Source organism: Fervidobacterium pennivorans DSM 9078 (assembly GCF_000235405.2).
GTDB lineage: Bacteria > Thermotogota > Thermotogae > Thermotogales > Fervidobacteriaceae > Fervidobacterium > Fervidobacterium pennivorans.
Genome location: NC_017095.1, coordinates 634387 through 692057 on the forward strand (window position 1 = coordinate 634387; position 57671 = coordinate 692057).

At 38.8% G+C, this 57671-nt stretch carries 60 protein-coding genes, 1 pseudogene and 1 riboswitch (2 of these 62 only partly in view); of the genes and pseudogenes, 21 read left to right on the forward strand and 40 right to left on the reverse strand.

Going from position 1 to position 57671, the window contains the following annotated elements:
* The 9 genes from FERPE_RS02915 to FERPE_RS02955 all read right to left on the reverse strand — a co-directional run.
* Positions 1-1128, reverse strand: the 5' portion of a protein-coding gene (locus FERPE_RS02915; protein WP_014451189.1) for an NCS2 family permease. It extends 237 nt beyond the left edge of the window; only the first 1128 of its 1365 coding nucleotides appear in the window; it begins with the start codon at positions 1126-1128; the stop codon falls past the left edge of the window.
* 88 nt (positions 1129-1216) lie between these two features.
* Entirely contained in the window at positions 1217-1444 is a 228-nt protein-coding gene (locus tag FERPE_RS02920) for a hypothetical protein (protein ID WP_014451190.1), read from the reverse strand.
* A 1-nt stretch (position 1445) separates the two neighbouring features.
* Positions 1446-2576: a DegT/DnrJ/EryC1/StrS family aminotransferase gene (locus tag FERPE_RS02925; RefSeq protein ID WP_014451191.1), complete on the reverse strand. Its 1131-nt coding sequence runs from the start codon at positions 2574-2576 to the stop codon at positions 1446-1448.
* A gap of 20 nt (positions 2577-2596) precedes the next feature.
* Entirely contained in the window at positions 2597-3793 is a 1197-nt protein-coding gene (locus tag FERPE_RS02930) for a hypothetical protein (protein WP_014451192.1), read from the reverse strand.
* A 26-nt stretch (positions 3794-3819) separates the two neighbouring features.
* Positions 3820-4476: a RadC family protein gene (gene radC / locus FERPE_RS02935; RefSeq protein WP_014451193.1), complete on the reverse strand. Its 657-nt coding sequence runs from the start codon at positions 4474-4476 to the stop codon at positions 3820-3822.
* Complete coding sequence (locus FERPE_RS02940; RefSeq protein ID WP_014451194.1) at positions 4439-5080, reverse strand: Maf family protein; 642 nt, start codon at positions 5078-5080, stop codon at positions 4439-4441. Before FERPE_RS02940 ends, radC begins: the two co-directional genes overlap by 38 nt.
* A gap of 16 nt (positions 5081-5096) precedes the next feature.
* Complete coding sequence (locus tag FERPE_RS02945; RefSeq protein WP_014451195.1) at positions 5097-6035, reverse strand: ribonuclease; 939 nt, start codon at positions 6033-6035, stop codon at positions 5097-5099.
* Positions 6036-6053: 18 nt separating this feature from the next.
* Positions 6054-6671, reverse strand: coding sequence for an MBL fold metallo-hydrolase (locus tag FERPE_RS02950; RefSeq protein ID WP_014451196.1), 618 nt, complete (start codon positions 6669-6671; stop codon positions 6054-6056).
* 37 nt (positions 6672-6708) lie between these two features.
* The gene (locus FERPE_RS02955; protein WP_014451197.1) at positions 6709-7845 is read right to left on the reverse strand and encodes a CD0519/CD1768 family membrane protein; all 1137 of its coding nucleotides are present in this window, start codon (positions 7843-7845) and stop codon (positions 6709-6711) included.
* Between the two features lie 211 nt (positions 7846-8056).
* On the opposite strand from FERPE_RS02955, the gene rnr reads away from it, so the two are divergent.
* From rnr to FERPE_RS02990, 7 genes are read left to right on the forward strand one after another with little or no spacing between them, the layout of a single operon-like run.
* Positions 8057-10363 (forward strand): ribonuclease R, encoded by a 2307-nt coding sequence (gene rnr, locus FERPE_RS02960; protein ID WP_245530443.1) that lies wholly within the window; start codon positions 8057-8059, stop codon positions 10361-10363.
* A complete protein-coding gene (gene ligA, locus FERPE_RS02965; RefSeq protein ID WP_014451199.1) occupies positions 10311-12329 on the forward strand; it encodes an NAD-dependent DNA ligase LigA in 2019 nt (672 codons plus the stop codon). The genes rnr and ligA overlap by 53 nt, the downstream gene beginning before the upstream one ends.
* Positions 12326-13036, forward strand: coding sequence for an IspD/TarI family cytidylyltransferase (locus tag FERPE_RS02970; RefSeq protein ID WP_014451200.1), 711 nt, complete (start codon positions 12326-12328; stop codon positions 13034-13036). Before ligA ends, FERPE_RS02970 begins: the two co-directional genes overlap by 4 nt.
* Before the next feature lie 42 nt (positions 13037-13078).
* Positions 13079-14137, forward strand: a complete 1059-nt coding sequence (locus FERPE_RS02975; protein WP_245530444.1) for a lysylphosphatidylglycerol synthase transmembrane domain-containing protein — start codon at positions 13079-13081, stop codon at positions 14135-14137.
* On the forward strand, positions 14082-14594 hold the full coding sequence (locus FERPE_RS02980) for a metallophosphoesterase (protein ID WP_245530428.1): 513 nt from the start codon (positions 14082-14084) through the stop codon (positions 14592-14594). The genes FERPE_RS02975 and FERPE_RS02980 overlap by 56 nt, the downstream gene beginning before the upstream one ends.
* A complete protein-coding gene (locus tag FERPE_RS02985; protein ID WP_082204732.1) occupies positions 14575-15258 on the forward strand; it encodes a ComF family protein in 684 nt (227 codons plus the stop codon). The genes FERPE_RS02980 and FERPE_RS02985 overlap by 20 nt, the downstream gene beginning before the upstream one ends.
* A gap of 32 nt (positions 15259-15290) precedes the next feature.
* Positions 15291-15551 (forward strand): hypothetical protein, encoded by a 261-nt coding sequence (locus tag FERPE_RS02990; RefSeq protein WP_014451204.1) that lies wholly within the window; start codon positions 15291-15293, stop codon positions 15549-15551.
* 97 nt (positions 15552-15648) lie between these two features.
* Here FERPE_RS02990 and FERPE_RS10565 read toward each other — a convergent pair whose 3' ends face one another.
* From FERPE_RS10565 to uvrC, 5 genes and pseudogenes are all read right to left on the reverse strand, one after another.
* Complete coding sequence (locus tag FERPE_RS10565; RefSeq protein ID WP_011993230.1) at positions 15649-16599, reverse strand: DDE-type integrase/transposase/recombinase; 951 nt, start codon at positions 16597-16599, stop codon at positions 15649-15651.
* Between the two features lie 101 nt (positions 16600-16700).
* Positions 16701-16889 (reverse strand): annotated as a pseudogene (locus FERPE_RS03000) (ATP-binding cassette domain-containing protein); the annotation flags it as partial.
* Between the two features lie 12 nt (positions 16890-16901).
* Positions 16902-17816 (reverse strand): ABC transporter permease subunit, encoded by a 915-nt coding sequence (locus tag FERPE_RS03005; protein WP_041263173.1) that lies wholly within the window; start codon positions 17814-17816, stop codon positions 16902-16904.
* A gap of 41 nt (positions 17817-17857) precedes the next feature.
* Positions 17858-18895: an ABC transporter permease gene (locus tag FERPE_RS03010; protein ID WP_014451207.1), complete on the reverse strand. Its 1038-nt coding sequence runs from the start codon at positions 18893-18895 to the stop codon at positions 17858-17860.
* Between the two features lie 149 nt (positions 18896-19044).
* Positions 19045-20736 carry an excinuclease ABC subunit UvrC gene (uvrC, locus tag FERPE_RS03015; protein ID WP_014451208.1) on the reverse strand — a complete coding sequence of 564 codons (1692 nt, stop codon included), beginning with the start codon at positions 20734-20736 and terminating at the stop codon, positions 19045-19047.
* A gap of 200 nt (positions 20737-20936) precedes the next feature.
* On the opposite strand from uvrC, the gene FERPE_RS03020 reads away from it, so the two are divergent.
* The 6 genes from FERPE_RS03020 to FERPE_RS03040 all read left to right on the forward strand — a co-directional run bounded on the left by FERPE_RS03020 (position 20937) and on the right by FERPE_RS03040 (position 25083).
* Complete coding sequence (locus tag FERPE_RS03020) at positions 20937-22514, forward strand: CTP synthase (protein WP_014451209.1); 1578 nt, start codon at positions 20937-20939, stop codon at positions 22512-22514.
* On the forward strand, positions 22511-23242 hold the full coding sequence (locus tag FERPE_RS03025) for a histidinol-phosphatase HisJ family protein (protein WP_014451210.1): 732 nt from the start codon (positions 22511-22513) through the stop codon (positions 23240-23242). The genes FERPE_RS03020 and FERPE_RS03025 overlap by 4 nt, the downstream gene beginning before the upstream one ends.
* A 46-nt stretch (positions 23243-23288) precedes the next feature.
* Entirely contained in the window at positions 23289-23882 is a 594-nt protein-coding gene (tsf, locus tag FERPE_RS03030; protein ID WP_014451211.1) for a translation elongation factor Ts, read from the forward strand.
* Between the two features lie 203 nt (positions 23883-24085).
* Positions 24086-24229: a prepilin-type N-terminal cleavage/methylation domain-containing protein gene (locus FERPE_RS10330; RefSeq protein ID WP_082204733.1), complete on the forward strand. Its 144-nt coding sequence runs from the start codon at positions 24086-24088 to the stop codon at positions 24227-24229.
* An 8-nt stretch (positions 24230-24237) separates the two neighbouring features.
* The gene (locus tag FERPE_RS03035; RefSeq protein WP_041262795.1) at positions 24238-24504 is read left to right on the forward strand and encodes a hypothetical protein; all 267 of its coding nucleotides are present in this window, start codon (positions 24238-24240) and stop codon (positions 24502-24504) included.
* A gap of 174 nt (positions 24505-24678) precedes the next feature.
* Entirely contained in the window at positions 24679-25083 is a 405-nt protein-coding gene (locus tag FERPE_RS03040) for a type II secretion system protein (RefSeq protein WP_014451212.1), read from the forward strand.
* Positions 25084-25784: 701 nt separating this feature from the next.
* Here FERPE_RS03040 and FERPE_RS03045 read toward each other — a convergent pair.
* Entirely contained in the window at positions 25785-26312 is a 528-nt protein-coding gene (locus FERPE_RS03045) for a methionine synthase (RefSeq protein WP_041262797.1), read from the reverse strand.
* A 156-nt stretch (positions 26313-26468) separates the two neighbouring features.
* Between FERPE_RS03045 and FERPE_RS03050 the strand changes: the two genes are divergently transcribed.
* Both FERPE_RS03050 and FERPE_RS03055 read left to right on the forward strand, forming a co-directional pair.
* Positions 26469-26924 (forward strand): YkgJ family cysteine cluster protein, encoded by a 456-nt coding sequence (locus FERPE_RS03050; protein WP_014451214.1) that lies wholly within the window; start codon positions 26469-26471, stop codon positions 26922-26924.
* Between the two features lie 14 nt (positions 26925-26938).
* Positions 26939-27430: a flavodoxin family protein gene (locus FERPE_RS03055; RefSeq protein WP_014451215.1), complete on the forward strand. Its 492-nt coding sequence runs from the start codon at positions 26939-26941 to the stop codon at positions 27428-27430.
* 15 nt (positions 27431-27445) lie between these two features.
* Here FERPE_RS03055 and FERPE_RS03060 read toward each other — a convergent pair whose 3' ends face one another.
* Genes FERPE_RS03060 through FERPE_RS03070 form a run of 3 tightly spaced genes read right to left on the reverse strand, consistent with a single transcriptional unit; the run spans position 27446 to position 30187 of the window.
* Positions 27446-27961, reverse strand: a complete 516-nt coding sequence (locus FERPE_RS03060) for a FumA C-terminus/TtdB family hydratase beta subunit (RefSeq protein WP_014451216.1) — start codon at positions 27959-27961, stop codon at positions 27446-27448.
* Positions 27954-28787, reverse strand: coding sequence for a fumarate hydratase (locus FERPE_RS03065; protein WP_014451217.1), 834 nt, complete (start codon positions 28785-28787; stop codon positions 27954-27956). Before FERPE_RS03065 ends, FERPE_RS03060 begins: the two co-directional genes overlap by 8 nt.
* Positions 28788-28816: 29 nt before the next feature.
* A complete protein-coding gene (locus tag FERPE_RS03070; RefSeq protein ID WP_014451218.1) occupies positions 28817-30187 on the reverse strand; it encodes an MATE family efflux transporter in 1371 nt (456 codons plus the stop codon).
* A 126-nt stretch (positions 30188-30313) separates the two neighbouring features.
* On the opposite strand from FERPE_RS03070, the gene FERPE_RS03075 reads away from it, so the two are divergent.
* Together FERPE_RS03075 and FERPE_RS03080 are read left to right on the forward strand one after the other, a co-directional pair.
* Complete coding sequence (locus tag FERPE_RS03075; protein ID WP_014451219.1) at positions 30314-31084, forward strand: SDR family NAD(P)-dependent oxidoreductase; 771 nt, start codon at positions 30314-30316, stop codon at positions 31082-31084.
* A gap of 33 nt (positions 31085-31117) precedes the next feature.
* Positions 31118-32290, forward strand: a complete 1173-nt coding sequence (locus tag FERPE_RS03080) for a TM0106 family RecB-like putative nuclease (RefSeq protein WP_014451220.1) — start codon at positions 31118-31120, stop codon at positions 32288-32290.
* A gap of 64 nt (positions 32291-32354) precedes the next feature.
* Here the strand turns inward: FERPE_RS03080 and FERPE_RS03085 are convergent, their stop codons facing one another.
* From FERPE_RS03085 to FERPE_RS03140, 12 genes are all read right to left on the reverse strand, one after another.
* Entirely contained in the window at positions 32355-32819 is a 465-nt protein-coding gene (locus FERPE_RS03085) for a hypothetical protein (protein ID WP_041262798.1), read from the reverse strand.
* Positions 32820-32933: 114 nt separating this feature from the next.
* Positions 32934-34649 carry an alpha/beta fold hydrolase gene (locus FERPE_RS03090; RefSeq protein ID WP_014451222.1) on the reverse strand — a complete coding sequence of 572 codons (1716 nt, stop codon included), beginning with the start codon at positions 34647-34649 and terminating at the stop codon, positions 32934-32936.
* Positions 34649-35527, reverse strand: a complete 879-nt coding sequence (locus tag FERPE_RS03095; protein ID WP_014451223.1) for a branched-chain amino acid ABC transporter permease — start codon at positions 35525-35527, stop codon at positions 34649-34651. Before FERPE_RS03095 ends, FERPE_RS03090 begins: the two co-directional genes overlap by 1 nt.
* Positions 35524-36255: an ABC transporter ATP-binding protein gene (locus FERPE_RS03100; RefSeq protein ID WP_014451224.1), complete on the reverse strand. Its 732-nt coding sequence runs from the start codon at positions 36253-36255 to the stop codon at positions 35524-35526. The genes FERPE_RS03095 and FERPE_RS03100 overlap by 4 nt, the downstream gene beginning before the upstream one ends.
* A gap of 18 nt (positions 36256-36273) precedes the next feature.
* Positions 36274-37038 carry an ABC transporter ATP-binding protein gene (locus FERPE_RS03105; protein WP_014451225.1) on the reverse strand — a complete coding sequence of 255 codons (765 nt, stop codon included), beginning with the start codon at positions 37036-37038 and terminating at the stop codon, positions 36274-36276.
* 198 nt (positions 37039-37236) lie between these two features.
* Entirely contained in the window at positions 37237-38397 is a 1161-nt protein-coding gene (locus FERPE_RS03110; RefSeq protein ID WP_014451226.1) for an ABC transporter substrate-binding protein, read from the reverse strand.
* Between the two features lie 53 nt (positions 38398-38450).
* Entirely contained in the window at positions 38451-39734 is a 1284-nt protein-coding gene (locus FERPE_RS03115; RefSeq protein WP_014451227.1) for an acetyl-CoA hydrolase/transferase family protein, read from the reverse strand.
* Positions 39731-40972 carry a TetR/AcrR family transcriptional regulator gene (locus FERPE_RS03120; protein WP_014451228.1) on the reverse strand — a complete coding sequence of 414 codons (1242 nt, stop codon included), beginning with the start codon at positions 40970-40972 and terminating at the stop codon, positions 39731-39733. The genes FERPE_RS03115 and FERPE_RS03120 overlap by 4 nt, the downstream gene beginning before the upstream one ends.
* Positions 40973-41042: 70 nt before the next feature.
* Positions 41043-42026, reverse strand: a complete 984-nt coding sequence (locus FERPE_RS03125; RefSeq protein WP_014451229.1) for a 3-oxoacyl-ACP synthase III family protein — start codon at positions 42024-42026, stop codon at positions 41043-41045.
* Positions 42027-42301: 275 nt separating this feature from the next.
* The gene (locus FERPE_RS03130; RefSeq protein ID WP_041263178.1) at positions 42302-43150 is read right to left on the reverse strand and encodes a DUF4438 domain-containing protein; all 849 of its coding nucleotides are present in this window, start codon (positions 43148-43150) and stop codon (positions 42302-42304) included.
* A gap of 77 nt (positions 43151-43227) precedes the next feature.
* Positions 43228-43746: a nitroreductase family protein gene (locus tag FERPE_RS03135; RefSeq protein ID WP_014451231.1), complete on the reverse strand. Its 519-nt coding sequence runs from the start codon at positions 43744-43746 to the stop codon at positions 43228-43230.
* A 249-nt stretch (positions 43747-43995) separates the two neighbouring features.
* Positions 43996-45339, reverse strand: coding sequence for an FAD-dependent oxidoreductase (locus FERPE_RS03140; RefSeq protein ID WP_014451232.1), 1344 nt, complete (start codon positions 45337-45339; stop codon positions 43996-43998).
* Positions 45340-45601: 262 nt separating this feature from the next.
* A riboswitch (TPP riboswitch) is annotated at positions 45602-45714 on the forward strand.
* Between the two features lie 98 nt (positions 45715-45812).
* On the opposite strand from FERPE_RS03140, the gene FERPE_RS03145 reads away from it, so the two are divergent.
* From FERPE_RS03145 to FERPE_RS03160, 4 genes are read left to right on the forward strand one after another with little or no spacing between them, the layout of a single operon-like run.
* Positions 45813-46640 carry a sulfide-dependent adenosine diphosphate thiazole synthase gene (locus FERPE_RS03145; protein WP_014451233.1) on the forward strand — a complete coding sequence of 276 codons (828 nt, stop codon included), beginning with the start codon at positions 45813-45815 and terminating at the stop codon, positions 46638-46640.
* On the forward strand, positions 46637-47920 hold the full coding sequence (gene thiC, locus FERPE_RS03150; protein ID WP_014451234.1) for a phosphomethylpyrimidine synthase ThiC: 1284 nt from the start codon (positions 46637-46639) through the stop codon (positions 47918-47920). The genes FERPE_RS03145 and thiC overlap by 4 nt, the downstream gene beginning before the upstream one ends.
* Before the next feature lie 4 nt (positions 47921-47924).
* The gene (locus FERPE_RS03155; protein ID WP_014451235.1) at positions 47925-48713 is read left to right on the forward strand and encodes a sugar phosphate isomerase/epimerase family protein; all 789 of its coding nucleotides are present in this window, start codon (positions 47925-47927) and stop codon (positions 48711-48713) included.
* Positions 48713-49942 (forward strand): thiamine-phosphate synthase family protein, encoded by a 1230-nt coding sequence (locus FERPE_RS03160; protein WP_014451236.1) that lies wholly within the window; start codon positions 48713-48715, stop codon positions 49940-49942. The genes FERPE_RS03155 and FERPE_RS03160 overlap by 1 nt, the downstream gene beginning before the upstream one ends.
* A 79-nt stretch (positions 49943-50021) precedes the next feature.
* On the opposite strand, the gene FERPE_RS03165 is transcribed toward FERPE_RS03160, so the two are convergent.
* From FERPE_RS03165 to atpF, 10 genes are all read right to left on the reverse strand, one after another.
* Positions 50022-50576 carry a ribosome hibernation promotion factor gene (locus tag FERPE_RS03165; RefSeq protein ID WP_014451237.1) on the reverse strand — a complete coding sequence of 185 codons (555 nt, stop codon included), beginning with the start codon at positions 50574-50576 and terminating at the stop codon, positions 50022-50024.
* 4 nt (positions 50577-50580) lie between these two features.
* Complete coding sequence (locus FERPE_RS03170; protein WP_014451238.1) at positions 50581-51063, reverse strand: hypothetical protein; 483 nt, start codon at positions 51061-51063, stop codon at positions 50581-50583.
* A 3-nt stretch (positions 51064-51066) separates the two neighbouring features.
* A complete protein-coding gene (locus tag FERPE_RS03175; protein ID WP_014451239.1) occupies positions 51067-51894 on the reverse strand; it encodes a DegV family protein in 828 nt (275 codons plus the stop codon).
* A gap of 41 nt (positions 51895-51935) precedes the next feature.
* Positions 51936-52769, reverse strand: coding sequence for a DegV family protein (locus FERPE_RS03180; RefSeq protein ID WP_082204734.1), 834 nt, complete (start codon positions 52767-52769; stop codon positions 51936-51938).
* A gap of 98 nt (positions 52770-52867) precedes the next feature.
* Positions 52868-53155: a F0F1 ATP synthase subunit epsilon gene (locus FERPE_RS03185; RefSeq protein ID WP_014451241.1), complete on the reverse strand. Its 288-nt coding sequence runs from the start codon at positions 53153-53155 to the stop codon at positions 52868-52870.
* A gap of 65 nt (positions 53156-53220) precedes the next feature.
* Entirely contained in the window at positions 53221-54639 is a 1419-nt protein-coding gene (gene atpD / locus FERPE_RS03190; RefSeq protein WP_014451242.1) for a F0F1 ATP synthase subunit beta, read from the reverse strand.
* 52 nt (positions 54640-54691) lie between these two features.
* Positions 54692-55522 (reverse strand): ATP synthase F1 subunit gamma, encoded by an 831-nt coding sequence (gene atpG, locus FERPE_RS03195; RefSeq protein WP_014451243.1) that lies wholly within the window; start codon positions 55520-55522, stop codon positions 54692-54694.
* Positions 55523-55528: 6 nt separating this feature from the next.
* On the reverse strand, positions 55529-57052 hold the full coding sequence (atpA, locus tag FERPE_RS03200; protein ID WP_014451244.1) for a F0F1 ATP synthase subunit alpha: 1524 nt from the start codon (positions 57050-57052) through the stop codon (positions 55529-55531).
* Between the two features lie 4 nt (positions 57053-57056).
* Positions 57057-57602 (reverse strand): F0F1 ATP synthase subunit delta, encoded by a 546-nt coding sequence (locus tag FERPE_RS03205; RefSeq protein WP_014451245.1) that lies wholly within the window; start codon positions 57600-57602, stop codon positions 57057-57059.
* On the reverse strand, positions 57599-57671 hold the 3' end of the coding sequence (atpF, locus tag FERPE_RS03210; RefSeq protein WP_014451246.1) for a F0F1 ATP synthase subunit B. The gene runs 413 nt beyond the window's last position; the window shows 73 of its 486 coding nt (coding positions 414-486); the start codon falls outside the window, past its right edge; its stop codon occupies positions 57599-57601. The genes FERPE_RS03205 and atpF overlap by 4 nt, the downstream gene beginning before the upstream one ends.

Consider the following 57671-nt stretch of genomic DNA (forward strand, 5'->3'; position numbering starts at 1 on the left):
ACCAACGAATATAAGTGCTGGAGCAGTTGCAGCAGCTGGAATTGTCAATGCAAGTGGTGAGAAGAATAACATTGCAAGCATGAGTAAAGCAACGACAACTGCCGTTAAACCTGTTCTTCCTCCAACTGCTATACCGGTGCTACTTTCAATGTAAGTCGTAACTGTCGATGTCCCAAAGAGTGCACCTACAACGGTTCCTATAGCATCCGCGAGATATGCCCTTGTGCCTCTTTCTAATTCTCCGTTCTTCTTTGTGAATCCTGTTCCCTCAGCAAGACCTGTTAGTGTCCCGAGTGTATCAAAGAAGTCAACAAAGAAGAATGTGGCAACAACGACCCAGAAGGTTCCAGAAAGAAGGGTTTGAGCATCGAACTGCAGTTTGAAGAATGTAGGAGATATGTCGGGAATCTTTCCTATTATTCCTTGATATTGAGTTACGTTGAAAAGAGGAGTAGCTCCAATTATAGTTGTAAGTATGATACCAAGGAGAATCGAACCTGGAACGTTTAATGCGAAAAGAACTACAGTTATAAAGAAGCCAAGAATCGCCAATAATGTATGAGGTCTATTTAAATGTCCAAGTGTGACGGCAGTCACAGGGTCAGGCATTACGATTCCTGCGTTTTTAAGACCTATAAGTGCTATAAAAAGGCCTATACCGGCACCTGTTGCTGCCTTAACCGGTTGTGGAACGGCTCTCGCTACAAATGCTCTCGCGCCTGTAACCGTCAGAAAAACAAAGATAAGTCCTTCAATGAAGACAGCTGTTAAAGCTAACTGCCAAGGAATTCCAAGTTTTAAACAAACCGTGTAGGTGAAATACGCATTGAGCCCCATACCAGGTGCAAGTGCGAATGGGTAATTCGCGTAAAGTCCCATAATGAGTGTTGCAATAGCACCACCTACGATGGTTGCAACCATAAATGCACCATAGTATGAGTTGTAAAGAGCTTGGTCAATAATCTTACCTGTTTGGTCAAAAACTCCTGGGACTGCTTGAACTAGGATGGAAGGGTTGACAAAGACGATGTATGCCATCGTCAGGAAAGTGGTAATACCGGCTACAACTTCTTTGCGAACCGTAGAACCTGCTTGTGAGATACCGAAATACCTGTTGATACTCTCCATACTCTTTTCCCCCCACGCTAAGATTTTGGGAATTTTTGCTGGGAAACTTTTTCTTTTTTTTGTCTGTTTCCCAGCTTGGTTTTTATACTTATTTCAACTTAATTTTTGTTCTGTTTTCAAACTCTACAACAACGCCATCAACTATTATATGGTCAATGTCAGTGCCTTCAACCATTTGAATAATGGCGTCTTCAAGGTCCTTTCTCTCTTTGTTGAGTTCTTTTATGGTTTCTTTGACTCGCAGGTATCTTCTAACAAAGTTCTCTAATGTCTGTAAAAATTGTTCTTTCTGTGCATCACTAATAATTTCTGCCATCTTATAACACCTCGCTTATCTTTTCTACTACAAACTGAATTTCTTCATCTGTAAGTTCTGGAAATATCGGGAGCGCAAGTGTTGTCTTAGATAATTTTTCTGCGACAGGAAAATCACCTTGTTTGTACCCATACTCAGCGAAACATTTTTGTAAATGCAAAGGTAATGGATAGTAAAGTGCTGTTCCAATTTCATTCTTCGTTAGGTGGTCTCTGACTCTGTCTCTTGTTTTTTCGTCTTCGAATTCAACAACATATTGATGGTAAACGTGGCTTCTGTAACCTTTTTCTTCAACCTTTGGATACTTTATTGGGAGTTTCTTTTCTTCAAAAAGTCGTTGATATGTTTTCGCTATTTCTATTCTCCTTTGGGTCCATTCTTCTAAGTGCCTAAGTTTGATGCTAAGTATTGCAGCATGAATTGAATCAAGTCTTGAATTGTAGCCTATCATTTCGTGATAATACTTTTTCTTAGAGCCATGTTGTCTAAGCATTCGTGCACGTTCAGCAAGCTGGTCGTCATTTGTCACTATCGCTCCTGCATCTCCATAAGCTCCAAGGTTTTTAGTTGGGAAAAAAGAAAAAATGCCAATATCGCCAAAGGTTCCTGATTTTTTGACAATATTGCCGATTTTCCCTTCGCTTCCTATAGATTGTGCGGCATCCTCCAATATTTTAACACCAAACTTTTGTTTTAGGAAGTCCAATTTTTCAAAATCAACAGTGCGACCGAATAGATGTACTGGGATTACAACTTTTATCTCTTCTTTCTTTAACACTTGTTCTACCTGGTTCAGGTCTATGTTGTAAGTATCGGGTTCAACATCGACAAATACAGGAATACCTCCGTTGCGAACAATACACGAGGCAGTAGCAAAGAAAGTGTAAGGAGTGGTTACAACCTTTTCACCCTTTTCTATTCCAATAGCATGGAGCGAAATAACAAGCGCGTCACTACCGTTAGCTACCCCAATTGCATGTTTAACATCTAAATATTCTGCAAGTTCTTTTTCAAACTTTTCAACACTTGGTCCAAGTATAACTCTTCCATCCAAAATAACCTGGTCGATCGCATCCAAGACTTCTTTTCTTATTTTTCCATACTGTCTTGTCAGATCGAAAAGTGGAATCATATTAGCACCTCCATAAGACCTTATCGTTTTGATGAATAGTTAATTTTGCAATGTTCTTCTGAGAAAACTAGCCTTACAAATTCAGTACTACGGAAGCTTATGTAAATATCATATCCTGGATTCTTTTCGATAAAATCTAAAATACCTTTATTTTCACTAACTGGCTGAAAATCCCTTGGCAGGTGAATGAACTGTTCCATACCTATTTTGGACTGCTTTAATGGTTTGGCGTAAATTTGGTATTCGCCGACTTGAACTTCAAAAGCTTTTAAATATTGTTCAGCAATTGTTCTATTGTTCATATTGTAATAAAGCATTCCCAAAAACAACTTACCTTCAGGGCTTTTTTCAAATTTTCTTATTTTGCTTAAGTCAACTTGGTACCCAGCTAGAAATTTCCTTGCCTCGATTGCCAACTGACCAAATACACACCATTCAGGAGCAGTTATAGTTTCACCTCTGAGATAGGCTTTGTGAACATTCAAACACGTATGGTTTTGGATAGGATAATCCCGGCTACTGTCAATGTAAACACCTAAGAGAACAACCAACGTAGCAAATCCTCTTTCACGCACAGCAGTGTTTAAGCTTTCCTCTGTTGCCTTGTTAAGATACATTTCGTAAATAAGGTTCCATAATGATGATTTTCTTGCTAACAATGTTAATATTTTCTCTATGCCATCGCACGTTCCTTTTAATAGTTCCCTTTCAAGTAAAAGCAACAACGGGTAGATTTGTTCAGGATTGTTTTTTAAGAATGTAATAGCCTCTTGTGATATATCTTCTCCGTTGTACATAGCTGATAAAAGCCTGTTATAGTTCGCTTCGATTCCACTTGCTTGTTGGAAGGATTCTTTAGCCTGTGATATATTTCCTTCAAGTAAGCGAATTAAACCTTCGTAAATAATCTTCCAATTAATGTTTGTGACTCTCGTCATGAAAGTTTTGAGAGTCTTAAGTACATCATCTATGCTTGCATCGTAATCTTGAAAGTTTATATCATAAAGCGTTAGACTTTTGCCTTCGGACAAATGAGCTGTGGTAACTACGCTTTCTCGAAGTTTTTTGATAGTTTCTTCGTCAACAGTAGATGGCTTTTGCTTATCTGTCTTCTTTTCCTTAAGCAACCCTTTCTTTTTCAAGTCTTTTTCGAGTTCCTCTTTAAGTTTCATAAGGTTTCTTAACTTATCGTCTTCGTTTTCGAAACCGCCAGTCATATCATCACCTCTTGTTCTGAATAGACTTACTTCAGGCGTTGCACAATACTGTAGTATGTGCTTCCTATAATTACGTGGTCATGGACAGTTATACCCAAGACTTTACCGGCCTCTACCAGACGTTTGGTAATTTCTATATCATCTGCGCTCGGAGTAGGGTCCCCAGACGGATGGTTGTGGACTATAATTACCCCATGTGCATTTCTCGCAAGTGCTTCTCGAAATACATCACGTGGATGGGCAATTGATGTCGTTAACGTACCTCTTGAAATATCGGAAGAACCGATGATTCTAAGTTTTGAGTCTAAGAATATAACTCTCACAACTTCTTGAGGAAAGTTCTGCATATCTAAGCAGTACTGAAAAACTTTTTCTGGAGAATTTAAAGGTCCTTCTGAATTCTTTACCTCTTCTTTTGCTAAGCGTTTTGCTATCTCTAAAGCGGCAATGAGTGTAACTATCTTCACCATTCCCAAACCTTTTACTTTTCTCAAATCTTGCACCGTGGCCCGCGATAGTTTATATAAGCTTTTCCCGTTTTGTTCGAATATTTCTTTTGCAACAGTCATCACATCCTTGTTTTTTGTTCCTGTGCGCAAAAGTATTGCAAGCAGTTCTTCTGTACTGAGGGCTTGTGGACCCTCCTTAAGTAATTTTTCCCTGGGACCATTTTCGAGTGGCATATTTTTGGATAACCCCCCTATCCAACAAAACCTGCCAAAGCTTTGGTACAGGTAATCCAACTACATTTGTATAATCACCAATAATTCTTTCAACAAAAACACTGCCAAGTCCTTGTATGCCATAAGCCCCAGCTTTGTCTAATGGTTCACCTGTTGAAATATAGTATGAAATTTCCCAATTGCTAAGCTGTCTGAATTTAACTTCTGTTTCTTCGAAAAATGTTATCTCTTCACCTGATATTTTAACACAGACTCCAGTAAAAACTTTATGCCAATTTCCTGAAAGCCTTCTAAGCATTTTTTCAGCTTCACTTTCATTGGATGGTTTTCCAAAGATTTCCCCATCTAACCATACAATTGTATCAGCTGTGATAATAGCATCGACCTCGTCAAACCTAAAATGATAGCGATTTCTGTAGGTATTTAGTTTATTGAAAACAGCTTCACATTTCAGTTTGGCAAGTTCTGTAACTACAACATCGGGATTGTATATTTTCCCATCCGGTACGTCTTCAGCGATATCTGGTTTTACAATCTCAAATGGCAAACCTAATAAGGAGAGCAACTGTATACGCCTTGGAGAAGAACTCCCGAGTATAATCAAATATATACCTCCCCGATTACAATCTCAAATCATACCAGATATTTCTGATGTTCATATTGTAATCTTTGAACTTATCTTTTGAACACACAACACCCTTGATCTCTCTTGCAAGTCCTAATATCAGCTCATCTGCCGGTGAATGATAGTAAGTGCGTTTGTAGTTAAAATATCTCGTATGAAACTTGTATTTAGCATTTGCATCGAAAACCAAATAAAATGGAAAGTAAGTTTGGTCTAATTTTGAGATTAATTCCAAAAGTGCATCTATCCTCTCTGGACCTCTAAGTTCAGAAGCAAGAAGTATGTTGTTTCCATCTATAACCACGGGAATTGTTTTTGATTTTGAGTTCAACACTTTCCATACATATGGATGCACTTTGTTTTTTATTTCACTTTTTTCTATAGGGCTTAGGTAATCAACAAAATCATTTATCCAAAGGTATTCTTCAAGGTTTTCGGGTTTAACTTTGAAAATCTCTTCCTTCACATCCCTCAAAAATGTGTCTTTTTCAATACTTTCCAGTGCATACAACTGAAGGAAATTTTCCAATTTTGCTTCTTTGAGCTTTTGGCGCTTTTTTGCAAGAAAAGCTTTGTAGTTTTCAACTTTCTCATTCGGGAACGGATACGTGGAAGGCTTTGACCAAAAGAGAATTTCGAAAAGAACGTATCGGGAAAGCTTGTTTTTCTCAAACTCTGATATCTTAATCTCAATACTTTCTCGGATTGTAAAAAGACTGTCGAGCAGGAATGACAAAATAATAGGATTGATTCTTCTCAATCCTTGCTTGTTGGGATGTTCTAGATTTTTTGTGAGCACTTCAACCTTTGCTTTGTCCAAAGCTTTGTAATTCTTCAAAATATCCACAATAACCTTTCGTTTGATTTCCAGGCTTCGTAGTCGTTCCAAGTAAGCTTGGTCATATATATCCGCGTTCCGAAACGATTTTAACAAACTACCACTTCCTGGATTTTATTTGAAGAACGGATTTATTTCGAACAATCTTTTTATAGTAACTATATCACCATGTCCTGGACAGATATACCAATCTTCTGGGAGAGTTTTGAATAGTCCTCTCAATCTTTTTATCGTTGCTGTCATTTGTTTTCTCATTTCCGCTTGTTCTAATTTATCTACATACAAATCGACCCTGCCAATTGAATTGGAAAATACAACATCACCTGTGAAGATAACCCCTTCAAAGATTATTATCCTTGAACCAGGTGTGTGACCAGGTGCAACAATTGTTTGAAAATATTCATCTATATTATACCACTCCACCTCAAAAGCGAAAGGTTCCGTGAAAAATGCCGATAGGTTTGATATGGGGTCCGTGAGTGCAATGCTGTCTTCTGGAGAAATGTATATTCTGTCAAAATCGATTTCAGGAAGCCCACTTATGTGGTCATAATGACCATGTGTGATTATAACGTCAACTTGTCTGTCTTTCTTAACTTTTCCGCCTATACCGAACCCAGGGTCTATAAGGTAAGTTATACCATCTAAATTGAATTTATACGTGCTGGTTTCGAACTCTCCTGACGTCTTAAGTATTTCGATTTGGGAAAGACTAAGCTTTGCTAGGTTCATTGGATAACCCCCCTTTGGAAATAGCATCCTTGAACTGTTAAAAGAATATTCTGTAGAGAATGTTTGCTGAAAATCCAGCGACTAATCCTCCAATTGTATGCGAAAGAATAGCCTTGCTTGTAAGATAACGATAACCCAGAGCATCCATCATGCCAACATGCGTACTAAGGTATCCACTCCAAGTCATACCAACTGCTGTAAAAACAGCAACATCACTTGGCTTGATAAGCCCATGTTCGAGAAACTTGGGAACCAACGCAAGTGCTGCACCTGTTGAACCAAGACAAGTTATTGGAAATGCGATAAGCTGTGGACTATCAAACCCGAAGAGGATTTTGATGGGCCAATATATGAGCTTTCCAAGTTTATCAAACAAAGCGATACCTTCATACGCTAAACCCTGATATCCTGTGGAAGGGTCTTTTGGTCCAAATGTTAGCATCATAACCAAAGTACTTATAACAAGTACACCTGGAATTATGCCGAGACCTATGTCGACCCCTGTCTTTCCCCCGTCGAGCATAGCTTCTAAGAACCTTTCAAATGCATTTCCTTCGCGAATATCTCGTAAATGGGACACACTCTTTTCCACTTCTTTGTGAACGCTTCCCAAACGTTTTTTGGTCGATATCGAAAATAATCTAACGCTCACAATGCTTCCAATCACTGTTCCTACGTTTCCTATAATAACAGCTGGTAGTAGATTAACACCAACTTTGCCACCTTGGGCAATAAAGAAAGTTGACACTATCATTCCCATTCCAAATGATGTTCCAAGATTACAAAGTAAAGGTTCCTGCCATTTTTCAAAATGTGATATGAAGGATTTATCTTTGGCAAGCGCTATTATCGCTGGGTTATCCGAAAAGTATGTAGAAATTATGCCCATTGCCGCGATACCTGGAAGACCATACAATGGACGCATAAGTCTATCAAGTAGTAAGTGAATCCAATGAACAATTCCAAACTCGTAAAGCAAACTAGCAAAAGCTCCTGTTAATACTGCCACAGCCATTATAAAAAAGACAGTATTCAGCAAAAGGTCATGAGCGGTTGCCATAAGAGTTTTAAAAAAGTTGGCACTACCCATCACAGATATAAATACCCAGAAAAAGATAATTACTACAGTCAAAAAGACAAAGCTCTCTAGTGAAAAGATGTGTTTCTTTTGCACACGTATACCTCCCTGACTTTTTTAATTTTGTCCAAGCTCTACTGGAAGTCTATCATCTAAAAGAAACATAGTCAAAAGTGTTCTGGTAGGAAAAATCCTGGTCGTTCAGTAATTAATCGTCGTTTGGTATTTAAAGTTTTATGAGATTCAACGCCGCTTAGGTATGATATAATTGACAGTAGATTAGCGAAGAAGACAATAAAGGAGGGAAATTTTTGTGTTAAAAAAACCAGAACTGAAGAAATTTTTCAAGTCGCCCGATTACACCCCTATGACTTTCAAAGAGTTGTGCAGACATTTTGAAATTAGTGACCCTAAAGAAAAGCAAAAACTAAAGTTTATGTTGGAGGATTTGGTAAATCAGGGTTACATATTCAGAGGTGACGACGGAAGATACACGCTAACGAAAGGTAATTTGCTTACTGGGATTATTGAATTCACCAGGAGTGGAAATCTGGCTTTTGTAACAACGGATGAAGGTCAAGAAATCGCAGTACCAGTTGAGAAAACGAATTTTGCAATGCACAAAGATAGGGTCTTGGTCCAAATCATAGGCAAATGGTATGAATTACCTGAAGGACGTGTTGTGAAAGTACTTGAGAGGGGTATCAAACAGTTCGTAGGAGTTTTTCAAACCCGAGGTCAATTCGCATTTGTGATTCCAGATGACCCAAAATTGCCAGTAGAATTCAACGTTCCTATTGAGGAGATAAACGGCGCAAAACCCGGTATGAAAGTTGTTGCTGAGATTATTAGATATCCATCTGCAACAAAGTCTCCTCAAGCACGTGTAGTAGAAGTTTTAGGAAGGGTTGAGGACCCCGCTACTGACTTTCCTACAGTAGTAATAAAACACAACCTGCCTGTTGAGTTTCCAGAGGAAGTGCTTAAAGAAACGGCACAACTACCGGATTATGTTCGAGAGGAAGATTTGGAAGGCAGGTGGGATTTTAGAGATGAAGTTATTGTCACGATAGATGGACCTGATGCAAAAGATTTCGACGATGCAGTGCAGGTGAAAAAACTTCCAAATGGGAATTACCTTCTCGGTGTGCATATTGCCGATGTATCTCACTATGTAAAGCCTGGAACTGCACTTGACAACGAGGCATATAACAGAGCAACAAGTGTCTATTTAGTCGATAGGGTAATTCCTATGCTACCTTTTAAACTTTCTAATGGTCTATGCAGCCTAGTCCAAGGCGAGGACAGGCTTGTTATGTCTTTGATTATGGAAATTAACAAACAAGGAGACGTTGTCGATTACAAAGTCGGAAACGGAGTAATTAGAAGCTACAGAAGACTTGTATACGATGATGTTAATGCTTTCCTTGAAGGAAAACCTGAAGGCGATAAGCTCAAGGATTTGGCAGAACATATATATTTGATGAAGGAATTAAAAGATATCCTACGAGAAAATAGAAGACGAAGAGGAGCTATACTTGATATCGAAGGTGATGAAGTAAAGATTATCCTGGATGAAAAAGGTCATGCAATTGATATTATTCCAAGAAAGCGAGGCGAATCCGAGGTAATCATTGAGGAGTTTATGATTAAGGCAAATGAAACAGTTGCTGAAATATTCCACAACGCGGGAATTCCATTCCTTTACAGAATTCACGAGGAGCCAGATTTTGATACAATGCTTCAGCTGAAGAATTATCTAAGCGCACTGGGAATTAAAATGAAATTACCACAAAATATACACCCTAAGATTTTGCAAGAGCTTTTGGAAAAAACAAAAGACCATCCGCTAAGAAGCAGTATACAAAGACTTTTGGTGCGTTCTATGAAGCGTGCAATATATTCACCAAGCAACGTTGGACACTTTGGACTTGCATCGGAAGCTTACACACATTTTACATCACCAATACGAAGGTATCCGGACTTGATAGTTCACAGATTGTTGAAAATGTACCTCGAAACTGGTGGAGCTATTCCAAGGAAGGAAATCAAGAAGTTAGAAAAGTACCTTGCAAAAGCGGCAGTGCATTGTAGCAAGAGGGAAAGGGTTGCTGATGAGGCAGAATGGGACTACGAGGCTCTGAAGAAGATTGACTACATTTCAAGACATATTGGTGAAATATACGATGTTGTTGTCACATCGGTTACAAAATTTGGTATGTTTGTAGAGATACCGGACAAATACATCTCAGGCCTTATTCATGTTTCAACCCTCGATGATTATTACTACTATGATGAAATTAAGAGCTTGCTTATTGGTAAGCGCACAGGAACTGTCTACAGAATCGGTGATATGCTAAAAGCCAAAGTAGTAAGAGCAGACAAAGTGAGGATGGAAATTGATTTTGAAATCGCTTCAGATAAGGATTTAAAGAAGATAAAAAAAGATAAGTCAGATGAAAGTGTCAAAACAGAATCTGATACCGAAATAGAAAAACTCCTCGAAGGTGTTAAGATTAAAGAAAAAGGAGCGAAGAAAAAAGGTAAAAGAGGGGATAGCGATGGTTCCGGAAAAAATAAGGGAAGAGGTAGAAAGACTAAGAAGAGAGATTGAGTATCATAACTATCGTTACTATGTTCTGGCGAGTCCTGTCATTACTGATGAAGAATACGATAAGTTAATGCAAAGACTTATCGAGCTTGAAGAAAAATACCCAGAGCTCAGAACTCCCGATTCGCCAACCCAGAGGGTTGGAGGTCAACCTATTGAAGGCTTTGAAACAGTCGAACACAGCGAACCTATGCTTAGTTTAGATAATACTTACAACGAAGCTGAGATTTTGAACTTTCATGAGCGTGTTAGAAAAACTGTAGGAGATGTCGAATACGTTGCAGAGCTCAAGATAGATGGTGTTTCAATTGCACTTAGATACGAAAATGGTCTACTGGTGAGAGCTATCACAAGAGGTGATGGAATAAAAGGTGACGATGTAACCGCCAATGTAAAGACCGTGAAATCTATACCTCTAAGACTGCCTGAACCGCTAACTATTGAGGTTCGTGGAGAGATATTCATGCCGGTGAGTTATTTCGAAGAATACAACCAGCAGAGGGAAGAAGAAGGGCTAACACCATTTGCAAATCCAAGAAATGCAACAGCAGGGACGTTGCACTTATTGGACCCTGCCGAGGTGGCGAAGAGAAACTTAGATTCTTTCATGTATTACATTGTTAAACCACAACAATACGGATTGAAAACTCAATGGGAAGCTTTGGAGTTTCTTAAAAAATTGCACTTCAAAGTGAATCCACATAGCAAGTTGTGTAAATCTATAGAAGAAGTTATAGAGTATTGGAGAAACTGGTCTAAGGAGAGGAGCAAGCTTGAATACTGGGTTGATGGTGTTGTCGTAAAAGTCAACGACTTTGCAAAACAGAACGAGTTAGGTTGGACTGCGAAGTCTCCTCGCTGGGCAATTGCCTTTAAGTTCCCAGCACAACAAGCAAGGACGAAGATTATAGGGATTACATACCAGGTGGGTCGAACCGGAGTGATAACTCCTGTTGCTGAATTTGAACCTGTGGAACTTGAAGGAACTATTATCAAACGTGCTTCGCTTCATAATTTTGACTACATAAAAGAGAAGGATATAAGAATTGGAGATTACGTGTTAATTGAGAAAGCTGGTGGAATAATACCACAAGTCGTTCATGTGGTTAAGGACCTAAGAACTGGTCAGGAACAACCTGTAACAGTTCCCGATGAATGTCCTGTATGTGGTGGACCTGTAGGAAAGGAGTCGAAGGAGTATGTTGCATACAAGTGCCTTAATCCACACTGTCCAGCGAAACTCAAAAGGCATCTGGAAGTTTTTGTATCAAGACAAGCTCTTGACATTCAAGGCTTAGGACCGAAGATTATTTCAAAGCTCGTTGATGCCGGATTAGTCAAAGACATCGCAGACATATTTTATCTCACCATCTTTGACCTTGCTCAAATCAGCGGGTTAGGTCCAAAGATGATAGCAAATATATTGTCAGAGATTGAGAGGGCTAAATCTGTAAGTCTTGAGAGATTGATTGTTGGACTTGGAATTCCTGGAGTTGGCGAAAGAACAGCAAAGATACTAGCAAGGAAATTCCGCTCGTTGGAAGAACTAGCAAACGCATCGATTGCAGACTTGCTTTTAGTGGAGGGAATTGGTGAAGATACGGCAAAAAGTATATATGATTACTTCAAACTGCCTAAAACAAAGGAGATAATAGAAAAACTAAAAAAAGCCGGCGTTAATATGAAGAGCAACATCGAAGTTAAAGAAGATGTTTTATCAGGACTGACCTTTTGCGTAACGGGAACCCTCAAAAACTTTTCCAGGGAGGAAATAAAGCGGTACATCGAGTCATTGGGTGGACATTACACTGATAATGTTTCAAGAAAAACCGACTACCTTATTGTTGGCGAGAATCCTGGCAGTAAACTTCAAAAGGCACAGAAATTTGGAGTTAAGACCTTAACAGAAGATGAGTTTTTGCAATTGGTTGAAGAAAGAAAAAAGAAAAAGGGTGAACAGCAAAAATGAGTCAAAAAGCATACGCTCTTTTAATGTTCGGGGGCATCGGTTCCCGATTTGGTTGGGATAAACCTAAACAGTTCTACGTTATCGACGAAATTCATAAAAAAACGTTATTACAGCTCGTTGTTGGAAAGTTTGTAGATTTTAACCTTTTTGATAAAATAGTTATTGTCTGCCCTGAAAAATATTTTAATGAAACCAAAAAGTTGCTAAGTGAATATGGCAGTTTGCTCGATTTTGTGGTTGGTGGGGATACGAGGGAACATTCTGTTTGGAATGGATTGGTTTTCTTAGAAAATTTTGCAGGTGAAGAAGACATCGTTGTTATTCATGACGGTGCACGCCCTCTCATAAGTAAAGAAATTGTTCAAAAGAACATAGAGTATGCCAAACATTATGGTGCTGTCGTAACGGCAATCAACGTAACTGATACGATTAGTTATTCCGAAAATGGTGAAAGGATAGATGAAATAATTCCACGCAGTAAGGTATTCATTCATCAAACACCGCAAACTTTTAAGTACCGTATCATTAAAGATGCTATGGAATCATGTTTGGAGATTCTTCACACATTTACTGACGAAGCATCAATAGTTACAGCATCTGGAATTGATGTTTACTACGTCGGTGGTAGCAAGATAAATATAAAGGTTACAACTCCAGAAGATGTGATTTTCGTTAAACGACATTTGAATGATAACAGCCTTGTCTGAGGTAAATCATAATATTAATCTCAGGAGGAGATTTGCTTGGATGTGAAGAAGATTCTAAAAAACGTACTCATAGCTTTAGTAATAGGATTAGCTATAGTAAATATCATAGGCATATTCTTTGCAAAACAAGACCCCATAACAGCGCTTAAGAACTACCCATTTAAAGCCATCATTGTTCTAATCTTACTAATGTTTTCAGATTACAGCTCTCAAGCTATTCGAACGATGATAGTCGTGCGTAGTTTAGGTTACAAAATAACCTTTTTTCAATCACTCGAAAATTTCTTCCTTACAGTGTTCTTTTCTCATGTGACTCCTATGTCGATAGGTGGTCAGCCTTTTCAGATATACCATCTTACAAGGTTAGGAATTCCCTCTCATGAAGCTACAAACATCTCACTAACAAGAATGTTTGAAAGTGTTTTTATAACATTTACAATCGACATCATAATGTTGAAAACTATACTTAATGTTCTTAACGGAACACTCGGTTTGTCGGTTATTATGTTAGGATTCTTTGTTACGCTCGGAATAACAATAGCTGGTATCTTAACGTTCACCAACAGAGACTTACTTTTCGTTGTCTTCAAGTTCTTCTCTCGAATAACGAAGTCAAAAAAACTCGAAGAAAGAGAAAAAAAGACTTTAGAATGGCTCGATATGATGACGAAATCGACAAAGGAGCTCTTCCGCAAGAACTACTGGACCTTGGCTGTTGATTTCATCCTGGGCTTATTAGTATCTTTAATTCCGTCTTTTATGATTAAGTATGCAATCGAAGTTATGAGTACTAAAAACGTTCCATTATCTGTTGTCTGGGGTGCAGTCAATATGCTCAACACTATTGTCTTTTATATCCCAACTCCAGGTTCAAGCGGTGGAGTTGAAGGGTTTTACCAATTGGTTTTCTCTCATCTTTATGAACCTAAGGCAGTGATGACAGGGATATTCGTGTTTAGGCTTGTAACATACTATCTTATCGTTTTACTTGGAATATTCCTTATGTGGAAATTTGCAGCGTTCAGAGAGGAGGTTTCGCATGTCGATGAAATTGAACAAGGAAATGAACAAGCACAATCAACTGTGGATGATAATAAGTGATTCGCATGATAACATACCTAAAATCAGGGAATTCATGGAAGTTGCCAAGCAAAGAGAAATCACACATGTTTTCCATTTAGGAGACATAGTTTCACCTTTTGTAGCTCCGTATTTTCTTTTGAATGGGGTTAAGTTCATAGGAGTATTTGGTAATAACGATGGAGAGAAACTGTTCTTAATGCAGAAATTTCAAAACAAACTTCACAACCAACCATATGAAATAGAGGAATCCGGTTTTAAAATCTTTCTGATGCACGAGCCGTATGCGTTGGTGCCGGCTATAAAATCCCAGCTTTACGACTTCGTTTTTTACGGCCATACACATCAAATTGACATTAGGAAAGAAGGCCGCACATTAGTAATCAATCCTGGCGAATCTTGTGGTTATCTCACAGGAAAAGCTACCGCTGTGATTCTTAACCCCGAAACATGTGATTATGAAATCATTGAAGTTTAACACCGAGCTGTCAAAACTATTCAAATATTTTGAGAACGCATTTGAAAATGTATTAAACCTAACGACGGACACAGAGTGCGTGGTGTGCGGTTCGCAAAGTTTTGGTAAAAGACTTTGCAAAGATTGTGCTTTTGTAATTAATAGTCCTCCTGCAATAACAACACGAAAAGTAGGTCCCTACGAAATCCATTATTTTGGATTTTATGAAGATAAGCTCAGGGAATTCATCTTAGCTTATAAATTCAAAAACCATCATTCACTTGCAAAAAACTTTGGCGAAATGTTATATAAAACGGTTGTAGTAAATAACATACCAGCTGAAATGATAACATACGTTCCAGCGACAAAAAGCGCTAAGAAAAAGCGTGGATACGACCATATGAGACTTGTCGCTGTCGAACTTTCAAAAAAGTTACGGACACCGATGGTAGATGCATTGAAAGCCGTTCGCGAAACTGACCAGCTGTTAACAAAAGACAGGGCAGAAGCTGTTAAAGGAAAGTTTGCTTTAAGAAAGGAAGCGAAACTTTTAGAAGGTAAGAGAATACTTCTAATTGATGACGTTTTAACAACTGGTAGTACCATGTTAGAGGCTGTAAGGATACTGAAAAGTGCCAAACCTGATAATATAAGTTGTTGTGTGATTGCTTTAAACAAAGGTTGATAAAATTTTGAATGAAGTAGGAGGGAAAATCAATGGATAACATTCAAAACAACCAAGAGGTATACATAACTGAAAATACAAGCTTCGAAGAAATTGCTGAATATTTTCCATACTTAATACAGCCTTTACTTGAAAAGGGTATCAAGGTTATAGTCTGTGGAGATGTGAAATGGGGGACAATAGGTGAAGAATTAGAGAGATTAGGCTTGAAAAAAGAAGAAATTTTAAGGGAATTGAACGAAATTGCTAAGAAACAAGGAGGACCTGTGCGTTCTTTCAAATTGGACATCTAAAAAGTTAATGAAGTCTGAAAGTTTTAGTGGTATAATAATTTGATGCAGCATAAAGATTGATGGATTCTTCCGAGCTCTCACTAATCAAACGATAGTGTTAACTTGTAGTGATGAAAGAGTGTAATTGTGAAAGAATGCGATTGATATTGCCATTGTGCGTTTTCCAAAGATTCTTCACTACACAAAATCCTTGAATATATTTCGCTAAGTTCTTCGTATTCTTCAGCCCTCGCTTGAGTCGGAAAAAGTCTTTCAACAATGAAAACTTAGATTCACATTGATTGTTTTTACCGAGCGGTACCACTACGTGATTGATATTTCTGAACAACAGCTTTACTGCACTTTCATATGCACCAAGTCCATCAGTAATAAGTTCAATGTTTCTAGGTTTTGAATTACCAAAGAACTTCTCGAGCAATACTTTGACTTGTCCCATATCACGATACTTTGAGACATGCCAACAAAGAATTAAGTTAGTTTCGTGATCAACTAATAGCCAAACATAGTACTTTTGTTCTTTGAACACAAGAACAGTTTCATCAGCATGAACTGAGAAAACATTTTCGATGGTAAATGTTGGAAAAAGTACAGAGAATAAAGTACACAATTTAATAACCCATTTGTATATGGTGACATGAGATACTTTGATATTAAGAGAATGAGCAAGAGAGCGATAAGACATATTGTGTTTCATATACAAAACAAAAGCCTTTAAGACGAAAAAGATAGGGAAGCGGAAATATTTAAATTTCTCAGGAATAAGGGTGACTGGTTCGGGGAGGTTAAAAGGTACTCTATCTTTGGTACGACAAGCTCTACAACGGAAGACAACGAAAGAGCGACGGACTTTGTAAATTTGCATAGATTTACCACAAGAAGTGCATTTGGGATAAGGGAAAGGGAAGTTTTTGCGTTTTTGAGAATGGGAGAGTTTGAAAGAATGATGGCAGAGTTTGCAAAGGAATTGTTGGTTACCGTATTTGTCATGACCGTTTTTGTATAAGCTGGTGGAACCGCATTTTGGACAAGAGAGCGTTGAGTTGTTCATATCGGGATACCTCCTTTGTCGAGAGTTGGTTGGGGGGTGTCCCCTCTTTATAAGGATAATGCAGTTTTTGGAAAGTTTCAATACTTTTAGTTAACATTATCCATTATGGCAAGGGAGGTAACACTCTTACCACTTCCAGATTCACCCACTATTCCAAGGGTTTCACCCTCGTAAACGTCAAAATCAACACCATCGACTGCCTTGACGACACCGTCTTCTGTATAGAAATACGTTCTTAGATTCCTTACACTCAAGAGTGGTTGCTTTTTTTCCAATTTATTCACCTCCAGCCATTTCAAACGTTATTTTAGTCTTGGGTCAAAGACGTCTCTTAAAGCATCACCGACAAGGTTCCAGGCAAGAACGAATAAAACCATTGCCATACCCGGATAAAAGACCGCATACCAGTATGTAAAAGCTGAACCGCTTGTTCCAAGTATCCAGTTCCTTGTAAAGTTGAGCATCGAGCCCCAGTCGGCATATCCCAGAGGCGCACCAAGTCCCAAGAACGAAAGACCTGCTGCAGTGATAACAAGAGAACCCATACGCATCGATGCTTGAATGAGAACTGGGAATATAGTGTTTGGCAGGATGTGTTTTATTATAATGAAGAAGTCCTTAATTCCAAGTGCCTTGGCAGCTAAAACGAATTGCTCTTCTTTGACTTGAAGAATGTTAGCCCTTATAAGTCTGGCGGCACCCATCCATCCAAAAACTGTCATTGCAATCATAACCTTGTCAAGACCGTTACCTAAGATTGTGGTTAGCACCATTGCTGCCAAAAGGAACGGGATGGACATGAAGGTATCTGTAATTCTCATAAGTATTTCATCAATCCATCCACCGTAATAACCAGCAATTGAACCAATTATTATACCAAAAATCGTAGAGAGTATAGTAACAGTCAAGCCAATATAGAACGCTGTCCTTGTGCCCCACACAACTCCGTAAAAAATATCCCTTCCCTGTATCATACCAAACGGATGTTCACGTGATGGTGGAACTGGTTCTGAGCTCCAAGTAATAATTGGCATTATGTATGGATTATCCAGCTTCATTGGTTTTCCTTCCTCATCAAGCATCATCGGGTTCAATGGCTTTGCAATAACTGGTGCGAATATAGCAACGAGGATAAAGAATATAAGAAGCGAAAAACCAAGAACAGCAGAAGGATTCCTAAGTATCTTTCTCAAAACTCTCCTGAATTCTGTGTTCATCTTTGTCGTTGTTACACCTTCGCTCATCTTCTGGCACCTCCTTAACCAAGTCTGACACGTGGATCAAATACTGCGTATAGTATATCAATGATGAGGTTACCGAGCACTAAGATTATCGAATAGAACAGAGTAGTTCCTAACACTGTTGCGTAATCAAGTTGAACGGAAGCTTCAGCAGCTAATCTTCCTATACCTGTTCTGTTGAATATAACCTCGATTATAACTGTACCGGAGAGCAAACCTATTACCATAGCACCTGCAACTGTTACAACCGGAATCATCGCATTCCTTTTCGCGTGCTTGTGGATGACGTCCTTTTCAGGAACACCTTTTGCTCTTGCAGTCCTCACATACTCTTTGGAAAGAACTTCAAGCATACTCGACCTTGTGATTCTCAACAAATATGCCCACCAAAGGAATGAGAGTGTTATAACCGGTCCTATTATATGCCTAAGTGCGTCCCAGAAAATATCAAGCCTTCCGTTGATAAGTGCATCAATTGTAAGAAGATGCGTGACTTTTAAGTACTCGGGCGACTTGACAATTTCTTCAGCCCATTGTGAAAGGTTTCCCGGAGGGAACCAACCAAGCACTGAATAAAAGACCATAAGCACGAGTAATCCAAAAACGAAGTCTGGGAAAGACCATCCAACGATTGCGATAATCCTAATGAAGTGATCAAGGAATTTATCGCGCTTAACCGCTGCAGTAACACCAAGCCAAATGCCTACGCCGACAACTGGTACTAATGCGTACAGAGCAAGTTCAAGTGTGTACGGGAACCTACCCCAAATCGCTTTCAAAACCGGTTCTTTACCTACCTGTGACCATCCAAGGTCACCTTGGAGTGCGTTGAATAACCATTTTCCATATCTCTCAATAAAAGGTTTGTTCAAACCATACTTTTCCTTCAAAGCTTCCAGCTCAGCTGGCGTCAACTTATCAAATACGTTTGGGTTAACGTATGAAGCAAGAAGCTTATCTGGACCTAGTATCTGGAAGAGTGAGAAGATAATCAGCGACACACCCAACACGATGAGGGGTAACAAAAGTAACCTTCTGATGATAAATGTAGTCAACTACATCCACCTCCCAAAGGAATATTTTAATGTGATAAGCACAGATTGACCTCTAGGTTTGCGTTATTAACGCTTCGAAACGCTTTAGACTCTTCCCTTGCTTAAATTATAACACCTATGAACCTTTTATCAACTTACTTAACAAGAATTTAAATGTCTTTCAGGTAAGATAGTTCGTTTAATAAACTTTCTGCAGCCTTTTTCCCAATTAATTGTTCAATTTCTTCCCTTGACGCAGTTTTCAATTCTTCAACCGAGGAGTAACGCTCAAGTAATATTCTTTTTCTTTTAGGACCTATCCATTTTATCTCATCTAAGAAAGTTCTCAAGGACCTCTTAGTTGCCAGCTGTCTTGCAAACGTATTTGCAACTCTGTGTGTTTCATCTCTGAGTTTTACTAACAATCTCAAAACAGGATGGTCATAACTTAAGCTCACAGCCCCATGCTTGGTTACAATCACCTCTTCTTCCTTGGCTAATCCAATAACATCGCACTTTTTACCTATAGCTTCTAACGCTTCGTACACTGCATTAACCTGTCCGATGCCCCCATCAACAAAAATGAGGTCAGGTAATTCATGTTTAGTGTATCTTCTTTTTATAAGCATCCTTATACTTGCGTAGTCATCTAAAATATCACCCAATTTGTATCTTCTATACTCTTCCCTTTTGACTTCCCCGTTTTCGAAAACTATAAGCGAAGCGACCGTATTTTTGCCGGAGGTGTGAGATATGTCAATTCCTTCCATCCGATAAGGTACTCTACTCAAGCCTAACAATTCCTTCATCTGCCTAAGAATAGCCTTGTTGGAAAGTATCAACCCTATTTCGTAATTGAGGTTTTCAATAGCCTTGTCAAGTAGTTCGGAATAGAGTTCGGCTTTAGGTGATGGAACTATGAATTCTATTCCGAGCACTTTGGCTAGTTTTGTTAGCCCTCTGCTTTTTTGTTCAACTAAAACAATCTTTGGCAGTTCGGCCCCCCTCGATACATAAAACTGTTCTACAAAATCTTCAAGCGTGCCTTCAAATTCGTAAAGTAACTTACCAATCAGATAACCTGAACGGATTCTCAAGACCAAATAGGTATTGCTCTTACCAACTATGACATCTAAATTAACTTGGTCAGGCAAGACTACACCTTGCGCTTCCATAACTTTGCTGAAATTCATCAATATATCTCTATACTTGGCTGCGTTTTCAAAATCTAACAGTTTCGCGTGTTGCTCCATTTTGGTTTTGACATATGCAACAACATCAGAGAAGTTTCCGCTAAGCACTGTTTCTAGCTTCTTCAACCTTTTTTTATATTCTTCAACACTTTCCTCACCTACGCATACTCCGGAACAAAGTCCAAGGTGGTAATCCATACAAGGTTTCTTTATCGATGTTAAGTCTTTCTTACATGTTCGAAATTTGTAAACTTTTCTAAGCACTTCGAAAAGTTGCCGAGTAAAGGCAACGTTCGTGTATGGACCGTAAAAAGTCCCTGTGCCTTTGCGTGAACGGACAATCTCTAAATACGGGACTTCATCATCACTTATACGTATGTAAGGATATACTTGTGTATCTTTTAGCATAGCGTTGTATTTTGGTTTGTGTTCAAAAATCAAATTGGCTTCAAGGATTAGTGCTTCCTTTTCATTTGAAACCAATATAATTTCCAAATCGTCCGCTTCCTCTACGATTAGCTTACTCTTCCCTGAGGTTGCTCTAAAGTGTGATGTTAACCTTTTTTTCAGGTCCTTTGCCTTGCCAATGTAGATATATTCGTTGCCTTTTTTAAATAAATACACCCCAGCTTTGTGAGGAATATCATTTAGTATATCTGGATTAACCATGCTGAGTCTCTCACCTCTGTGTAAATCAAACATCTTTTGGTTATATTATACTACCTTACACCACAATTTGCACGAGGTTTCATATTCAACGCAAAAGTTAACTAAAGTTAATGAGTTTTTCGTTGAAGAAAAAACTGTTTGAGAGTAAACTTAACATGAATTGGTAGAAAAGCTATACGTTTTTTCGTGGGGGTGTAATGATGCCTGAAAAGTACATAGTAGTAACTGGTGGTGTTTTGAGCGGTATTGGAAAGGGAATATTCTCCGCATCACTTGCGAGACTTTTAAAAGAAGTTGGGGTTGACATAAATGTGTTAAAAATAGACCCTTATTTAAATGTCGATGCAGGAACGATGAACCCAAATCAACATGGAGAGGTTTTCGTCACTGATGACGGCTACGAAGCGGACCTGGACCTCGGACATTATGAAAGATTCTTAGGTGTTAGTATGTCAAGAAGAAACAACATCACAGCAGGGCAGATATATTCGACGATAATCCAACGTGAGCGCGAAGGAAAATATCTTGGCTCCACTGTTCAAGTCGTTCCACATGTTACTTCTGAAATAAAAGAGCGAATTACATCAATGCCGGGGAAAGTGCTTTCAATCGAAATAGGAGGAACCGTTGGAGACATAGAAGGCGAAGTATTTCTTGAGGCAGTTAGAGAGCTCGCATTTGAAAAGAACAGAAACGATTTTCTGTTTATTCATGTTACTTACGTGCCTTATCTAAGAGTTACCAACGAATTCAAAACAAAACCAACGCAGCAATCTGTCCAGTTACTGAGAAAAATAGGAATTCAGCCGGATGTTATTGTTGTCAGAAGTGAAATGCCAATAGATTCCCAAAGTCTTTATAAAATAGCACTTTTCAGTGGTGTTCCAAGAGACATGGTCATAAATCTACCTGATGTTGGAAATGTCTACCAAATTCCAGAAACACTCTACGAAGCGGGTGTTCACAAACTTGTTGCCAATCGACTTAATATTCAAATCGAAGAAAAACCATTAGGCTGGTCATATCCAAAATCATTTAAACCATACAGAATAGCACTCGTTGGTAAATATCTTGGAACGGACGATGCTTACAAAAGTATCATTGAATCGATTTTCCTTTCCGGTGTTCAAAAACCAGTTGTCATAGATGCGCAGGAACTTGAGGAACTGGACGATGAAGGTGTTGCACAAAAGCTCTCCAGTTTCGATGCATTGATAATCCCAGGTGGATTTGGCAGGCGTGGAATTGAAGGCAAGATAAAAGCTATAAAATATGCGAGAGAGAACAAAAAGCCCATCCTTGGTATATGCCTTGGAATGCAACTTATGGTTATAGAATTTGCAAGAAATGTCTTCAATTTGAAAGGTGCCAATTCAACAGAATTTGATGTTGAAACTCCTTATCCCGTGGTAAATATGATGGAAGAGCAAAAGAAAATCATGAACCTTGGTGGCACAATGAGGCTCGGCGCTCAAAAGATGCAGGTTCTTAAAGGCACAAAGCTTTATAGTATTTACGGACAAGAAGAGGTTTACGAAAGACATAGACATCGATATGAGGCAGATACTGTTAACTTTGGGTTTTTATACAAATTCCCAGGAGAAGAAGGTTACAAATTAACTATATCCGGAAAGTCTGAATTTCTCGAAGCTATAGAGTTAGATGACCACCCATTCTTTGTCGGTATCCAGTATCATCCCGAATACAAATCAAAAGTTGGGGCACCGCATCCACTCTTTACCGCTTTAATAAAGGCAATAGAGGAGGTTAACAAGTGAGCGCAAAAAGTAAAACCTTGTTAGCAGATTACCATATTCATAGTAGATACTCACCAGACTCACAGTCGGAAGTTGAGGACATAATTGAAACTGCTCGAGAAAAAGGAATAAATCACATAATAATTACAGACCACTATGAACTTGCCGATGAGCACGCGAATATCATAGATATTGATTCTTATCGTTCTGAAATGGAAAAATACTCACTTCCAGTGGGGGTCGAACTCGGTTGGGATGGGTTGAAAGAACTAAAAGTCAATACAAAGAAATTTGACTACGTTTTGCTTTCCCATCACTATGTAGAAGAACCGATTACTCAAGAGAGTTACAAAAATTACCTTCTTCGTTTGCTCGATATAATGAGAAGATTCGACGAGTATCACACACTCGCACACCTTGATTTTCCAAGAAGATATCACAGAAACAAAGAACCGTTTTCCGTGGAACTCTACGATATTATCAGTGAGATAATGAAGATACTTATCAAAAACGGCAAAATGTTAGAAGTAAACACCGCAGCTATTGAAATTTACGGAGAACCGAACCCTTCCACTGAACTTCTGAAACTTTACAAATCTCTTGGTGGCAGGAATATAACAATCGGTTCCGATGCACATTCATTGGAACAGATAGGAAGAGGAATTGAGAGAGGTATTGAAATACTCAAAGAATTAGGTTACAATTATATCTTAGTGTTCGATGCTGAATGGCGAGAAGTAAGGATTTAATAAGTGAAGTATACATCACAAAAATACGTAGAGGAGGTTGGATGGTATGGAAATTAACGCCCAAATGGTTAAAGAACTTCGTGAAAGAACAGGTGCTGGTATGATGGATTGTAAAGCCGCACTCGCTGAAGCAAACGGCGATATGGAAAAGGCTATAGAAATACTCAGAAAGAAAGGGCTTGCAAAAGCTGCAAAAAAGGCAGGAAGAGAAACTAAGGAAGGACTTATCATCTCTTATGTTCACCACAACGGAAAAATAGGTGTCCTTCTCGAACTCAACTGTGAAACAGACTTTGTTGCAAGAACAGATGAATTCAAAGAACTTGGAAACAAAATTGCAATGCACATTGCAGCTATGGCTCCAAGATGGGTCAAAAGAGAAGATGTCCCAGCAGATGTTATCGAAAAGGAAAAAGAAATATACAGAGAACAACTGAAAGATTCTGGTAAACCTGCTCAGGTTATCGAAAAGATAATTGAGGGAAAACTTGAAAGTTTCTATCAAGACAACTGCTTACTTGAGCAAAAATACGCGCTTGACCAAACAATTTCAATCAAAGATATGATACAACAAGCAATTGCAAAGATAGGAGAAAACATCCAGGTTTCCAGATTTGTCAGAATGCAAGTTGGAGAATAATAAACAAAAAAAAGAAAAGCCATAACAAAACACCGCGGAATATAAACCGCGGTGTTTTTTTGTCTTTACACCAGTATTTTTGCAGTTCATTAGTTAGAGAAAGCTATTCATCTCAAAAAAGTAGCCTTTTGTGTTTTTGTAACGAAACGACAAAAAGAACGGTGTAAAATATTTTCGACATCTTTCAAAAAGTGGTGAGCAGTATGAAAACAGGTTTCACTCTAATCGAACTGCTCATTGTTATAATAATTATCGCCATTTTGATAGCAGTGACGATATATCTAACACCTGCAAGCACAATTCACATATCAAAGCAAATCAGGTTGCGCAAAATTTTAGAGCAATAAGAACGGTAGTGGAGAGTTACATAAAAATCGAAAAACACAAACCAGTGAGCATGGAAGAACTTGTTGAGAAGAATTATCTTTCATTTTCACCCGATGGCTTTTCAATTAATTTCGAAAATGCCGATGAAAATGGCGAGTACATTGTTCAGATAATTTATTCAAAATCGAATATTGACCTCAAGAAAGTTTTAGAAATTCTTCCAGATGTTCGAGAAAAAACTGAAGGAACAGAAAAACAGTTGGTTTACTCGTTTAGTATACAAAAATCTTGGTAGTTGTTGTAAAAATTTCATCCTAAAATTAATGCACTTCATAATGATTTGCTTGCATTTTATCCCGAGATGCTAACCGTTTAACCCAAAACTATCCAAAAACAAAAAGCTTGTGCGATAATATTAATAGAAGATTTGAAAAAACAAATTCAAATCCTAAAAAAGGAGGTTGGGATTATGAGAAAAGGTTTCACATTGGTTGAACTCTTGATTGTTCTTGCAGTTATCGCAGCGCTTATGTCAGTTGCAACACCACTTGCGCTTAACGCTGTGAAAAACGCAAAGGCAAGTCAGGTTGCACAGAATTTTAGGAACATCAGGGTAGCATTTGAAAATTACTTCAACACGGAAAAATCAACCCCGACTGACCTTGACACACTGAAAAACGCTGGATATCTTAGCAGTGTACCAGCAAACTTTGAACTATCAGTTAGTGGACCTACAGGTGGAGAATACACAGTTACAATTACGTACACAGGTAAAGATGTTGATGCAAACAAAGTTAGACAAAACGGATTACCGGAAGCAACAGAAACAGATGCGGGCTTAGAATATACATTCAGTGTGCAGAAATGGTGGTAAGAAAATTACCAATTTATCTAACCCATCCCGAAAGGGATGGGGTTTCTTTTTAATATGATAGTGTTAACTTGTAGTGATGAAAGAGTGTAAGTGTGAAAAAATGAGATTGATATTACCATTGTGCATTTTCCAAAGATTCTTGACTACACAAAAACCTTTTGAGCGTTTTTGTATAAGCTGGTGGAACCGCATTTGGGACAGGAGAGTGTTGAGTTGTTCATCTTGGAGAACCTCGTTTGTCAAGAGTTGGTTGGAGGGTGTCCCCTCTTTAAAGGACAATGCGGTTTTTGGAAAGTTTCAATACTTTTAGTTAACATTATCTTTAATATTGCAGGGTTTTTTCATTGAAGATGGAACAAAAAGATTCTTTGAACGGTTTTTACTCTCCTTAGGTCTAATAGATTGTAGTACTACTCAGAGATTGCTTTTTAAATGTGTCAAAAATTGTTTGCTTTGATTACATGAACGTGAGATGAACTTAAGGCACGGGGAAAGGCCGGGAACCCGGTGAGAGAGATGAAGATTTTTGGCTTGACATGGGTATCCTTTTGTGTTGGAAAAACGCAGACTCGAAGAGTATATTGCCCCCCCTTGCCAAACCTCCTTTCTCAAGTGGTGGTATTAGCGGGTAGAGATGTTATCTATGATAAGTTATTGAAAAAACCATCCCAACAGGGGATGGGTTTTTTAAAAAAAAGAGCCTATTTTACAATTCCCGCAATACAAGTCGTTGTTTTTCTTGGAATCATAAGTCCTGTATCAAGCACTGTGATTTTGTCTGTAACACCAAGTAGTTCGACGTAAGTCTTGTTCACAGTTATGTGCAAATCACCGTATCCCGGGGAAAATCTCATTGTTAGCTCGCAGTTGTTACGACTTTTGAAAATCTGTTCAAAAGTGTCATTGAGCTTTTCAATAGCTTCAGAACCCCAGGCGTCGAGTAACATAGCCTCAAGCGTTGATGTTTGCGAAAGATTTTCGATTTCTTCGTCGAGAGTGTTTCCTAGTGTGGAAATGAAAACCAGGAATGTATCGTACTGTTTAAATTTCCCAGGTATTGCAGTTTCCGGAATTTGGTCTTTTTTGAAAACATCCCAGTAAACAAACGGTTTTGCTACTTCTAATCCTTTTAGATATATCTTGTTTGCAATCTCCAATAACTTTTCATCATCTATAGCCTTTGAATAAATCACACCCGCACGTGCAAGGAAGATTTTTTTGGAAGGCATATATTGATACTTTTCGGGGATAAAGATTTGCAGTTCAACCACCTCCAATTGTTTGGTGATAAAATATATTGTAAGATGTTATGTAAGGTTTCTTTGGTTCATATGATATCACAAAGCTTTGCTAAAGTTAAGATACTGTAATAGGAGGTATATCTTATGAATAAACCTATCGGGATTGAAAATCCTGAAGTTTGCAAGATTTGTGGTGGAAAATGTTGTAAAACATACCCTGGACTTGCGACACCTGAAGATTTTGGGGCACCGGATATTGAAAAATTCAGAGAAAATCTGTTCAAAGCCTTATCTTCAGGTAGATGGACAGTTGATTGGGTTAGTCAGGAAGAAGGACTATATTTTGTCCGACCTGCCGTTAAAGGATTTGAGGGTAGTGTGTTTGACCATAGATATTCGGGTGAATGCACGTTTTTGACACCAACCGGATGTGAGCTTTCATTTGAAACCCGTCCAGAAAGTTGCAGGATGCTTATCCCAAAAATTGATGAAAGGTGTGATCCTCAAGGCTACACACGAGCTGTGGTGGCACAGCGCTGGAAGGAATATTATGATATTTTGATTGATGTAGCCATTGATGTAGAAAATTCCAACTTTTGAAAGGGGGTTAGGGTATGAAGAGCATAGTTATCTTCTATTCTCTTGATGGCCACACGAAGTTTGTTGCCGAGTTATTGGCACAAGAATTAACGGCAGATTTAGTTGAACTTGAGTTAGTAAAACCTTTCCCAATGAAAGGGTTCAAGAAATACTTCTGGTGTGGGAAATCCTCGGTCTTCAGAGAAAAACCTGCACTGAAAACTAAAATTCCAAATCTACAAGAATACGACCTGATAGTAATTGGCACTCCTGTGTGGGCAGGAAATTGCGCCTCACCTATCAATACGCTATTGTCTATAATGAGCAATGAGCAAAAACTTCAAGGAAAAAAAGTAGGTATCGTTGTTACAAACGGTGGTGGAACTATCAAAAGATGTGTGAAACAGATAAAAGAAGCTCTTCAAAACAACGAGTTCTTAGAACCTCTCCATTTCGTTAATCCATCAAAAGAGGATAAAGATGAAATCATCAAAAAGATTCGAGAGTGGGTCCAAGCCGTAAACTAAGGGTAGTGTTTGTAGTTAACCATTTTGTCTAAGCAAATTCCCATTGCAATCTATAGCTACAACCAATGGAAAATCTTTTACAGTGATTTCATAAATTGCTTCTGGTCCGAGTTCTTCAAATGCAACGATTTTCCAATCTAAGATTTTTTCCGATAGATATGCAGCACATCCGCTCGGAGCAACTAAATATGGTGCTCTGTATTTCTTTATAGCCTCTATTGCCTCATGTGTTCTTTCTCCTTTACCAATAGTTGCAATTACACCTTTTGAAAGTGTGTATTCTAAGAATTTATCCATCCTTTTTGACGTCGTTGGACCTATTACCATCCTACCATTGGAAAATGTAGGACCCGCGTAGAAGATAATCTTACCATATAGAGATATTGGCAGTTTGCCTGTTTCTCTTTCTTCTTCGATAATCCTTTTATGCGCTGCATCACGCATTACTAATAGAGTTCCAGAATAGTAAAACGATTCTCCTGCCTTCAAATTGCGTAAATCGCAGAGAGCAATTTTATCTATTTTATTCATTGATAACCACTCTCCCTGTGCGTGAGAGGTAGCAATCCACACTTATCGCGATGGGAAGTGTTGCTATGTGAGTAGGATAAGCGTATACCTTAACGCTTTGACAAGTGGGTCCAAAGCCCAGTGCCTGAACGCCGATGTGGAGTTCGTTTATGAGCGAATGTAGTTTTTGTGCTAAATCATCGTACCTTTCAAGATAAGGCAATTTGGGAAAATATTCATCTGTAAACAAGGCAAACCTTGAGATAAGTATGGCCATATCAGCTGTCCCACCGATACCTATACCAACGTTGATTGGAGGGCAAGCATTTGGTCCGTTCTTTAAAATATGCTGGACCACGATGTTGATTACATCGTCCTCAGTAGATGATGGCGGTATCATGTAAAGTGCAGATAAGTTTTCGCTTCCTCCACCTTTGGCAATCATCCAAATTTCTAATCCATCAGAAGTTTCAACTTCAAACTCATGAATTATTGCTGGTAAATTATCACCCTTGTTCTTTCTTAAATAAAGTGGATCCAAAACTGTACTTTTTCGGTAGCCATTCTTTTCGTAAGTATCTTTAACAACTCTGAACAGAGTTTTTTGTAAAGATTCCTCAAGCGACAGGTTGTAAGGTTTAAATACAAAGAACTCAACAATTCCGGTGTCTTGACAGAGTGGTATTTTCTTTTCTTTTGCAATCTTTATATTTTCTCTGATTTCATTTGCAAAGGGTCCTGTGTAACTTTCAAAAAGCCGTTGGGTATTCGGATTGAGATTTGTGTTGATTTCTTCTAGTTTTTCCTGAACTTTTTCGTATATATTTTGACTTTTGATAATTTTCATATATTCCTTCCTCCTGAAACTGGATGATATCATAGGTGTTCTTCATGAACCTCGGGAATCACCAATTCAACGTTTTCTATTGTGACATTTTTTATCCATTTTTCGCTTTTGATTCTGAAAAGAACGATAACGGCTTTCACGATTTCATCAGACAAAGTTAGGAAATAGACCCATGGAAGCGATAGTTTCAATACAAATGCACCAAGGAAAGTAAGAGGAATGCCAATAGCCCACAGTGTAAGTGTTTCGAGAATGAATGCAAATTTCGCATCACCACCTGCTCGTAATATACCAACAACCCCAACACCGTTGAAAGATTTTATAGGTGCTCCGATGACCATAACCCACATGGTTGCGGTAAGCATTCTTTTTGTCACAGGGTCTATCTTAAAAGTTGGAAGTAATAAATAGTATACCCCAATAATTACAAGTGCGGATGCCAAACCCATTACGGAGTTAATAATTAACATCCTTCTGCTGAACTTGTGAACCCTATCATATTCAAGCCTCCCAATCATTTTTCCAACCATCACAGATGCTGCTATGACCAAACCAAAAGTTATTGTCCAAACGTAGTTTTCAAAGGAAGATAGAATGTTTCTTGCAGCGTAGACACGAACTCCCATACGTCCAAAAATAATTCCATATGTAGTCATACCCAAAGACCAGGATATTTCATTCAAAGTTGTGGGCGTTGCAAACTCGAAGAATTTCTTTATAAAATTTCCGTCAATGTGTGAGAAAGTAAAGCTGTATGGAACTCTTAAAAAGGTTGCACGTATTATCTGATAGATTGGGATAAAAAACCTTGCGATAGTGGTCGCAACTGCTATCCCCAGTAATCCAAGTTTCGGAAAGCCCAGTAAGCCGTGAATAAGTGTGTATGCAAGAAAAATTTGCAACGCTGTGCCAAAAATGTAAGATTCCATAGGTATCAAGGCAAGCTCAATCCCGCGAAGAAGGGTTCTGAACGATATTTCTAAAGCCAAGCCAAAGTATGATATCGAGATGATTCTAAGAAATGGAACAGAATTCTGTATCACAGACTTATCATTTGTGAAAATGGCTGAAAAGAATTCAGGAAAGAAAAAAGTAAAAACGAAGAACGCAAGCGCTATTATTAAGGAGGAGTAGATCATGAGAGTTGAAGCACGTCTTATACCTTCTTCATCCTTTTTACCCCAGTATTGAGAGACAAAAATAGCTCCTCCGGTATTCAGACCGAATAGAAAAAGTATGACGAGGAAAGAACCTTGATTTGCAATCCCGTTTATGGTAACTTGCTTTTCTCCCATTTGTGATAAGAAGATAGTAAGGATGAATGTACCCGTGTTAGCAATGAGATTCTCCACTGATACCGGAATGGCTATTTTAAGAATATCTTTGACAGTGTTACTCATATGTTATCGTCTCACCCCGCGTGTATAAATGAGAATTTCTTCATTTTGTTCGAAAAACGAAGTTATCACTTCCTATTTTACCATAGAGAGTGTATAATTCAATGTGAGTGAGGAGGTATGGAGAGAATGATAAAGAAATATGACCTTGGGGTATACCGGTGGGCACTTGTGACAGGTGCTTCCTCTGGAATTGGCAGAGAATTCGCTTTTCACCTTGCCAAAAGAGGACTTAACTTAATACTCACTGGAAGAAACTTGAGAGCGTTGACAGAAACGGCAGATGAGATTCACAAAATCTCGAATTCAAGTGTTGTTATTTTGCAAGCAGACCTTACGAAAGATTTGGATATGATTCTCGATAATACTTCACGGTTCAATATTGATTTGCTCGTAAATAATGCTGGATTTGGACTTTACGGTGATTTCTTCAGCAATAGTCTTGATGATTATGTCCAGATGATAGAGTTAAACATCTCTTCGTTAACGAAATTAACTCATTACTACGGAAGTGAAATGGCAAAAAGAGAATGTGGTGGGATAATAAATGTCGCATCAGTTGCGGGTTTCTTTCCAATTCCTCATTTGGCAGTGTATGGTGCAACAAAGGCTTATGTTTACAACCTTTCAATGAGCTTGTGGGCTGAGTTGAAATCCAAAAATGTTCACGTTTTGTGTGTTGCTCCCGGTCCCACTGAGACAAAGTTTTTCGAAAGGGCAAAGATGGAAACTAACGGTAAGTTAATGAAACCTGAACTGGTAGTAGCTGGTGCACTAAGGGCATTCGAAAAGGGTAAGCCCTTATACATTCCAGGCTTTGGTAACAAGATGACTTACTATTTTGTCAGGAAGTTTTTTGGTGATAAGTTTATAGCGGAGTTCCTGGCTAAGTATTTTTAATGTAAGAATACTTAAACCTCGAAGGTGTGAAAAATGGTAATCTCAAGTAAAGATGTGAAAACCATATACTTTTGTCCAAGAAAGGCAAAGTTTGAAATAAGACACAGGGAAAGAAATAAAAAATCCCTATTGTCTGTTTCTAACTTTCAAACAGACGCTTTTGGTTGTATTCTCGTTGCTGAAGTTGACGAAATCGTTTCTGAAAACCCACTTGTCGTGAAGATATTGAAAACTGGAAAAAAGCTTTCTGAATACCATATGCTTGAAAGTGCGTTCGTTGGATATGTCATTGAGAGCAACGGAAAAAAGTTGGATGCGATAATAATTGAGAGCCCTTATTACAGTGTTTCTGTTAACTGGAAACCATACGTTAGTAGAATGCTTTCCATGATAGGGAGTTTCTGTGAAACAGATGAATTCAGGGTAATGAAGACTCACTTATGTCGAACGTGCCCATTTTCTCCAGAATGTTTCAAGGAAATTGTCAATTCAGAAAGTTTAACATTTTTACACGGTGTAAAAGAAAAGACCTTAGAGAAATTGAATTCGTATGGTATTAACACATTAAAAGATGTAATAAATATGAACCCAATAGTTGAGCAACTGCTTGGGAAGGAAAAAGCTAAACGGCTTGCTGTCCAAGCCAAAAGTATCATAGAAAATAGACCTATACTTATTAGACCTGTCCCGAAGATTTCCGAAGGGTTATATCTCGATATTGAAAGTTATACTCCGTTAAATTTTGATTATCTTTTTGGAATACTGGATGATGGTGTTTATATACCATTTTTGGCTTCAGACCCAAGTTCAGAGTCCAATGTCTTTAAAGAAGTTGTTAATTACATTTCCAAGACAAATAAGCCGGTTTACCATTTTCATAACTACGAGATAAATAGGTTTAAAAAACTGGCTCGGAGATATAACGTTGAACTGTCCAAAAACTTTTTTAATCGATTTATCGATGTGTACAAGCTGTATATCGACCACGTAGCCCTGCCAGTTCCTTCTTATTCACTCAAGAGTATAGCAAGGTACTTTGGCTTTAATTGGCGCACGCAGTTAAACGGTCAGCTTGTGGTTCACTCTTACGCAGAATATCTAACAACTGGAGATAAAAGGATACTCCAAGAGATACTGACCTACAACGAGGACGATGTGAGAGCTACGGAATTTATCTTGAAAAAACTGATAGAAATTATTGCTTGATTATAAAAAGATATCTTTGGTTTAAGAAGTACTAGCAAGGTTCGAAATTCAGTTAAATGAGGTATCAGAAAGAAAGCCCAAGAGAGATGTAGAAATACTGAGGTGAAAAGTTGAATTGGAATTCCGGATCCCCAAATAGATAAAAGAGTCTTACTCCAGTTTCAGCCGTTAGGAACAAAACATTAAGACCTGCGCCTAATTTACCATAGATACCGAGTGTGCCATTTTGCGAAAAGTTCATCACGTTACCGACGGTCGTATAAGCAGCACCACGTACGTATAAAAGCCCAAGTGGCAGCTTCAGGTTCAAACCAAACATCAGCTCGTTCACATCGAACTGTGATACCATACTAAATTCCTGAGTTTCAAAATCATATGAGCCAACTGGATACATCAGAGTGAGTATTCCTGCATCGAATCTTCCATACAAAGCGTAAACCTGGTCTTGCAGATTTTCAGCCTGAACACCTATGAACGAAAATCCTGCCGCTGCCATCACCAAAACAACCATCAGTAACAACTTCCTCACCATAGTTCCCTCCCTTTCGTAATTTGATAAAACATAAATGTTCGAAACCTCTCACACGTCTCCAATAGTTTTGACATGTTCACTATCAAAATCGTTCAAAAATTTTTATGAAAATTATGTTACTCCATCTGTGAGGTGCTTTATAACCTCTTCCGGTGCCTCTATAACCGGACTATGACCGATATCTTTCAGCACTATCAACTTACCTTGTGGAAAAGCCTCCGCTGTTTTCTTCATACTTTCGTAATCGAGTATAACATCTTTATCACCGTAAATTACTACAACAGGTACTTCTACCAAGAATGCTTTATCTGTGTAGTTATAATCTGCAAGAGCTTTTGCATTACCTATGAATGCTTTCTTTGCCATTCTTAGAGCATCTGATGTTATTTTATCAAAGAACTTTTCATCATCGTAATTCGGAGCGTTCATCATCAAAGCTCGTTTAATCATATCTGGGTTTTTTCTGTAAACATCTACAATTTTGTAAGCCGATTCATCGTAACGAGGCATACCAAATATCGGTGCTGGATCGACTAGTATCAATTTAGCTAAGTTTTTGGGATGTCTTACAGCGTAACCCATGGCGACTGCCCCACCTAAAGAATGACCAAGCAATATGAAGTTTTTTATTCCAAGGGTATCAACAAACTTTTCCAAGGCATCAACGTATTTTTCGATACTTACATCCCCCGGAAGCTCATCCGAAAAACCAAAGTTCGGCAAGTCAAGTGCGTAAACCGTGAACTGGTCTTTGGGAATCTTTTGTATGAACGGCTCAAAGAATCTGGAAGAAGCAAAATTTCCATGGACTAATACAACTGGGATATTTCCGTTTCCATGTTTAATATAGTGTATTCGTCCAACGTGGGTTTGAACAAACGTTCCAAAAGGTCTTCTGGATTTTTTTAGATACGCTATAATAGCGTTGAGGTAATTCATTCTGAACATCTTTACGTAGAAACTTATTCCCAAAGGCATGAACAGAACCACAAAAATCAGTAAAGCACCGAAAATAATAGTAAGTGAAAAGTTTGACCTGCTAAACAAAAATGGCATGGCAACGTAAATAAGTGCTCCGTAGAAAGGACCATCTACCGACGCCATACCACCTATAACGGATATAGCTAGCAAGTCGAGAGACTTTGCTATTCCAAAATCACTCGGGGCTATATAACCAATAACATGTGCATAAAGTGCACCAGCTATACCAGCGAACATGGAACCAATCGCAAAAGCAAGGACTTTGTACCAAGCAATATTTACACCCATCACAGATGCCGCAGTTTCATTCTCTCTAATCGCCATCCAAGCACGTCCGGTCTTGGAGTTTATTAGCCTATCAGCAACAACGTAAGCAACGAATAAGAAAGCAATTACTAACAAATACTTTTCTACATCGGAATTCCATAAGAATGGAAAAGGTATGTTCCTTATCCCTGCATGACCACCTGTAATGTGTTCAAGGTAACTGAAGAGTTGTTCAATAGCAACAACAAACCCCATTGTTGCGATAGCAAGGTAAAAGCCTGACAATCTGAGTGCAGGAAAACCTATTAAAATACCAAAGATAAAAGCTGTTATTCCACCCAATAGGATTCCAAAAACAATGGGGATGTTATAGTGCATAACAAGCAGAGTTGAAGTGTAAGCACCTATGCTCATAAAGGCTGCGTGACCTATCGATATTTGCCCTGAATATCCCATAATCAAGTTTAAACCTAATGCGGCGAGCGCGTAAATTCCTACAAGGCTAAGTATGGTAATTATGAAAGCATTTTGTAGTAACAAAAATGGCAACAACGCTAGTATTAACCAAATCCAAAACATCAAGCTCGCCTCCTTACTCTTCTTCCAAACAAACCATTCGGGAAAAAGACCAAGACTATCACTATAATAACCAGCGAGATGGAAGCCTTAAAACCTTCAGAAATGTAATTACCCACGATTTTCTCTATGACACCCAACAACAAACCGCCAAAAACTGCCCCAGCAAATGTCTCAAACCCGCCCAACACGGCAGCTGTAAAACCTTGTATTTGATAGAATGTAAGCATTGTTGGTGAGACAAAAACTTTAGGTGCAGCAATTACTCCAACCAGCGCAGCCATAGCTGTTCCAAAAGCCCAGGAAAATGCTAGAATTGACCCCACATTTATACCCATGTAGCCTGCAACTTCTTCGTTTTCCGAAACCGCACGAACGGCGATACCAAACTTGGTAAACTTAGTAAACAAAGCGATAACAATCGAAATCACAGCAAGGATAGAAAATACTAGTATGTCCTGCCTGCGGATAACCATTATTCCAAAATCTCCCCTTATTACATAAGGAGCCCCTGATATAAGTTCAGGGAACGACTTATATTCAGTTCCCCAGAGTTGGACAGCCAACCCTTCCAAAATCATGAGTATTCCAAATGTAACGATAAGCATTGAACCGTGAGAAAGATGTCTTATAGGTCTCAAGGCGTAGCGCTCAACTAAGATACCCATAAGAGCTGCAAACATTATTCCTAGTGCTATGGAAACAAATATATTGAGCCCTATTGAAGAACTCAGCCACCAAATTACGTAAGTCATGAACATCCCCATATTTCCGTAGGCGAAATTCATAACACCGCTCACTTTATACATCATGACAAGCCCTATAGCAACTAATGAATACATAGCGCCTGTTGAAAGACCAAGCAGTATTTGGTTTATCACTTTTTAACACCTCCAAGATATTTCTCACGAACAACCGGATTATCTCTAAGCTCTTTTGCATTGCCCGAGAGTGCCACTCTTCCGTTTTCTAAAACATAACCATAATGTGCAATGCTGAGAGCTACGGAAGTGTTTTGTTCTACAAGTACAATTGTGATTTTCAAAGAATCGTTGATATGTTTTATTACTTCTGTAATTTTCTCAATAACGATAGGAGCCAATCCAAGTGACGGCTCATCGAGGAGCAAGTATTTAGGATTGGCCATCAAAGCTCTTGCAATTGCCAACATTTGTTGTTCTCCACCCGACAAAGTACCTGCTATTTGGTTGAGCCGTTCTTTTAAAAATGGAAAGATATCAAAAACAAAGTCAAAATCTGGTCTCCTGTTTGTGTAGGCCCCTGCCAAAAGGTTTTCTTTTACGGTCATTTGATAAAATATCCCTCTACCCTCTGGACACAACACAATTCCCTTCTTTACTCTCATATGAACAGGTAGAGCATCTATGGATTCGTTTCCAAGGATTATCGTTCCACTGTATTTGACACTTCCAACAATAGCCTTTAATGTTGAGCTTTTTCCTGCTCCATTGGCACCAAGAATGGCAGTTACTCTACCCGATGGAATATTCAGATCTATACCTTTTACGGCATGAACAGGTCCATACCAAACATTAAGTCCCTTGATTAGAATGTCCTTAGCATCCGTTGGCTGAAAAGGTTTCATCATTTTCACCTCTCTGAACCATTATTGGGCGGTTGCCGTACCTGAACCAAGGTACGCTTTTATAACTTCTTCGTTATTTATAACCTCTTGAGCGGACCCTTCCGCAATCTTTTTTCCAAAATTAATTACGGTTATTCTATCCGATATATCGAGCACCATTCGCATATCATGTTCAATCAGAAAAACAGTAATCCCCTTATCTTTTATCTTAATGATTCTCTCTTTGAGAATATCTGATTCCTTCTCGGTCAAACCTGCAGCGGGTTCATCGAGAAGGAGTATTTTTGGCTCCGTCATAAGTGCTCTTCCCACGTCAATGAGTTTTTGGAAACCGTATGGAAGTGTTCCAGCATAAACTCCCAGTATGCTCTTTATACCAAGCAAATCGGCTACTTCAATAGCTCGCAACCTTGCCTTGCGTTCCTCCAGTGAAAACCTACTCGTGTGCATAACCTCGTCGAGATGATTGTAATTCAACCTCGAGTGATAGCCAAGCATTAAGTTCTGCAAAACAGTCATATATTTGAAAATAATGATGTTCTGGAAACTTCTTCCAAGACCATGGTAAACTCTTTTGTGAACCGGCACGTGGGTAATATCCTTGCCATCAAGGATAACCCTCCCATCGTGTTTAACCAATCCAGATATAGCGTTAAAGACAGTGGTTTTCCCAGCACCGTTAGGTCCTATCAAGGAATGTATGGTCTTTTCCCCAACTTCCATCGAAAGATTGTCAACTGCAACAAGTCCAGAGAACCTAACAGTTATATTCTCAAGCTTCAGCATCACTTCTCAACTCCCGTTTTTATTGTTTCCGTTGTTTACCCTTCATTCTTATTTTTACTTACAAAAGCCGCGGGCTTTTATCGTGAAGAGCCTTTATTTCACCTTGACTATCGCCCGCGGCACACAAGCTTTCAGCAATCAAAATACTTTGCGATTACTACCTTGAAATATTCTTTTTCGAAAATATTGTTCAAACTGTTATGGCCTAATTAAGTCGGTGAGTGGCACAAATTGACCGTTCTTAACAACCATGAAATACATTGAGGACTTACCGCGCCTAAGGTTTGGACCCCATGTAATATCTTTTGCAAGTATACCATTCCAATTTTTGAAACTTTCAAGAGCCTTCACAAGACCTTCCCTTGTCAAGTTCTTTCCGGCCCTAATCAATCCTTCTGTGAACACCTCTGCTGCGATAAATCCGGCAACTGCATATGAGGACATTATTTCTTTTGGATACGTTTGTTGATAAATAGAGATAGCTCTTTGGTAATCTCTCACAAATTCTGGTCTATCAGGAGTTGGAAGTGGTACCCATCCTGTAAAAATAACACCTTCAGCATATTTACCTGCTAGTTTTATGAAGGAGGGGTCGGCATTTGGATAGATGGTAATTATCTTACTATCAAGCCCGTAGTCGCGAATTGTTTTGATCCATCTTATTGTGTCCGTAATAAGTCCGTAGATAACAATAACGTCTGGATTTTTTTCAACGAGCTTTACAACAAGTCCGCTGTAATCTGTATCAGCGGGGTTGTAGGAAATCTCAACAACCAGTTTCATTTTGTAGTCTTCAAGCTTGGCTTTAAACGCAGCGTAGCCTTCTAAGCCAACATCGTTGTTCATGTAAACGATTGCTGGATTTTTGAATTTCGCAATCTCTCCTACGTATTTACCAATAAGAGTTCCCTCAAGAGTGTAGTCTGGTTGGACACCGAAGATGTATTTTTTCGGAGGAATAACGAGTTTTGATGTTCCCGCACCTTGATATACAAATGGAACTTTGTTCTGTTCGAGGTAATCCATAACTGCCAAACAACCGTAGGTTCCGAGTCCACCGACAATTGCAAAAACTTTGTCTTGCTCAACTAACCTCTTGACCTCGACAACTGTCTTTGCTGGGTTGAGTTGATCATCAGCGATTATTAGTTCTATTTTTCTTCCATGGATACCGCCTCTGCTGTTAATCCAGTTGAAGTACGCTTTCATCCCTTTGCTCATTTCTTGCCCGATGACAGCATAAGGACCAGACAGCGCTTGAAATGTTCCAACAACAACTTTGTCGTTATAGACACCAACTTCAGCAAACACGCTTACCAAAAAGATAAGCATAAGAATAACACTTAACAACTTCTTCATACAACCCACCTCCTATGATGGAATAAAATGGAAGCAAGAATAGCTCTACACACTTAGATTAATCCCAGCTTTTGAGCTTCTTTTGTTAAGTAGTCACGAAAATCCGGATGTGCTATTGATATTAACGCAAGTGCACGTTTCCTTGTTGGTAATCCTCTAAGTCTTACCGCGCCCCATTCTGTCACAACGTAATCCAATTCTTGCCGTGGAACTGTGATAGGTGAACCTTGTGGTAGTAGTGGAACTATCGTGGAAACCTGGCCTTCTTTAGCAGTTGACCTCATCGCTATGATGCCTTTACCTCCCTTGCTCTTTACCGCACCCCTATGAGTATCCAGCTGACCACCCGTGCCACTATAATGACTTGTTCCAATTGCTTCAGAACAAACATTTCCTGTCAAATCGACCATGAGTGCAGTGTTGATACTGACCATCTTTTCGTTCTGGGCTATGATGTATGGGTCGTTCACATACCTACCTCTCAAGAACAGTACAGATGGATTGTCGTCAATGAACTTATACATTCTCTGGCTACCGTAAGCAAACGTACATACAAACTTTCCGTTCCAAAGAGTTTTTTTCTTATTCGTGATAACTCCTGCCTCAAAGAGGTCTATCATGCTCTCCGTAAACATCTCTGTGTGTATACCCAAATCCTTTTTCTCAACTAAGAACTTTGCAACAGCATTTGGGATTCCGCCAATGCCCAGCTGAATAGTTGAACCATCTTCTATAAGTTCCACAATATGTTCTGCTATCTTTTTCTCAACTTCAGCTGGTTCAAGAAGTTCGGCTTGGGGCAAAGGATAGTCAACCTCTATTATGTAATCAACTTCGGAAATGTGAACATGAGTATCACCATGAGTTCTTGGAGCATTCGGATTTACTTCGAGTATAACTATATCTGCGTTCTCAAGTACATCCTTCTCGTAGACAACGCTTGCCGACAATGTGAAGAATCCTTTTTCATCCATAGGAGAGGCTACTCCGACAAAAACATTTATTTTTGTAGACTGTATAAGGTTCATACCAGCTTGGTGCAGATTATTCGGAACATAATATGTGTTTTTTGAAAGCTTTCGGTTGTAAGGTCCAAAAAACCAAGAATAATTGTAAAATCTATTGAAATATTCTTCGTTTGAACAAAATTCATAAGGTTCGGTGTTTAAACACGTATAAATTTCCAAGCCACTTACCTGTGTTCGATGCAAGTTTCTAAGGAAAACTTTCGGCTCCATGGGAGTCATTCCAACAACGATTGTCCAGTTATCTTGAAGGATCGACAGCACCTTGTCAATGTCAACAAGCTTTTTTTGATATTCCTCTCTTAGATTCACATCGCCACCCCCAAGCCTTCGGAGAGGTAAATGTAAATATCTTCCAAAAAGCGTTCCAACTTTTCTGTATCAGAAACTTTGCCTGCAAGAATGTATCGTTCACCCAAATAATGACCGATTCCCATTAGTAGAATGGCAATGTATTGTAAAATGCTTTTTGTATCAATAGTCTTGAATTTTTCCAAATTTAGTTGGAGTTTCCCGTCCTTAACTGAGTTTTCTAGAGCTTTGCAGTAAGAAATAAATATCGATGTGTAATAATCTTTCGCAATCTCTAAATCTAATGACTGGCTTTCTCTGACGATTTTGTACATACTCGCGTGACTTTTGAAAAACTGGACAAAGGCATACAACCCAGCTATCTCTTGAACTAACCTTGGATAGTGTTTAACATTTTCCATGGCTTTTCTAACGTTGTATCTTAGCCCCTTATTTATCCATCGTACTAATTCACGTAAGATTTGCTTTTTATTTTCAAAGTAGAGATACACTGTCCCAACTCCGATTCCAGATGCCCTTGCAATGTCGTATATCTGCGTTTTTTGGTAGCCGTAAGTTCCAAACAAGGTTTCTGCATTTGCAAGTATTAATTCTCGTTTTTCATCTACTTCGAGAACATGTTTTTCAGGTGTGAACGTAAATATTTCTTTTGGAAGATTTTGGAATTCCTTCTTTTCTTTTTGAATTCCGTTCATAATGAGCGAGAGAAAAACCTTAGGCTTTACTTGTACTCCCAACAGATTCCCAAAGTTAATTGCAAACCTTATTGGTGACCAGAAATAGAAGAGCCCAACATCAGTTAATCCATGTTTCTCCGAGATAGAATGTATTACATCTTCAAATTCGTTCCTTAACCATTCGAAATGATATTCGTTGAGATGCATGGCTTGGATTAAGTTCTTATTTCTCTTGCAGTATTCAAAATATTTTAGTGCGACATCTGTTATAGACTCCCCTTCCAATGACTCTTTAAGGTCTCTTATAAAATCGTCAACAATCTCTCGAAACAATTCATACTTGTTAATGTAGTATTGATAAAAGGCAGCCGTGCTCAAACCTGCATGTTTAGTAATTTGGGAGATGGACACGTCGGCAAAGTTGTTTTTGCTAAAGAGTTCTATAGCAGCCATCTTCAGTTTATTCTTAGATTCTATACCATCAGCTCGTTGGGGTATTCTTTTTGCTTTCTTATTTCCGGTGATTGTCACATCCTTCTGAAACATTTCTCTCTTCTTCACTCTCTATTACCTCCACACCTTCCCAAAGCGATTCGAAAAAAGTGAGAAATAATCAACAAAGGTCTAAACATCATATTCTAAAAGCAGTAGCAACTTGCTGATATCCAACACCGGATGTCAAGAAAATAACTACTTTACCTTTCACTTGCTCAATTTTTCCTTCATCAAACGCGTCATCGTAGGCCATGTACACACATGCAGAACCAGTGTAACCGTACTTATGCATAATCATATGTGCTTTTTCTATGGGCAGCCCAAGCGTTTCCATAACCTTTTCGATTGTCTTTTTCCTCACTTGTGTAAAGAATATCATACCTATTTCATCTTTTGTGATGTTGTATTTTTCCATAAGTTTATTAATCAACATGGGCCATCCTTCTTCGTTGACTGTAGATGGGTAAGCCGCTCTGAGATCCAGTTTGTGAAGCCCTCTTTCAAAACCTGCCAAGTTCATGGTGCCTGCCCCTATGTATATTCCCCAGTTTTGCCACCAACTACCGTCAGCGCGTGCCACACTACCTATAAACCCAGGTTCGTCCGAAGCCGTAAGTATTAGTGCACCTGCACCATCACTGAAAAGAGCTTCCCATGAATATTTCCAACTTAGAAACTTGGTCATCGCATATGTGCCTATAACGAGGACATTCTTGTAATCCCCCATGGCTATATACCTTGCTGCGATATCAAGCATCAACGCTCCATTTGCACATGAAGCATTTACGTTAAAAGCAAGTGGTTCTGCTTTGTGGGCACCTATGAGGTACTGAACCCTTGGAGCATCTGGTGGGGATACCGCTTCCGGAGTATCTGTACCAACAATTATCAAATCAATTTCTTCCGGTTTCATACCAATTCGAGCAAGTGCCTTTTTAGCTGCTTCTGCAGCCATGTAAGTAGGAGTCTCCCACTCTTCTGAAATATGTCTGTGATTGATACCAATCACATCTGAGAAATATGGGTCAATAGTAAACATCGTTAGCTTTTCGAACTCCGCATTCGTCATCACTTTCTTGGGAACATACATTCCAGAGGAAATAATCTTTGCGTACTTCATCTTAGTAAACCTCCTTTATGTTCAAAGTAAGTTTTAACTGTGTATGTTAAAAGATGAATCATATATCATATTTTATATGAATCACCTTTCAGATTATAGCACCTTTAACATCATAAAAGATATATTGAAATTCGAAAATATTTCGAGGATTGGTTTGAGAAATCAGTAATATTTGAAATATATTCTCGATATTGCACATTTTCTTAAATATTCTGGCTTTTACAGTAGAGAATAAAAATCCCACCCTTTTCCGGGTGGGAATAAATTTTTACTCATCAGATATTAAGGTAGTTTTTTATGTTACTATCCTTATCGAGAACTGGCACTATGTTATCTTCTTTTGATGTCATTATTATTACCATACCGGGACCATGTCCTGTTTTGTAGCAGTTCGAATGAACGACAACACCTATTGAAACGGCACCTTCTTTGTAACCTCCGGCTCCGTAACCGTTGTAATGGTCTGATATTGCAACTAAATCTCCTATCCTTACTTTATCAAGTTTAAACTTCTTAATTTCTTCTTTATCTAAGGTATTCATATCATAATCGGTAGATGCTGGATTACCCGCCCCAATTCCAGAACCTGTTAAGTGTGCAGGAACGATTGCCGTGACTGGGACGTGTAATTTTCTATTCTTAATTTTTATTGGTATCTTTTCAAACAAATCGGGGTCAATATTCATGACTTTTACTTCAGGATAATTAACTATTTCAAGTCCTTGCCCCCAGGCTTTAATCTGTATCTTATCTCCGATTGCCAGCTTCTCTTTCTCAGGGAACCAGATTAATATGTGATCTATTCCTCCATGTTTTCCTATTACGTATCCTTTCATGCCTTTCGCATCTCCGGATATTAATGTTGCTTCGTTCCCAATGCATGCAAGAGCCATACAAGTTGGATTTAAATCCTTGTCTTTGTTTTTGGCGCTAACATCAGGTTCGATATGGTCACCATGCATCTTGAATGCACTGTCACCAAGCCCGAAGTTGTATGTGATACCTCCAACTCCGGGAATGTAAAACGAAGTGCCATTACCATCTACAACAGGCATACGGACAACAGGGTGTGCCACCTCAACCAATATCGAAAGCTGAACAACTTGGTCCTTGTTCGTTCTGATAGAGTTGTTTTCTTTCGTTTTGTTAACTCCTCTCATGGTTCTTTCCTCCTCATCACATTAGGATGCAATAAAAGAACCTACCATTTCTCTACATGGATTTTGTTATCATCAACTTCTTTTAACGTATGCGCATCTTTTTCTTCGTCTGGATATCCAATTCCTATCACGCAAAGCACCCTGTAACCATCTGGAATACCAACAATCTCTTTAATCTTTCCTTCGACTGACACCCCATCTTGGAAGCGGTCATGCGCATGACCCCAGCAACTTCCGAGTCCGTAATCAACACATAGAAGCTGTATATACGTTGCCACAATAGAGGCATCTGACATCCAGGTTGAACTGGCCTCATTTGCTGTGACAATTATACATGCAGGTGCAGTTTTTAGGAATGAGAACGCTCCTTCTCTTGCTTTCATTATGCGTTCGATTTTGTCTTTTTCGGTTACAATAACCAAATCAACAGGTCTAGAGTTCCTCCCACTTGGAGCCAATAAAGCATACTTTGCAATTTCCGCAAGAGTTTCTGGTGAGATTTCCTTATTTTTGAATTTTCTTATGCTCCTTCGTTTTAGGATGACATCTTTCAGTTCCATCCTCTCACCTCCGGCTTTTTAACATATGAATTTTTATGCATTATTGTTCGTATTACAAACTTTCCTGACATAATTATACACCTACGCAGGTTAGTTTCAAATACCTGTTTAACTTTTTTCGAGATAATACAAAATAAAAACCCGGAAGACAACGTCCCCGGGTCTGTAAAAGTGTCTTTGGTTCAGATGCTTTCTGCTCAAGTATCTTTAACCAAAAAGTCAGCTTATCTTTCCGAAAGATTCCGAAGGTTAAACTAATCTTTCCAGAGCTTTCAATGCGACGGTGTTCAAGAAGTTCCAAGGTTTGTTGAAATATGGCTGGAAGAAGAAATCAGCAAATGCCAGGTCTTTGACTGTCATCTTGTTCTGCATAACAATTGATAACGTGTTCGCACTTTCTGTAACATCTGCTTTCGACATAACTTGTCCACCTATTATTGTGTGGTCGTCTTTTCTGTAAAGAAGCTTAACATAAACAGGTTCATACTCTGGCATAAATTCTGGTCTGTTGTTTTCTACACCGTAAATCGTTCCATAGTTTATACCTTTCTCTTGAGCAAGCAATTCATTTAAGCCGGAAGTGGCAACGTTGTAAGAAAACACCTTCACACCCGATGTCCCTTGAGTCCCTGAGTATTTAAGTCTGTCCTCAAATATATTGTATGCGACTATAGTTCCCATTCTTACGGCATTTGTAGCAAGAGGGATATATTCGTAACTGTTAGTTGGAGTATACCAAACCGCTGCACTATCACCTGCGGCAAAAATATCAGGATGAGACGTGTGCAGATAAGAGTCAACAATCAATGCACCGTTGGGCAACATCTCCAATTTGCCTTTGAATAGGTCTGTATTTGGTCTGAAACCTGTAGCTAACACAACCATATCGGTATCGAAGGAGTCCTTGTCTGTTATGACTTTTTTCACAAAACCATCTTCTCCTTCAAATTTCACAACTTTTTGCCCCAGCGCCAACTTAATCCCATTTACAGTAAGCTCATTTTCGAGTATATCGGTAAATTCCTTGTCCAAATACTTGGCTAATATTCTATCTGCTATATCTATCAAGACTACTTCTTTATTATTATGCCTAAAGGCTTCTGCAAGCTCAACGCCTATGTAACCAGCTCCGACTATAGTTATCTTGTTGGCATTTTTTGAGTGTTTTACAATGTCTTGTGCATGGTAAAAATTCTTTGAAAGCATTATACCTTTCAACTCAACACCTGGAACATTTGGAATTATGGGCCAAGAACCAGTAGTTATCACAAGTTTATCAAAGGTTTCTTTGAAAGTTTCGCCATTTTCGAGATTTCTGACAAGAACTGCTTTTTCTTCGATGTTAACATCAATTACTTCGTGCCTCATCATCATTTTTGCTCCCAAATCTGAGAGAACCTTGGGCGAGGAATAAAAGAGCTTCATGGGGTCTTTTACTACTCCACCAACATGGAGGGCAATCCCACAAGAGAGAAATGAAACTGTGTCGTTTCGTTCATACACCGTTATTTGGACTTTGTCACCATAAAGCCTTTTTGCTGTCGTGGTGAAAGCCGTTCCTGCATGTGTGCAACCAATAACTACTACCTTCACAGCTTTTCCTCCTCTCATATTGAAGAGTTTTGTAATTTGCACTTCGAAATATTTTTGTGATAAAATTAACTTACATCTAATTAGATTATACTAAGTCTATAATTATTTGTCAACTAAAATCTTATGATGTCTGGACAATAAATTCCTATTTTCCGCGAAATTTAAGATTTTCTGTAAATTCTTACTATAAACGTCGTTTTGTTTTTTCATACTTTTCTTGACTTTGTGGTTCTGAAGTGATATATTGTAAGTGAAAAAATTAAATAGCCCAGAGGGGAGCTCCATACTGCGGGGCTGAGAGGAAGGGGGCAACCCTTCGACCCTTTGAACCTGATCCGGGTAATACCGGCGGAGGGACATGGGCAATACAAAGAAAGATAGAAATCTAATAAAATGTTTTTAACTGAACAGTCCCTCCGAGAAATTCGGAGGGATTTTATTTTCTGAAAAGTTTTGCATGGAGGTGTAAAAGGATGAAGAAAGATTTGATTATCTCCAGGTTGATAGTCGAAAGTTTTTTTGAAAAGTTGAACAAAGGTTTGGAAGTTGACGTAGCTATCGCAGGATGTGGTCCTAGCGCTCTTGCACTTTCTCTTGCACTTTCTAAGAAAGGGTACAAGGTCGCAATTTTTGAAGCGAAGAACGAACCAGGTGGAGGCATTTGGGGTGGAGGAATGATGTTCAATGAGTTGGTACTTGAAAGAGAATTGAAAGGCTATGTGGAAGAACTTGGTGTTAACTACAAAGAATTTGGGGAGTTTTTGGTTGTTGACTCTGTACACTTCGCATCGGCATTATTGTATCACACCACAAAAGCAGGAACATTAGTGTTTAACAATGTTTTTGTTGAAGACCTTGTAATGTACGACAAAAGGGTTTCTGGAGTTGTAATAAATTGGATGCCAACAATTAGAGAAAGATTGCACGTTGATCCGATAAGCGTTATTGCAAAGTTTACAGTCGATGGGACAGGACATCCAGCTAACCTCGTAAGATTGCTTTCTAAACGCGGAATTCTGCTCTCTGTTACTGGTTCTACCGAAAATCTATGTAGTTGTGGAACTGTTGAATATGAATTCCCCATGGATGCGGAAAATGGTGAGAAATTTGTTGTGGAAGGAACAAGAGAAATTTACCCTGGACTTTATGTAATGGGGATGGCCGCAGTAAGCGTTGGTGGTGGTCCAAGAATGGGACCTATCTTCGGTGGAATGATTTTGTCAGGTCTTAGAGCTGCAGAACTAATCGAGGATGGTTTAAGAAGAGAAGTAGCGAAAATTGATAGGGAGACGAGAATATGACGCAACTCGAATTGGCACGTGCTGGGCTTATCACAAAGGAAATGAAGTATTGCGCTGAGTTTGAGGGTATCGAGTTTGAAAGGCTCAGAGCACTGGTTGCCGATGGAAAAGTCGTGATACCAAGAAATAAATTACACAGTTTGGAAAGGCCAGTAGCAATAGGTGAACAAATGACAGTAAAGGTCAACGCAAATATAGGCACATCCGTTGGATATTCCTCCTTAGAAGAAGAGTTAGGAAAGTTAGAAGTAGCGTTGAATGCTGGTGCTGATGCTGTGATGGTCTTATCGACCTGGGGTAATTTATCAGAGATGCGAAGGGAAATTGTGAAAAGAAGCCCTGCCCCGGTTGGTTCTGTTCCTATATATGATTCGGCTGTAAAGGCCTACGCGGAAAAGAGGAACGTGGTAGATTTTTCTGAAAAGGATTTCATCAACATGGTTCTTCAACATGCTGAAGATGGTATTGATTTTATGACAATTCATGTTGGGATAACAAAGCGAGTGCTGGAGAAATTGAAAAACTCAAAGAGAATTTTGAAGATTGTCAGCCGTGGGGGTTCGATTATTGCTGGTTGGATGATTAAAAACAATAAGGAAAACCCATTCTACGAACATTTTGATGAGATACTTCAAATCGCAAGGGAGTATGATATTACACTAAGCTTAGGTGATGGGATGAGACCAGGTGCTATTGTGGATTCTACGGATCCCCAGCAACTTGAAGAACTCTTTTTTATGCAAGAACTTGTTCTGAAAGCTTACGATGCTGGTGTGCAAGTTATGTTGGAAGGTCCAGGACATGTTCCTTTAAATGAAATCGAATTGAACGTGAAGCTTATGAAAAAGATAGGATTGGGACGACCTATATTTCTTCTTGGACCACTTCCAACAGATAGAGGAGTTGGTTATGACCATATTGTTAGTGCAATTGGTGGTGCATTGGCAGGTTATTATGGCTGTGATTTTCTATGTTATGTAACTCCTGCAGAACATGTAGGGTTACCGGATGCTGAGGAAGTAAAGGAAGGAGTAATTTCGGCAAAAATCGCGGCAGTTGTTGCAGATGTTGCACGTGGCAACAGAAAAGCAATGAAATTAGAAGAAGAAATGGCGATAGCAAGAAGGGATTTTGACTGGAATAAGATGTTCAAACTTGCCATACATGCGGAAAGGGCTCAAAGAAAATTTGAGAAGATGAAATATACAGATGACGGTTGTTCTATGTGTGGACCTTTCTGTGCCATAAAAATAACTAAAGATTTTGCGGAGGAAAAATAAACAAATGAAAGGTTATCGCTGCAAAAAGAGGAAAGGGATTTCCACAAGCACTATTCGAGCAAATATATTAAAGATAGAAGAACTGCCGTTTGCAGAATTGTATGAATTAACGTTTTTTCAAAAGCAAGACTTGGACACATTAAAAGAATTTCTAGAGAAACGTGGTAAACCATTTGGTATCCATTTGCCATTTGTTTTTAGATACGCAGCAGTTCATCCAAATCCAACTTCATTAGATATAAATTTAAGAAAGGATACCTACGTAGTTAACATTGAAAGCGCAAGTTTTGCCAAAAGTTTTGGTGCAGAATACGTTGTTGTTCACTTTCCAAATGCGAAACAAAATGAGGCTTGGAAAGACGTTTACGGTATCGTCATGGAAAGCCTTGAACACTTCTATGAATTAAACAAAATCATTGAAACTCGTCTGGAAAACGTTTATATGAATGATTATTTCCATTCACCAGATGATTATTTATTTGTTCTTAAGGAGACTGGTTGCACAATGTGTTTAGACATCGGGCATTTATTAATTGACTCCGAAGTTTACGATTTTGACCCTGTTTATTTTATTGAGAAATTAGCGGACTTCATAACTGAATTTCACATTTACTATGCTGATCTAAGAACTTATGAGCAATGCCACCACGCGCCGTGGGGGGATTCTTTCAACTTTAGAAGAGTTTTAGATGTAATAAAGGAATTTGATGGTGTGGACTTTGTCGCAGAACCTTCTAACGACTGTCCTAACCAGTTGTCAAAATTAATAGAATTCTTGGAGGTGATGCTTTGATGAGCGATACATCTGAGAAAAGAGTAATGGTAATTTCAGGATTTGACCCATCAGCTGGGGCAGGAATTTTACAAGATATTAAGTCATTCGCTTTATTAGGAATCAGTGCTATGGGTGTTGTTAGTGCGTATACTATCCAAAATACCCACAAGGTTTTTCTTGCGAGATTCCGCAAATGGGAAGAAATAGATCAAGAATTATCCGTCCTCCCCGAACCGGGCATTATAAAAGTAGGTTTGATATCCCCGGAGATGCTTAGGCTCATAAGGGAAAAATATCCATCAGCAGTCATCGTTTGGAACATAGTTTTACGTTCAAGTTCTGGCTATGATTTTGAACCCCCTGAAATTGTCAAGGAGAACTTGACCTATGCTGATTTCGTAATTCTGAATAATGAAGAGGCAGGTATATTAGGGTTAGAACCTTCAGATAGAGTTGTCGTAACAGGGGGTCATGGAAAAGAAGCTGAAAAAGTGATTGTAAAGTTTGGTCGCCTTGCTTTTGAAACAACGCGATTACCAGGAAGATACCACGGAACGGGATGTGCATTTTCTAGCTTATTTGCGGGGCATCTGTACCTTGGTTATTCTCCAGAAGAAGCTGTAAAGGCTTCTATAGAGATATTGCAAAAAGTCCTTGAAAAAAGCAATCAGCAAGTGCAACCGGAAATGCTTGCAAGAGATTGGATGAAGTTTGACGTACTCGATTCATTGAACAGTGTAAAGAAAGAGCTCTTAACAGTTGGAGAAAAAACTATTCCAGAGGTCGGACAAAACGTCTCGTATGCGTTACCGTGGTCAAAAGATGAATTTGAAGTTGCTAAATTTCCAGGAAGGATTCGACTAAAAGAAGGAAAACCTGTTTTCGTTTCGGATGCGTCTTTTGCTGATTATTCTCACACAGCAAGAATGGCACTTGTTGCAAAATCCTTTTCGCCCCATATAAGATGTGTCACAAATGTTAGGTATTGTGCTGAGTATATTGATAATGCTATCAAATCCGGATTAACAGTTTTCAAATATGATAGAAATTCCGAACCGGAAGATGTCAAAAGTGTTGACGGAAAATCAATGGAATGGATGATTCAACAAGCATACAAAACATTTGGAAAGATACCAGATATAATATATGATGAAGGATTCTGGGGAAAGGAAGCGATGATTAGGATTTTTGGAAGAAATCCAAAAGAGGTTATTGAAAAGATGAAAAAAATTATAGGAATCCTCTGAAACAACTTACTGTATTTTTTACTGTATTTTATACAGCAAAGTGCCCCGTCACGGGGCACTTTGCTTTTTAACTTTATCATTATTCTTGGAATTCTATCAATCCGTACTTTCCGTTCTTTCTGTAAATCATATTTATCTCACCGGTATCAACGTTTCTAAAGACAAAGAACTGATGTCCCATAACATCCATCTGAGCAATTGCTTCCTCCAGTGTTGCCTGCATCAGGTAAACCCTCTTAACTGTATCTATTTTGTCTTCTTCTTCCTCGATTTCATATCTTGGAGCAAGCTCTTCAACCATTGCCTCGGTTAGTCCCTTGACATTGGATTTATGATAGGATTTGTGCAGCTCCTTTTCTCGCTTGACCGATTTTTCAAAAGCGTCAGTTGCAGTGTCAATAACACCATAAATATCATTTGCTTTTTCCTGAACAACAATATCTTTACCATTGATGTGTGTCATCAACCTTAGGGTGTAATATGGTCCATCTTTGTCAAAACGCGCTTCGATGTTCACATCATCCCGTGAAACAAAAGTTTGTAATGCCCTTTTGACTGTTTCTAACCTTTTGTTGAGGTAACTTTCGATAGCTTCTGATAGTTCAAAGCCGCGAGCGAATGTCTTGATGTCCATAGAATCACCTCCGCATGATTTGTTCGTTCAGCTCAGTCACAAGCTCCATCGTGTAGAAAGACAAAGTGATAAAGAAATAAGAGACCAATTTACCAACAAACAATTGCTCTTCTCCAAGAATAAACTTTTTTGCAGTCATAATCAATGCAATGATAAGTGCTACAGTTACTAAGAAAAGAAACGGAACAAAGTAGGACATAAAAGCAAAGACTAATGTGAACGTAAGGTATAAATTTGCAAGAGCATAAAGCTTTTCATCGGTATTTTTGAACCATTTTGAAAGAACCACACTAATACCCACAACACCAATAAAGAAAACCGTATTCGCAATCCCGATAAAGACCTTCACTACTGGATGATTAATGAAAAAGAACGCATTAGAAATTATCGATAGGACGAAACCTAACGAAAAAATCACAGACGAAAAAACTATAAAGTCTTTTGAAGACTTTTCCTCGATAACGCTGTTTAAATAATCCTTAATCATCAACTAATACCCCCTTCCAACTACCAGTCCAAATACCTCTGGCCCAACATGTGCAGCAATTGCTGGTCCTATTCGTGCTATCGAGTGAACATTGAACCCTTCCAAGAGTTTGTCGAGATGTTCTTTCATGTAGGAAACTCCGTATCCGCCAATTACAATATGACTTCCAATTTTTGCCATAAATTCTTTAGTAAGTTCTCTCATCCGTCTTATAAGTCCATCATGTGTTCTTTCCATTCCTAACGAAGCAGTATAACCATCCTCTGTTGTTGTAAGAATAGGTTTAATCCTTAAAAGTTTCCCAAGAAGTGCCTTCGCATGGCCTATCCTTCCCCCACGTTCGAGATATTCAAGTGAAGAGACTGAAAAAACCAATAAACTATCTTTTACAAATGTATCGACAATTTCCTGGGTAACCTTTAAGCCATTTTCTACTGCGTTAATAACTCGATACAAAACATACGTTGTTTTTACACTCCCACTTTTGGAGTCCAAGACTGTCACATTTTTCAGCTTTTCCTCTTTAACAATGGATGAAATAGTATCGTACGTTCCACTTAGTTTCTGAGATATCGTGACTACGTATACGTTTTCGTATTCTTTTGAGTATTTTGTCAATTTTTCTCTCATCATTTCGGGTTTCGGTTGCGACGTTGAAACCTTAGCTCCGGAGAGACAAAAGTTATAAAACTGTTCATCAGTTATCGTTACCTTATCGATGTATTCCGTGTCATCTATATACACACGCAGTGGGAACATATCGGTCGGAACTCCAAATTCAAGACCAGGTTGATAATCTACAGAACTGTCGAAGAGGTATATGTTTTTCATGAGGTTCCCCCTTCCTTAGGGCACGATAACAATAAAACGAATCAAAAATCTAAACCCAAGAGTATTCCAAAGCCTTCTTTACCTACATGCGTCGTAACAGCGGGTCCGATGTCAACAAAATAAGGTTTTACGTCGTATAGTTGTGCTACTTCGTAGATAAAGTCTTTGTAATCTTCTTTACCAACTGCAGCGTAAATTCTTATTCCTTTTTCTTTTTTTCTTGCTTTTTCAACGAATTCCTCTGCTTTCTCTTTGATTACCTCTTTTACTTTTTTGATACCTATGGCTTTTTGGACTAACTGGACCTCACCATTTCGGGCTATAGTAAGAATAGGTTTTACATGTAGCATCTTTCCTAATACTGAAGTAATCTTTCCAATTCTTCCGCTTTTTTGAAGCTGTGTCACATCGAAAACGGCTATTAAAAAGAGCGAGTCGTCTCTATATGATATTATATCATCTTCCTCTATTTTTTTACCAAGCTCTATATCCTTTAACATCCTCTCTAAAACGTAAGTATTCTGTATACTAACACTTTTTGAGTCGAAAACGAAAACATTCTCGTATTTGTTTGCTATTGTGTAGAAAAGATTGTATGTTCCACTGAGCAGTGAGGAAATTGACAATACGTAAACAGCATCATATTTTTTGTGCAGTTCGTGAAAAGTTTTTTCAACCACATCCACGCGCGGTAAGGAGGTTTCCACTTTTTCGCCCTTCTCAATAGCCTCAAGTATCTTATCTGTTATATCATCTGAATCCTCGAGTTCCTCGTCATTTATAAACACCCGAACAGGTATGGTGTATATCTCTATATCTGTGTGGAAATCTTTCCTCAATTTTGTTGTACTATCTACAACAACTGCAGTTTTCAGATTCCTTCACCTCTTCGTTAAAGATATTAGAAATTGACCAAAATATCCACCTGAACTAGTTGAACTAACAATCTTAAGTTGACTTTATTCAGTTGACTTTATTCTTCCTTTCGAAACTTGTGTGGATCAAACTCTTCAGGTTTTCCAACTTCCTCGGTAAGTATCACTACGTTACTGTTACCATCGCAGTGGAGAAAACCATCAATTACCTTTAGCTTTTCTTCGCCTTCTTCGGTTTGAATACGAACATCTGAAATCGCTAGCTTTGTAATAATGGGTGCTCTCTTATCGAGAACACCCATTTCACCTTCTACAGTTTTAAAAACTATCAATTTTGCATTATTAAACTCGACAATTTTGTATGGAGTAACTATCTTTATTTTCATCTAGCTCAACTCCTAATCAAGCTTTTTTCAGAGGTAAATGTTCAATATGACTTCGTGATTCTATATCATATAACCGCCGATTTCATTAGTTTCTTAGCCTTTTCAACTGCTTCATCTATTGTTCCGACCATGTAGAAGGCAGCTTCTGGAAGATCATCGTACCTACCTTCCAGTATTTCTTTGAAACCTCTAATTGTTTCTTTAATCGGAACGTAAACTCCTGGTATTCCGGAGAATCTCTCAGCAACGTGTGTTGGTTGAGTTAGGAACCTTTGGATTTTTCTTGCCCTTTGAACTATCAATTTATCTTCTTCAGAGAGTTCTTCCATACCAAGTATAGCGATTATATCTTGCAGGTCCTTATACCTTTGTAGCACTTCTTGGACACCACGGGCAACTTCGTAGTGTTCTTTACCAACAATGTTTGGATCAAGTATCTTCGAGGTTGAATCAAGAGGGTCAACAGCAGGATAAAGACCAAGTGCTGCAAGTTGCCTTGAAAGGACTATTGTAGCATCCAAGTGTGTGAACGTTGTTGCTGGAGCAGGGTCTGTAATATCGTCAGCAGGCACGTATATAGCCTGAACAGATGTGATTGAACCTTTCTTTGTTGAGGTTATTCTTTCTTGCAATTCACCCATATCGGTTGATAGTGTCGGCTGGTATCCAACAGCAGATGGCATTCTTCCAAGCAAAGCAGAAACTTCACTACCAGCTTGGACAAACCTGAAGATATTATCAATGAAAAGTAACACGTCTCTACCTTCAACATCCCTGAAGTATTCGGCTATTGTCAACGCTGTAAGAGCAACTCTAAACCTTGCTCCCGGTGGTTCGTTCATCTGACCAAAGACAAGAACAGTGTTGCTTAGAACTCCTGCTTCTGACATTTCAAGATAAAGGTCATTTCCTTCCCTAGTTCGTTCACCAACACCAGCAAATATGGAGAAACCATGGTGTTCAATAGCTATATTTCGAATCATTTCCATAACGAGCACTGTTTTTCCAACACCAGCACCACCAAAGAACCCTATCTTACCACCTTTCGGGAATGGTGCAAGCAAATCAATGACTTTCAAACCTGTTTCAAGGATTTCTATCTCTGTCTTTTGCTCTGTCATACTTGGAGCAGGTCTGTGGATGGGCCAGAATTCTACATCTTTTAGTTCACCCTGTTCGTCTATTGGTTCACCAATTACATTGACCATTCTTCCCAAAACTCCACGTCCAACAGGTGCTTTAATCGGCTCACCGGTATTTTCTACCTCTAACCCTCGGACCAAACCATCAGTATTGTCCATAGCAACAGTTCTAACAGTATTATCACCTATGAGCTGTTCTACTTCGAGAACTAGCTTCTTACCTGTTTGTGGATTTGTTACTACAAGTGCATCGTAAATGTCTGGTAGTTCACCTTCTAGGAACTTTACATCTACTACCGGTCCTATTACCCTTACAATTTTACCTATAGACTTTTTGGACACGCTTACCACGCTCCTTTTTGTTAACACCTCAAGAGTTACTCTTTTCTCTTATTCATTCTTCTTTCAATGCATCAGCACCGGTGACTATTTCTATGAGTTCTTGGGTTATAGATGCTTGACGTGCTTTGTTATATTCGATAGTTAACAGTCTAACAACCTCTTCTGCGTTTTCTGTGGCGTTTCTCATCGCATTCTGACGTGCGTAGAGTTCGCTTATTTTTGTTTCAAAAGCCAATGCGTATAAGACACTTGAGGCATAGAATTCTACTAATGCGTTCTGAAAGCTTTCTTCCGCTGGTTCAAATTCGTACCTGTCACCTTTTTCAGAGGAACTTGGCTCCATCCTTATTGGTGTTAAATCGTATACATCCGGAATTTGTGCTAGCTTGTTTTTAAACTTTCCATATACGACCTTTACCGTCCCAACACCGTTTGCCAGCAAGTCGTTAATCAAAGTCTTCATGAAGTCGAACGTTGGAGTTTCGTAGACATGCTCGTATATTCGAACAACTTTTGGATTGCTTCTAAATATAGGTGCAATCTTTGCTCCGACAACGTAAAGTTGATCAAAGTTCTCTTTTTTATCAACATATATCGCTTTCTTTGTAATTTCCGTTGGGAATGACCCACACAAGCCCATATCTGTTCCTATAACAACGAGTGCCTTTTTTCCTTGCCCTGTCACAAACGGATGTTTTACTTCGAAATGAACACGGGCTGCTATCTTCTTCGTCTCATTTAAAAACTCCCGTGCCATTTGCAATCTTTTTTCAACCTTTTTAATACGTGCAGTTGAAACCATCTCCATTGCTTTTGTTATCTTCTTCAACGATTGGGTGGCGTTGATTTTTCTTTTAATCTGGAGTAATTTACCTCGACTCATTCAACATCACTTCCCGTAGACTTTTACAAACTCTTCTTTGAACTCCTTGATTATCTTGTGCAGTCTTTCCTCAAGTTCTTTTGATATTTGTTTGCTCGTTCTTATTTCCTCAAGAACATCATTGTACTTCTCTTTCACAAACTTTAAAAATCCATCCTCGAACGGTCGAACCGCCGAGACTGGTAAATCATCAAGGTAGCCATTAACTCCAGCAAAGAGTACAACTACCTGCTCTTCAACTTCCATAGGACTGTATTGAGGTTGTTTCATGAGTTCCATCAACCTCTGACCTCTTGTTATTTGAGCTTGAGTTGCTGGGTCGAGTTCTGTAGCAAACTGTGCAAATGTTTCAAGTTCTCGGTATTGGGCTAAATCAAGTTTAAGTGAGCCAGCGACTTGTTTCATAGCCTTTATTTGTGCCGCTCCACCAACACGTGAAACGGAAAGACCTATGTTAACAGCGGGTCTTTGCCCTGCATAAAAGAGGTTTGGTTCAAGGTATATTTGACCATCTGTAATTGAAATAACGTTTGTTGGAATATATGCTGAAATGTCGTTTGCTTGTGTTTCGATTATCGGAAGAGCCGTAAGTGAGCCTCCTCCGTATTTTTCATTAAGACGCGCTGCACGTTCTAATAACCTTGAATGAAGATAGAAAACATCGCCGGGATAAGCTTCCCTTCCTGGAGGCCTTCTAAGCAACAGTGAAATTTGCCTATAAGCAACAGCATGTTTGGATAAGTCGTCGTAAACTACGAGCGCGTCCTTGCCGTTAAACATGAAGTATTCTCCCATTGCACAACCAGCATATGGTGCAAGGTATTGTAGCGTTGCAGGATCTGAAGATGTTGCAACAACAACAATTGTATATTCCATAGCACCTGTTTGCCTTAGTTTTTCAACTATTCGGGCAACAGCAGATGCTTTCTGCCCAATTGCCACGTAGATACAGTAAACTCCTTTTCCTTTTTGGTTAATAATAGTGTCTATGGCTATCGCTGTCTTTCCGGTCTGTCTATCTCCAATTATTAATTCCCTTTGCCCTCTTCCAATAGGTATTAAAGAGTCTATAACCTTAAGTCCTGTCTGGAGAGGTGTATCGACAGGTTTTCTGTAAATAACACCTGGTGCTTTGAATTCAACAGGACGGGTTTGGCTGTACTGAATCGGTCCGAGGCCGTCAAGTGGTTCTCCCAGAGGATTTACAACACGTCCCAGAAGCCCCTCGCCAACAGGAACTTCCATGATTCTATTCAGTCTTCTGACTGTATGACCTTCTTTGATTTCTTTGTAATCACCAAGGATTATTATACCAACGTTATCCTCTTCCAAGTTGAACGCCAAACCTTTAGTTCCGGTTTCTACGAACTCGACCATTTCGTTTGCCATCACGTTATTCAATCCGTAAACTCTTGCGATACCATCTCCAACTTGAATTACCTTTCCAACATCTTCAAGCTTTATTTCTTCCTGATACTCTGCTATTTTACTTTCCAAAACTCTTACAATCTCTCCAGGGTTTAATCTCAAGGTATCACCCCTCTCTTCTTAGCACGTTACGGGCTAAATTCTCAAGTCTACCTTTGATACTTGCATCGAACCTTTTTCCGGCAAATTCCATAACAACACCTGCAATTAAATCCTCGTCAACGCTAACATTGAACACCGGTTCCCTACCTGTATGTTTTTTGACAAATTCCGACAGCAACTGTTCTTCTTCGGTATTCAATTCGACAGCAGTAGTTAAATCAACAGGTATTAGACCTTTATCTTCAAGAACAGTGAAATCAAAAAACGCAAGTATTTGTTTGATATATTTGAGCCTCTTGTTACTTATCAACAGATAAACAAATCTACTGAAAGGTTGGTCTGCAGGAAAACCTAATTCGTTCATCAATTGACAAACAACCTGAGCACGCTTCTCAGGTTTTATTGCCTGGTTATTTAAAAAGACAGACATATAGTCGTATATCTGTGCCAAAACCCTTAGCCTGTCTTTATATTCCTCTGTCTTGTTATTTGCTTTTGAAACATTGTACAAAGCCATTGCGTATTTACTAGCTATAGCTGAGTACATCATTTTTCATACTCCCTTATGATTTTCATAAGGTATTCTCTCTTTGCCTTTTCATCTACAACATCTTTTAAA

What these genes read in the sequence shown, in the direction of transcription:
- FERPE_RS02920 (WP_014451190.1), bottom strand. Translation starts at nt 1,444, where the DNA reads ATGGCAGAAATTATTAGTGATGCACAGAAAGAACAATTTTTACAGACA.
- FERPE_RS02925 (WP_014451191.1), bottom strand. Translation starts at nt 2,576, where the DNA reads ATGATTCCACTTTTCGATCTGACAAGACAGTATGGAAAAATAAGAAAA.
- FERPE_RS02930 (WP_014451192.1), bottom strand. Translation starts at nt 3,793, where the DNA reads ATGACTGGCGGTTTCGAAAACGAAGACGATAAGTTAAGAAACCTTATG.
- radC (WP_014451193.1), bottom strand. Translation starts at nt 4,476, where the DNA reads ATGCCACTCGAAAATGGTCCCAGGGAAAAATTACTTAAGGAGGGTCCA.
- FERPE_RS02950 (WP_014451196.1), bottom strand. Translation starts at nt 6,671, where the DNA reads ATGAACCTAGCAAAGCTTAGTCTTTCCCAAATCGAAATACTTAAGACG.
- ligA (WP_014451199.1), top strand. Translation starts at nt 10,311, where the DNA reads ATGGTTCCGGAAAAAATAAGGGAAGAGGTAGAAAGACTAAGAAGAGAG.
- FERPE_RS02970 (WP_014451200.1), top strand. Translation starts at nt 12,326, where the DNA reads ATGAGTCAAAAAGCATACGCTCTTTTAATGTTCGGGGGCATCGGTTCC.
- FERPE_RS02980 (WP_245530428.1), top strand. Translation starts at nt 14,082, where the DNA reads ATGAAATTGAACAAGGAAATGAACAAGCACAATCAACTGTGGATGATA.
- FERPE_RS02985 (WP_082204732.1), top strand. Translation starts at nt 14,575, where the DNA reads ATGAAATCATTGAAGTTTAACACCGAGCTGTCAAAACTATTCAAATAT.
- FERPE_RS02990 (WP_014451204.1), top strand. Translation starts at nt 15,291, where the DNA reads ATGGATAACATTCAAAACAACCAAGAGGTATACATAACTGAAAATACA.
- FERPE_RS10565 (WP_011993230.1), bottom strand. Translation starts at nt 16,599, where the DNA reads ATGAACAACTCAACGCTCTCTTGTCCAAAATGCGGTTCCACCAGCTTA.
- FERPE_RS03005 (WP_041263173.1), bottom strand. Translation starts at nt 17,816, where the DNA reads ATGAACACAGAATTCAGGAGAGTTTTGAGAAAGATACTTAGGAATCCT.
- uvrC (WP_014451208.1), bottom strand. Translation starts at nt 20,736, where the DNA reads ATGGTTAATCCAGATATACTAAATGATATTCCTCACAAAGCTGGGGTG.
- FERPE_RS03020 (WP_014451209.1), top strand. Translation starts at nt 20,937, where the DNA reads ATGCCTGAAAAGTACATAGTAGTAACTGGTGGTGTTTTGAGCGGTATT.
- tsf (WP_014451211.1), top strand. Translation starts at nt 23,289, where the DNA reads ATGGAAATTAACGCCCAAATGGTTAAAGAACTTCGTGAAAGAACAGGT.
- FERPE_RS10330 (WP_082204733.1), top strand. Translation starts at nt 24,086, where the DNA reads ATGAAAACAGGTTTCACTCTAATCGAACTGCTCATTGTTATAATAATT.
- FERPE_RS03040 (WP_014451212.1), top strand. Translation starts at nt 24,679, where the DNA reads ATGAGAAAAGGTTTCACATTGGTTGAACTCTTGATTGTTCTTGCAGTT.
- FERPE_RS03045 (WP_041262797.1), bottom strand. Translation starts at nt 26,312, where the DNA reads ATGCCTTCCAAAAAAATCTTCCTTGCACGTGCGGGTGTGATTTATTCA.
- FERPE_RS03050 (WP_014451214.1), top strand. Translation starts at nt 26,469, where the DNA reads ATGAATAAACCTATCGGGATTGAAAATCCTGAAGTTTGCAAGATTTGT.
- FERPE_RS03055 (WP_014451215.1), top strand. Translation starts at nt 26,939, where the DNA reads ATGAAGAGCATAGTTATCTTCTATTCTCTTGATGGCCACACGAAGTTT.
- FERPE_RS03060 (WP_014451216.1), bottom strand. Translation starts at nt 27,961, where the DNA reads ATGAATAAAATAGATAAAATTGCTCTCTGCGATTTACGCAATTTGAAG.
- FERPE_RS03065 (WP_014451217.1), bottom strand. Translation starts at nt 28,787, where the DNA reads ATGAAAATTATCAAAAGTCAAAATATATACGAAAAAGTTCAGGAAAAA.
- FERPE_RS03070 (WP_014451218.1), bottom strand. Translation starts at nt 30,187, where the DNA reads ATGAGTAACACTGTCAAAGATATTCTTAAAATAGCCATTCCGGTATCA.
- FERPE_RS03075 (WP_014451219.1), top strand. Translation starts at nt 30,314, where the DNA reads ATGATAAAGAAATATGACCTTGGGGTATACCGGTGGGCACTTGTGACA.
- FERPE_RS03080 (WP_014451220.1), top strand. Translation starts at nt 31,118, where the DNA reads ATGGTAATCTCAAGTAAAGATGTGAAAACCATATACTTTTGTCCAAGA.
- FERPE_RS03090 (WP_014451222.1), bottom strand. Translation starts at nt 34,649, where the DNA reads ATGTTTTGGATTTGGTTAATACTAGCGTTGTTGCCATTTTTGTTACTA.
- FERPE_RS03100 (WP_014451224.1), bottom strand. Translation starts at nt 36,255, where the DNA reads ATGATGAAACCTTTTCAGCCAACGGATGCTAAGGACATTCTAATCAAG.
- FERPE_RS03105 (WP_014451225.1), bottom strand. Translation starts at nt 37,038, where the DNA reads ATGCTGAAGCTTGAGAATATAACTGTTAGGTTCTCTGGACTTGTTGCA.
- FERPE_RS03110 (WP_014451226.1), bottom strand. Translation starts at nt 38,397, where the DNA reads ATGAAGAAGTTGTTAAGTGTTATTCTTATGCTTATCTTTTTGGTAAGC.
- FERPE_RS03125 (WP_014451229.1), bottom strand. Translation starts at nt 42,026, where the DNA reads ATGAAGTACGCAAAGATTATTTCCTCTGGAATGTATGTTCCCAAGAAA.
- FERPE_RS03135 (WP_014451231.1), bottom strand. Translation starts at nt 43,746, where the DNA reads ATGGAACTGAAAGATGTCATCCTAAAACGAAGGAGCATAAGAAAATTC.
- FERPE_RS03145 (WP_014451233.1), top strand. Translation starts at nt 45,813, where the DNA reads ATGAAGAAAGATTTGATTATCTCCAGGTTGATAGTCGAAAGTTTTTTT.
- thiC (WP_014451234.1), top strand. Translation starts at nt 46,637, where the DNA reads ATGACGCAACTCGAATTGGCACGTGCTGGGCTTATCACAAAGGAAATG.
- FERPE_RS03155 (WP_014451235.1), top strand. Translation starts at nt 47,925, where the DNA reads ATGAAAGGTTATCGCTGCAAAAAGAGGAAAGGGATTTCCACAAGCACT.
- FERPE_RS03160 (WP_014451236.1), top strand. Translation starts at nt 48,713, where the DNA reads ATGAGCGATACATCTGAGAAAAGAGTAATGGTAATTTCAGGATTTGAC.
- FERPE_RS03165 (WP_014451237.1), bottom strand. Translation starts at nt 50,576, where the DNA reads ATGGACATCAAGACATTCGCTCGCGGCTTTGAACTATCAGAAGCTATC.
- FERPE_RS03170 (WP_014451238.1), bottom strand. Translation starts at nt 51,063, where the DNA reads ATGATTAAGGATTATTTAAACAGCGTTATCGAGGAAAAGTCTTCAAAA.
- FERPE_RS03175 (WP_014451239.1), bottom strand. Translation starts at nt 51,894, where the DNA reads ATGAAAAACATATACCTCTTCGACAGTTCTGTAGATTATCAACCTGGT.
- FERPE_RS03185 (WP_014451241.1), bottom strand. Translation starts at nt 53,155, where the DNA reads ATGAAAATAAAGATAGTTACTCCATACAAAATTGTCGAGTTTAATAAT.
- atpG (WP_014451243.1), bottom strand. Translation starts at nt 55,522, where the DNA reads ATGAGTCGAGGTAAATTACTCCAGATTAAAAGAAAAATCAACGCCACC.
- FERPE_RS03205 (WP_014451245.1), bottom strand. Translation starts at nt 57,602, where the DNA reads ATGATGTACTCAGCTATAGCTAGTAAATACGCAATGGCTTTGTACAAT.